The following is a 53,569-nucleotide window of genomic DNA, read 5'->3' on the forward strand; positions in this document are numbered from 1 at the left end:
CTCATAACAGCAGATGACATTCCCATCAATGGTCTAACCCCTTCTATAACACCAGATCGTTCAAGCTTGAATCTAGTTGAAAGTAATCTAGAACAGGACGAGTATTTGTTTATTTTAAATGCAATCAAAGTATGCAATGATTCTGGAAAAGCAGCTAGTAGAGAATGGATTTCTACATTTAGTAAAGAATCTAAATATTACCTATCTCCTCAACAAGTTAGAAAACGACTTGATTTCTTAGAATCTCAAGACTTAATCATTAAAGGGAGAGGGAGAGCTGGTACAAAAATAACCTCAAAAGGTGTAAATCTCCTCTCTTCTTACATTAGTCAATAGTAATAACAATTCTTCTGTAGGTATGGTAAAATTCTTGGTAACTAAACAATACAAAGTAGGTGTTTTAGCTTGTCCTCCGAAAAAGAAGTAAAGCTTTATTTTGTACGTCATGGTGAGACTCAATATAATATAGAAAAACGTATGCAAGGGTTCTGTGATTCCCCGCTTACTGAGCGTGGAATTGCTCAGGCTAAGTCTGTAGGAATGGGCCTTGAGGATATTGAATTTACTGCGGTATACACGAGTGAAAGCCAACGAGTCATTGATACAGCTAAGTATGCAGTTGGTCATCGGAATCTCCCAACGATGACAGACGCACGCCTGAAAGAAATGAATTTTGGTGTATTAGAGTCACTTGTAGAATCAGAAATCACCGAGCGATATGGAAATATACTTGAGCAATTATTTACCCTTAACGACCTAAATATGGCTGCACCAGAAGGAGAAAGCTACTCTCAGCTTTATACACGTACAACCTCGATCGTTAAAGAAATCATCGATAAGCACAAAAATGAAGGCGGAAATATACTCGTTTTCTCACACGGCGTAACGATCGGTAACTACTTAATGCAATTAACAAAAATGAGCGACTATCCGCACCATGATAATTGCAGTGTTTCCGTCATTAAGTATGCTAACGGTGAATTTAGTGTAGAAGCGATTGCTGACAAGTCCTTTAGGGACCGATATCAATAATATAAAAACACCTCTATACGAATGTATAGAGGTGTTAGCTTTCAATTAAAAAGCTTTGCGAAAATACCTTTTAAAGAATTTCCTTTTTTAAAATATATCTCATCTCTTACTTTTTCATTAATAGCTTGCCATAACATGATTTCAACATCGGATAATTGCTGCTTTTGTTCTTCTTCTTTAATAAATTCAACAAAGTAATCCAATGGGACACTATAAAACCTTGAAATATCTGCCATGATCTCAAATGATACAGATTTTCTATGACCCTTTTCAAGCATGCTTAAATATTGAATCGTAATTCCTGTTCCGCTAGCGACATCTTCAAGTCGCAATTTCTTTTCTAATCTTAATCGCCTTAATTCTTGACCTAACGGGGTTGTCATCCTTTTCTCCCTTTCTATTCTATTTCAGGGCTATTCTTTATTGTCATTATATAATACCAGCTGATGATAGCCTCTAATACAGTAGTGATTACTTCTTCTATACCTCTGGGGATTCTCATCCTTTTATTTACTCGATAATGTATCATTTCATGGACAATGGTCTGTAATTGCTCTGGGTAGTCTAGCTTACAATCTATGGCTATAATATTTTTCTCAGGATAGTAGATTCCTTTAAGATGTCTCAAATCCGTAATAATAATTTGAAGATTATACTTTTTTGTAATTTGACTAGTCAATTTACTTATATACGATTCATTAACATCTTTAAATTTTCTATGCACATAACCAACAAAAGAATAATAAGAGAGAAATAAAATTAGTACTAAATTCACTTCCACTTGATCAAAGAATGAAAGAATTGGAAAAATAATTAACACTTCGAAAATAATAGGTGCAAAGTTTTCAATAAATAATTTACTAGATATGAAACCTGTTTCCAAGAATAGATAAATATACTTTAATAAAAGGCTCATACCTAACATCAATAATAATGTTACATACTTTGCAGCGTATGATTTGTCTGAAATCTCATTATAAAATTCATTACATAGGATAATGATCATAATATGAATAGATAAAAGTGAAACCACAGACTGTAAACTACCTTTTCTTTGGACTACTATCGCTAAGATACCATCCACCAAAAGATAGAAAAATCCATACACAATTGAATATTCATCAAATATGATTAACGATAGTATGACATTAAAAAAAGAATATCCAAACCCAGCGAATGTTTTTTGATTCACCCTATCAAAGATAACCATAATACAAAGAAAGGCAAAAATTGACCAATCAAATCCATTTGGAATTTTAATAAACTTAATAGTCGTAAAAATTGCTGGGAGTAAAAAGACGATAAAAACAAAATTCCCCCTAATTTTTTGCATGTTCATTAGCCCCTAGCAAGTTATTTCTAATTACCTATTCCTTTAATTAGACTATAAATAGAAAGTCCGTATTTTACAACCTGAATTTCGACAGCTCATCTTCACAATAGTTAAACCAAAATCAGCTCTTCTCTGCTCTATTATGAAAAATACCTGTCGAAAATCACAGGAAATATGTCGAATAAAATTAGTACCTTTTAACTATAGTTTAATTTATAATAGTTCTATAGTAATGATGTTTTGGAATTAGTGGCCACTAAAGGGAAAAACATCAAAACAATATAGGACAATTACTTGTCTTATATAGGGGAAAAGCAAAGAAGTATAGTCTATATCTGGACACTTAGGACTATATGGAGCTAGTAGTGTAACCGAACCTCTACATAGGGGTGCTATGAAGCATAATCTTTATATGGACACTTGGGTTATGTGGAGCAACTAGTGTAACCGACCCTCTTATTTAAAAAAATACTTTATTTAAGAGGAGAAATGAGAAATGAAAAAACTAGGATCATCTTTATTAGCATTATCTTTACTTGCGGGTGGAGCACCTTTAGTAGGTGCTGAGGAAGTTGCAACTACAGAGGATATGACTCAAGTAATAGACAGTAAGTTTGTAAAAGATGTTCATGAACTAACCCTTGAAGCTTCAAAGCTTGAGTTAAAAGTAGGAGAGACAGTTACACTTTTTGCTTCTGCCCTAAAAACTGGTTCTAGTGTCAATCACTCTTGGACAGTAAATGGTATTCCAGTATCAGCAAAGTCATTTGCACTTAATACAGAGACTGGATATTATGAATCAACTCTCGAGTATACAGCTCAAACCGCTGGGGAATATGTATTTGAATTTAATATTGATATGCAAGCTGGAAAAAGCCATATAGCTTGGGAAGGTAGTGAATCACAAGTTGTTGAATTTATTGAACCTACTCCATCTCAAACTAATGAAAACTCAAATGGTAAAAAACTTGGACATATCGAAAATGGTGGAAAAGCTGAACCAAAAAATAAATAATAGCTATGTAAAAAGCCCTAAAGACATGTTCTTTGGTGCTTTTTTTACTTGATCTCCTTTCACACCATATCTTCCAACTAAATTAAATTAAATCTTTATACCTACTACTCCACCAATTCCCCACTCTCCCACATTTCATTATACGTATCATTCATAGCTAAAGCTAACTCCGTATCACTTACGGTTAAGAGTACTTCCTGATTATCTTCTGCAGAGTCTTTTGTGTAGTTAAAGGAGCCTGTTACGACGGTTTGGTTGTCTGAGATAGTTAGTTTTATGTGCATTTTTTCATCTGTATTTATTTTTACCGGTATATTCAGTGCCTCTAGCTCATCGAATATTTTTTTACTGTCTTTGTTTTCTGTATTTTCCCCATCCGCTATGATTTTAATGGAAACGCCTCTTTCTGCTGCAGCTGAAATTGCTTCAACAATATTTTTATTATCTAGGTTATAAATCGCAATATTAAGTTCTTCTTTGGTGTTATTAATTACCTCTATTAGTTCTTCCTCTAGGTTACCTTGATATCCGCTAATAGCATAAGACAACTCTGTTTCACTTGAATCTATCATGATCTTACCGACTAATAGTAGGTTCACTACGAGTGATATGATCAAAAGAATCCTTCCTTGTTTTCTATTCAAAGTTAAACCTCCTTGTTTTTCTCACTAAAGCTATATCCTTTTTACACTATTTATCTTAAATAAACCTTAAATGCGTCCTTTTTTAGAAACACAAAAAAGGGTGATACAGAAATTTGTATCACCCTTTTTAAACTCTTATTAAAGTATACGTACCGTTACAATACCTTCAATCAAACTGATTTTCTCTTCTAACTGAGGAATAATATCACTCGTTACATTGTTATCAATATCGATCATTGTATAAGCATATTCTCCTCTACTTCTGTTCACCATATCAGCAATGTTTAAATCATAGCTTGATAGAGCTGAGGTAATTTTACCAACCATTCCAGGGACATTTTGGTGGAAAGCTGCCACACGCTGTTTCCCTGAGTATGGTAGAGAAGCATTTGGGAAATTCACTGAGTTTTTAATATTTCCTGTCTCAAGGAAATCCTTTATTTGGCGCCCCGCCATAATCGCACAATTTTCTTCAGATTCTGCAGTTGATGCGCCAAGGTGCGGAACACAAATGGTGTTTTCCATTTTCAATACATTTTCATTCGGGAAATCTGTAATATATTGACCCACGGTTCCTTCTTCAAGCGCAACCGCCAAATCTATTTCGTTCACAAGTTCCCCACGTGAGAAGTTCAAAATATGAACACCTGGTTTCATAATGCTAAACGTAGCTTGATTGAACATTCCCTTTGTATCATCCGTTAATGGTGTATGCACCGTAATATAATCAGCATTTGCAAACAATTCTTCAATGGTTAAAGCACGTTGGACCGTACGTGATAAATTCCATGCTGTATCAACAGAGATAAATGGATCAAAACCAATTACATCCATGTCTAAAGCAATAGCATCGTTCGCTACAAGTGCTCCAATTGCACCTAATCCAATAACACCTAGCGTTTTACCCTTAATTTCTTTTCCTACAAATTGCTTCTTTCCTGCTTCAACAAGCTTTGGAACTTGTTCGCCTTCACCTTCTAGGGTCTTGGTCCATGACACACCAGCAAATAGGTTTCTTGATGAAGCCATTAATGTAGTTAAAACCATTTCTTTTACAGCATTCGCATTTGCTCCAGGGGTATTAAAAACGACAATTCCTTGCTCTGTGCATTTGTCGACAGGAATATTGTTAACACCTGCTCCAGCTCTGGCGATTGCTTTTAAATTACTGCCGAATTCCATTGAATGCATATTAAAGCTACGAGCAATGATTGCATCTGGGTTTTCACAGTCATTGTCGACTGCAAAATTGTCCTTACGAAAGACTTTTAACCCGCTTTCTGCAATATTATTTAATGTTTTAATTTGGTTTACTTTTTTCAATGTAATTGGGCTCATATTGTTTCTCCTTTTTTATTATAAATTTGAACAAAAAGAGGTAAGGGTTTATAACCCTTACCTCTGCCCAGGCGAACGGCTACGACACCATGTGCTCCCTCGCGGTTATCCGCGTTTCGCCAGTCACACAAAGTCTTTTTCATTTCTTACATTCTACCAACTTCTTTATTAGCCTTCAAGTATAAAAATGTTTTTGTTTAAATTTTCTTACAAATTGTGTTTATCTCATGAAATTAATTAAATTATTTAAAGGATAATTTGAAAAACGCTCCATCCTCAATATCTTCTAATAATAAATTTTGTTGTTTAGTACCTATTCTTCAATCGGAACCATAAAATCAAAGTCCGGAACTCCATACTTCGCAAACATCTTTTCTCTATACTCTTCAAATGACAAATAAAAATTTTCTGGCGGGTTTCCAAATAGGATCGAAAATTCCCCGTTTTCAAAAGAAACTAAGTAGCTTTTATCTTGATTTATATTGTGGTCCATGATTTTTGATTTTAATTCTTCTAATTGTACCTCTGTTAAACTACTTTTCAAAATCATGTTTTCTCTACTTCCATCTTTATTTATTAAAATACACATACCGTGCCCTTCACTCATCTCTTCCTTATATTCAATATTTTCTTTGGTATATTCCTTAATTACTTTGGTGTAATAATAACCACATCTCATACAAGTGGTGTACTGTTCATGAGTTTTGTAATAATAATCTTCAAATGCAGAACGTCCACAACATGGACATTTAATAGCATACATATTCGATGCCACGATGAATCATCTCCTATTAGTTTTTAGAATTAGCGGGTATTAATGTGAAGTAAAAAAGAGGTTAAATGTGGTTTAGATTCGAGTAGGTAAACTTTAAATAAGACATAAGAAATAAAAAAGAAGGAGAGGAGAAAGTGTTGGAGAAGAGTTTGAGGATAGAGTTATCTATATTTTAAAAGTTTTTTTTAACTTTTCAATCAATTTCTCTAAAAAGTCATAATAAATTCTTATCCTTTATGATGAAAATTATGATGTTCTAGCTTCCCATCTTTAATAAGAGGGCGGTTGGCGTAGTCTCGTCCTTACTTGTGAAACTTCAACAAGTCGTCAAATAAGGGGAGATTTTTCGGTTAATTGCAGAATGAGCTTATTTTTTTGTTGTATAAGCGCAGATTTTCCGGTTATGCAAAGTAAAGTCCCCCATTGTTGCGGTTTTCTAGTAAATAGACGGAATCACTCCGTCTATTTAACCTATTTTCCACTCAATTCATCGATTAAGCGGAATTCTTCCACCTATTAAATAAGACTGGAGATTTAACCCAATCCCTAACAGCCCAAAAGTTAAAATCATAAAACATGGATATCTCCGGGTCAAAGAATTGCCGATTCTAACAGCTAAAGCCAACTTCGTAATAAAGAGGCCGAGCAAGGCTCCTTTGACCCAAATAGTATCTCCGTGCTTTTACTTTTACTTATGATACGGTTCATTCCGATTAATCCTATAAGCCCGATACACCTGTTCAAGCAGGATCAACCTCATCAGTTGATGTGGAAATGTCATTTTTGAAAATGACAACTTTTCATCTGCACGGTTTAATACATCCTTACTTAGGCCGAGTGAACCTCCGATGACGAAGGCAATCTTACTTTTTCCGTATGTAGCTAACTTATCGATCATATCTGCTAGTTCTTCTGATGATCGTTGCTTACCTTCAATGGCTAGGGCAATGACAAATGTATCTGGAGAAATTTTTGCTAACAAGCGCTCTCCTTCTTTATTCTTCACCTGTTCCATTTCTATGTCACTTAATTGCTCTGGAGCTTTTTCATCTGGAAGCTCAATCACTTCGACCTTCGCATAGGCCGTTAGTCTTTTCAAATATTCATCGATACCTTGCTTTAAGTATTTTTCTTTAAGTTTGCCAATTGTTAATAATGAGATATTCACACTTCATCCTCACTTTACGAACAAGATATCCACAGAAGTTATCCACATGTCCACATTTTTCATCCACATGTTGTATAGGATCATTTGTTCCCTACCATATATATAGCATCATTTCGACAATATTCACAGGTTGTTGATAACTCATTTCCCTCAACTTTCAGTAAGGTTGGAAATGTCTCAAACTCATCTACAATCGTATCTATAGCAAGATCTACGTGTTCCTCACAGCAGTAAATCATGTTATTTCCCTCCTTCAAAATTCTCCAAACTTCAACAAAATCCTATGTGGATATCTGCTATGTAGTTTGTCCAAAACTTATCCACATTCCTATCCCATCCTACCAAAACTATCGAATAATTTCTATCCACAAAAAAGAAATGCAGACATTGCGTCTGCATTCCTCTCACAGCTATAAAGTATTTCCACCCAGCTTCATCGTTGTTTCTTGAAGCTTTCCGGCACGGTAGAATTTAATCTCCAGCTGATCTCCGACTTTCTTTTTATTATAAAGATGCTTTCTTAAATCAATGACATCTTTAATTGGATCGCCGTCCATTTCAACAATCACATCCAAATCTTCTAATCCTGCTTGTTCTGCAGGTGAATTTGGATCCACTGTCATTATCACTACTCCAGATGTTACCTCTTCCGGAAGTTTCAAGGTTTCTTTCTGATGATAGGCTGATACTTCATTTACTGATTGAAGTTGAATTCCCATGTATGGTCGTTTTACCTCACCAAACTCCTCTAGGTCACTAATAATTGGCTCAGCGGACTTTATTGGAATGGAGAGACCAATTCCCTCAACGGAGCTCTGGGCAATTTTCATAGAGTTAATACCAATCACTTGCCCACTGATATTAATTAATGCTCCTCCACTATTACCCGGGTTAATTGCGGCATCCGTTTGAAGAACTTCAGCCTGCCAATCTATTGCACCATCTTGGTTAATATCAACAGGAATAGCACGCTCTAAACCTGATACTATCCCTTGTGTAACAGAACCAGAAAACGTTGCTCCAAGTGGATTTCCAATGGCGATCACTGGCTCACCAATTTTTAAAGCATCTGAATCACCAAACTCGGCAATCGTTTCGATTTTGCTTCCATCCACCTCAAGAACAGCTAAATCTGTCCAAACATCACTGCCTCTTAGCTTAGCTTCAAGCTTTGTTCCATCAGACAATGTCACCTCAAGTGAGTTTGCTCCTTCAATTACATGATGGTTTGTGACAACAAATGCTTTGCCATCTACTTTTTTATAAATAACACCTGATCCTGATCCTGCTTCCTGGCTACTTGTTTCTGACCAAAAACTTGTCGTTTGGAGATTCGTAATTCCAACTACCGCATCTCCTGCTTTTTCTACTGCCTTTGTTATATCTGTCACTACGTTTAAGCTAACATTTTCTGTCCTAACAGCGTCGTTGTTTGTTGTTCCGTCTTCTACATCCGAATCGGTTTCTGTTGAATATGGAAGAACATCAAAGCCTATTCGAGGCAAAGCTACCACAATTAGAAAAACACCTAAAATAGCTCCCACTAGGCTCGCTAAAAAGTATCCTCCTCGATTTCCCTTTTGTTTTCTGTACCGTGTTTCGTAGTCTTGATCATAATAACCCACGATTCACCAATCCTTTCAAACAATCATTATCTATGTAGTTTTTATCCCTATATATAATATAATCCCTTCTTGCAAGAGAATAAACCAAAAAGGTGACCCGAAAGTCGGAATCACCTCTTTATACTGCAGTTAACACCGTCGGAACTTTGGGATCGGTATCATATAAATCAAATTGCTCCCCAATAATAATGCCCTTGCTTTGAAGTGTTTGCTCAACAGACATTTTGGCTAAATCTTTCATGTTGTTGTCTTGACTTAAATGAGCTAAGTAAATACGTTTTGTATTATCACCAGCTACTTCACTCATCGCAATGGCTGCATCTTCATTCGATACATGTCCAACATCACTCAATATTCGACGCTTAATGCTCCATGGATACTTTCCCATACGAAGCATTTGAACATCATGGTTGCTCTCAAAAACATACACATCTGCGTTCTGAATGATTCCCTTCATACGATCACTAACATATCCTGTATCTGTAATTAGAACGAGCTTCTTTCCATTATGGTGAAATACATAAAACATGGGCTCTGCTGCATCATGAGACACGCCAAATGATTCTATATCTACCCCACCAAAGCTTTTGACTGTTTCCATGTCAAACGTAAATTTCTGCTCTACAGGAATTTCCCCAACTAAATGATTCATTGCAGCCCAAGTTTTCGCGTTAGCATAAACAGGTAGCTTATACTTTCTCGCTAATATTCCGACCCCTTTAATATGGTCACTATGCTCATGAGTTACAAAAAGTCCAGACAGCTTACTAATGTCTCGATCAATTTTTTGAAAAAGAGCTTCCATTTGCTTCCCGCTATGTCCTGCGTCTACTAGAAAGGACTTACCTTCCGATTCTACATAAATCGCATTCCCTGTACTCCCACTTGCAAGGATACTAAAATGCAATGACATACTATTCACTCCAATTATTTTCTTCGTCCTTTAGTTGAATGACTTGTCCCTCAAAGGCATTCACAAATAAATTCTCCCCTCCGTTTAACACAAAGCGCCACGCAGGTGTTAATACCTGTGATGAAGTTAAACGAACAAGTGTGTAATAGCCAAACTCGACTCTTTCTATCTTTGTTCCATATGGTAAATAGCCATTTTCATAAAGTGTTTCTATCGCCTTGATGGGCTGAATAATTCTTTCATCTTCCGACAGCTCCTCGATTTTACCGAGGAATGTTTGTTTGTATGAAACTACTTCATTATCACTATTTAATTTGAACGTGATTTGGCCACTTGGATTTTTATAAAATAGCTTTTCTTGGTATTGTTGATAATAAGTAATACTATTTTCGGTATCATCTCTACCCCAATAACGATACTGGTCACCATTCATGACCGATCCTTTTAAAAAGGACTCTAACTCAGGTGGTTGCCCTTTGCTACTCACTTTTAATGGTGTATTCAGTTCTGATTCGATGGATTGGTTGTTTCTTATCGTAATGGTTTGACCACTGAGTGTTGTGTTTATAAGCATTTCAACCTCTTCCTCTGTAAACACTTTCGGTACCGTACTTAAGTACTTGTCCTTTTCAAGGTTTTTGGGAAGATCATTGTATGTGATTTCATCCGCCTTTAATCGATTTTCTAAAGAAGGATTGGTCGCATATTCATATTTGGTTGCGGTACGAATCTTTAAAAACTCATTCATAAGATAGATATTTAAAACGAAAAAGGAAAGAATAAAGATGGTTTTAATTCTACTCCAATCCATGCTTTATCCCCCCATTCTCACTGCTGGGAACCATTTTCCACTCATCGTTATATTTATAATACCAAGCAGGTTCTAAATCTATCACATTTGGTGTGTCTGTAGACATGTGATAACCAATTGAAAGATCCTGAAGAAAATCAAGGTTAAGATCTTCTACTTTTTTCAACTCCTCTAGCATACTCACACCAGATGGAAGAATAATTTCAGTTGCTTCCACTCTACTTCCTAACATAAAATTACTTCGAAAATATTTATTAATTCCACTAGCATTCCAGATCTGTAAAATTTCCGATACTCCATTATCTCCAAAAATGGGGTAACCACTTAAATCATATAATCGGAATAATATCACCTGTTCTGACTCATCCATTCCTACATAGCGATAATTATCAGTCCAACCTCCATGACTATTAATAAAATCAATACTTTTTTCCAGGAGATGATCCGATTTCGTTGTTGCCCCACTTTCAACATCTTCTGTTTTCACATAGGAAACAGTATTTGTTTCATTATTGATACTCATCAATGTAGTAGTATCCGTGTACTCTTCACCAAAAGAGCTATAATTCTTTGACACTACATTCGGATCACTAAATAAGGCGTCACGAAGTTTTTCTGATGGTAAGCTCACTGGTAGATAATTATATAAGGCGATTTTTACTGAATCCTTTCTAAGCATCGGAAAACTTTCCCGATTAATTGGTTCATAAAGAGCATACTTTTCATTCACACTGATATCCACTAAATAACGTTCTTTAAAGTCATTGATATAAGAGGTTGAAACATTTGCCCGAAGCACTTCATGTTCTTTGGAGGAAATAAAATAAACGACTCCGCCCTCTCTTGTTTCCGGTTCTAAATCAATAACAATTCGGTCAAAGTTACTTTTAGGAAGATCATTACTCGGTAATTGTAACGCGCTTCGATACTCCTTTAAAGGAACAATATCAGGAAATATTAGTTCTAAAGCATTTTTATCATAAATAAAGGAAGGAATGTTTTTTACGAGTTCGGATATATCTTCGAACTCACTAAATCTCCATAAGCTTAATTCTTTCATGGTTTGTTCAATTTCAAAGGAATCAAATGTACCATAATGTTTCTCACCTTGATGTAAAAACAAACGTTCAGGACGAACAATTTTGCTCAATTCTTTTGTTTCACCAAGCGATACTTCTTCAACGGTATTTCCACTTTCCTTCAAAGTGTCATAATTGGGTTGATATGTCCATAACATCCATGTAAGAAGAATGCTAAAAACGACAAGAATTAATAGGACGATAGACTTTATCGTTTCATACTTCATGTCCAATCATCCACCTCATTTCGATCATACGGGAGGGTGAATGAGACTGTTGTCCCCTTCCCTTCTACGCTCTCTGCCCATATGTTTCCTCCATGGGCTTCTACCATCTCTTTTGCGATGGCTAGTCCAAGACCTGTTCCACCAAGCTTTCTAGTTCTTGCTTTATCCACTCGATAGAATCGTTCAAAAATCTGCTGAAGATTTTCTTTTGGAATCCCCATTCCCTGGTCACTAACACTTACTACAATATGATCTTCCTTTTCCTCCACTTTAAACGTGATTTTCCCACCCAGTGGAGAATACTTCATAGCATTTGAAATGATATTATCCAGAACTTGTGTAAGCTTGTCTGCATCTCCCTCAACAAAGGCACCATGATCTAATAGTTTTCGTTCAAAAGCAATATTTTCGTCCTTTATGATTTCAAAACGATCAATAATTCGATTGAAGAAATCTATAAAATTAAACCATTCCTTTTTAAGGCGATAATCCTTGCTGTCCATTTTAGAAAGCTGAAGCAAATCATTCACTAGACGTATCATACGTTCTGTTTCTGTTTGCGTCACACTTAAAAAGTTTGGAGCAATCTCCTCATCCTTCCAGGCACCATCCGATAATGCTTCTAAGTAACTTCTCATGGTGGTTAAAGGTGTCCGTAACTCATGTGACACATTGGCAACAAATTCTCGTCTCTCTAAGTCAATTTTCTCTTGTTCCGTGATATCATGAAGCACCGTTATTAGTCCATTTACAAAACCAGTTTCCTTTTGAATGACTGAAAAATTTGCCCGTAGAATAAGAGGTTTTGTCGCTGTGCTATAGTCCAAAATAAGCGACTCTTTCTCTACAAGTAAGTCTTCAAACGAATAGTCTTCTTCTAAGCCTAATAAAGACACAATCGAGCTAGATAATATTGTTTCACGTGAAACACTCAAAAGCTTTGCCGCAGGTTCATTAATAAGAATTACTCGCCCTTTTCTATCGGTAGCAACCACACCATCTGTCATATAAGAGAGAACAGACGATAACTTTCGACGTTCTCCTTCAGTCGTTGCATGTGCCTCTTGCAACTTTTTGGTGAGGTTATTAAAAGTAATGGCCAACTGACCGATCTCATCATATCCGTATACTTTTACCTTTCGAGAGAAATTTCCTTTAGCCATTGCCTGTGCCTGCTTTCGCATATCAGATATCGGCCTTGTAATCGTCTGTGCTAGTAGAATTCCAAGTACTGCTGTAATCAATAATGCAATACCCGTCCCTGTCGCAAGAATATTATTAATGGTTTTCATTTGTGAATACACATTTTCTTTCTTCGCTACCAGGTAAATCGCACCTGTTACATCATCATCGGAACGAACCGGTGTTACTAAAATCCAAATCCGTCCTGTCTGTCGATCTATTTGAGTGACATCTTCCCCTTCATCTGCATTGGTAGCAATGACTCGCCTAATTAATGTATCAGTCGATCTTTGACCTACAATTCCTTGATTATAAGGATCTGATGTGCCAATTATTTTTTGAGTACTTGCCTCAATTAATCGAACCTCTGAAATATCTGCTGTTTTAAAATCAGACAGTATCTTCCTAACCGCCTCTTCAAGAGTCGGTCCGTCATCATCTGGATTACGTTCCTTGCCGAGCTCTTCCCCTAAGTAGTAGGCTAAAAGATTAACTCTCTCTTCAATAGAGGTTTCAAAATTTCTTAACAATGTGTTTTCAAGCTGCCTAACAAAATAAACACCGATGATTTGCATCGCTATTAATATTAACAATACGTAAATCATGACAAATTTAAGATGAATAGATCGAAAGAACCCAACCTTTTTCATTTACTGATTACTCCTGCTCAGGATTTCGTAAATAGTATCCAACCCCTCTTCTTGTCACAATCCATGTTGGGTGACTTGGGTTATCTTCAATTTTCTCACGAAGTCTTCTAACGGTTACATCGACTGTACGAACATCGCCAAAATAATCGTACCCCCAAACCGTTTGTAATAGATGTTCTCTCGTCATCACTTGTCCGATATGCTGAGCTAAGTAGTGAAGCAGTTCGAACTCTCTGTGAGTAAGCTCGATCATCTCACCGCGCTTCGAAACAATATAAGCATCTGGATGAATCGTCAATGAGCCTAGTTCGATCTCATTTGTCTCATCTTCTTCCTGTTGACTTAAATTTGTTTGATGTCTTCTTAAATTTGCTTTCACACGAGCAATTAATTCTCTAGTACTAAACGGTTTTGTTACATAGTCATCTGCGCCAAGCTCAAGACCAAGAACTTTATCAATTTCAGAATCCTTTGCTGTTAGCATGATAATTGGCATTTCATATTTTTTACGAACTTCCCGACATACTTCCATTCCATCACGTTGAGGGAGCATAATATCTAGTAAGATTAAGTCTGGCATAATTTCTTCTACCATCTTTAAGGCTTCGTTCCCATCATATGCACAATATACGTCGTATCCTTCCTTCTTAAGGTTAAATTGGAGGATATCTGCAATTGGCTTTTCATCGTCGACAACTAGTATACGTTTTTCCATTTCATAGCTCCTTTAGTTGGCTGTAATATTTATTTTATCTTCCGCTATTTTTACTGTTCATAATACTTACTTTATCATGATATGCCTATGAATTCACGCTTTTAGCAGGCATATCCCTTCATTAAGAAATAGAAAACCTCTAGTTTTCACTAGAGGTATTAATAATATTATCAATTTAAATAATTTAGTGGATTTACTAAACTACCATTCTTATAAACTTCAAAATGAAGATGGACACCTGTTGAATCCCCAGTTGAACCCATCACTCCAATACTTGCCCCTTTAACAACTGTTTGGCCAACACTTACACTGATTGAAGCTAAATGCGCATAAACCGTACGCATCCCGTTATTATGATCAATGACAATCTTGTTTCCATACCCGTTATCATATCCAGCAGATACGACTTTTCCATTGTCTGCAGCTTTAATGGTTCCACTGCTAGGACGTGCAATATCTATACCTTTATGCTGTTTTCCCCATCTAAAGCCCATTTGGCTGGAAACATACCCTCCATTTGTTGGCCATACAAGGGACCCATCACCACGAGATGGTACCACTTTTGTTCCTTTTCTAACAATATAATTAACAGGTTCTTGAAGGACCTTTTCACTCGTAACCTCTTGAGCGACACGGACTCCATTTTGCTCGGAGACTTTATATGTTACTTCACGCGCCCCTTCTTTCCCCTCTTGTTCTACTTTTGTATCACCTTTATACATAGTTCCATCATCTATTACTTGGTTTGCAAATGGAATTGTTTCCTTTTTTGCCTCTTCTTTTACTACTACTACTTGAAGAAGGGGTTGGAGGAAGGTTACATTCAATTCTTGCCCAATCTTTAACACACTATCTTCTGTCATACCAGGGTTAATGGATAATAATTGTGCCATTTCCATACCATGTGCAGAGGCGATTCCACCTAACACATCTCCCTCTTTTACGGAGTATTTCTTTTCTTCTAATGTACCTTTCGTTAAAAAGGTAACTGCATCGTCAACAGATAGTATTTTATCTGGTGTAACTTTTTCTATGTTTTGTGAAACTTCTTTTGTAAATGAAACGTCTAATAGACGAACTTCATTTTCCTTTAGTGTAGGTAATACCACTTCAGGAGTTGCCTTACGAGTTTCCAACTCTGTTAGTTGCTCCTGTGTAACATACTTTAGCTTCAAAGCATTTAACACTTGGTCTGCCTCAGCTTCATTTTTTAAGTAAGCTACTGCTTTCCCATCTATAACTAAGGCTGAAGCATTTGCTTGAACAGCTAGCTTACTTTGGATGATTTCTGCAACTTCTTCGTCATTTGTTTTAGCACTAGAACTAAACACTTGCTCTGAAACATATGTAAGTTGTGAATCAGCTGATAAATCTAAATTTTTATATGCTTGCTTAAACTCTTCTACTTTTTCATCTAGAATATCTTGAACCACTTCTTTGTCAGAGACAGTACCAACATATTCTTTATTCATATATACATAGTATACCGTACTTAATTTAGAGCCACTAGCAGATGCAGTACTTACACCAAATGTAAGTGCTCCTAATGCCATTGCGGATATAGCTGCCATTTTTATTTTAGGTTTTAGACTATTAGATGCGTTGATCGTTAGTTCGGAAAGTCTCTTATTGAAAAAACCCATTCTCTAATCCTCCTAGACTAGCGCAACAAAACACTTTTAGTGCTTTTAACTCTTTTTATTTTTACAGAATTGCATAATAAGACTTCTTTACTTTACCATAAATAAGCTATCAAGAGTTTACTAGCACCTGATATGTAACACAAATGTATAATTAATGACATTATATTACAAAGTCTAGTCGAATGAATCGAAGGATATCTTGTGGAAGTTTCCTAGCAAAACATTGATATAACAGCCTTTCCTAATAGAAACGCTTTCATTTTATAGAGAAATCGCTGAGACTATTTTCGACAAATTTCTTGGAAGATATTTACTTTAATATTACATCTTTGTAACAAAAAAGAGGAATTTGTCATAGGACAAACTCCTCTTTCATATATGGCTCAGGACGGAATCGAACCGCCGACACAAGGATTTTCAGTCCTTTGCTCTACCGACTGAGCTACTGAGCCAAATTAATATTATTTCCTAGATACGTATTGCTTCGTCCTTCGTCCCGATTTTTCAAATCGGTACGCTGGATGTTTTTTCTTTGAAGATTACTCATCGTGCTCTACCAACTGAGCTACTGAGCCGAATTTATAAAAATTCCAACCTCTTGCGTTTGAAGAGATTGGAATAGTGTGATGACCCCTACGGGATTCGAACCCGTGTTACCGCCGTGAAAGGGCGGTGTCTTAACCGCTTGACCAAGGGGCCATGTGTTTATTCGACATATTCTGACGACGTTTTTTATATTAGCATAATAGCCTAATAGATTGCAATATGTTTTTATAAAAAAATTATTTTAAGTAAATAAAATATTCGCCACTACGATTAGTGGCGAATATTAATGTTAAATGGATTAGCTTTGTCTCCATGGATTTAACACAACATTTGTTTGTGTACGATCAGGACCTACTGAGAAAATTGACAATGGAATACCTGTTAACTGTGCAATTCGCTCTAAATAGTGACGAGCATTTGCTGGTAACTCAGCAAGTGATTTACAGCCTGTGATGTCTTCCGTCCAGCCTGGAAGCTCTTCAAAGACTGGCTCACATTCAGCTAACGTTTTTAAGCTAGCTGGGAATTCTTCAATTACTTCCCCTTTGTAACGGTACGCTACGCAGATTTTTAACGTTTCAATACCTGTTAACACGTCAATGGAATTTAGAGATAGGTCTGTGATTCCACTTACTCTTCTAGCATGTCTTACGACTACGCTATCAAACCAACCAACACGACGCGGACGTCCCGTAGTAGTACCATATTCACGGCCAACCTCACGAATTTGATGCCCTATTTCGTTATCTAATTCTGTTGGGAAAGGTCCATCTCCAACACGAGTCGTATATGCCTTAGATACACCAACTACATGCTTAATTTTCGTAGGACCTACACCCGATCCGATTGTCACTCCACCTGCGACAGGATTTGAAGATGTAACAAACGGGTATGTACCTTGGTCAATATCAAGCATAACTCCTTGAGCACCTTCAAAAAGAACACGACGTCCTTCATCAAGCGCATCGTTTAACACAACTGAGGTGTCACACACATACTGTTTAATTTGTTGACCATACTCATAATACTCATCAAGAATATCTTCAATCTTAAAGCCTTCAGTTTCATATATACGCTCAAGTAAACGATTTTTCTCTTCTAGGTTACGTGCTAGCTTTTCCTCGAACACTTCACGGTCAAGAAGGTCAGCAATACGAATTCCGATACGTGCTGCCTTGTCCATATAAGCTGGTCCAATTCCCTTTTTTGTCGTACCAATCTTATTTGCTCCCTTGCTTTCTTCCTCTACTTCATCAAGGCGCAAATGGTATGGCAAAATTACATGCGCACGGTTGCTCACACGAAGATTATCTGTTGTAACACCCTTGTCGTGTAAGTAAGCAAGCTCTTTTACTAAAGCTTTCGGGTCCACTACCATCCCATTTCCAATTACACAAGCCTTATCGCTATAGAAGATTCCAGAAGGAATTAAATGAAGCTTATACGTTTCTCCACCGAACTTAATCGTGTGTCCAGCATTATTTCCTCCTTGGTAACGAGCGATCACTTCTGCATTTTCTGATAAGAAGTCTGTGATCTTTCCTTTTCCCTCGTCTCCCCATTGTGTTCCAACTACAACTACTGATGACATATAACAGCACCTCCATAAGGTAACTAACATTTTTTCGTGCAAAATCAAACAAGATTAGTTTACCAATTTAAACAGCTAAAAGTCAACAAAACCCGAACGTTTTTTGCAAGATTAATATTTTTTGTTCGTAAATAATTCTTTTTTCATAGAAAAAAGACTAGCTGGTTCAGCTAGTCTTTTATTATTTTAATCTATTACGCTCCAGGTGGAACTCCAGAATCATCAAAGCGCCGCTCCAAGTTAACAAACTTATTATATTCTTTCACAAAAGCTAATGATACCGTACCAGTCGGACCATTACGCTGCTTCGCAATAATGATTTCGATAATGTTCTTACTTTCTGATTCTCGATCATAATAATCATCACGGTATAAGAAAGCAATTACGTCGGCATCCTGCTCAATACTTCCGGATTCACGAATATCTGACATCATTGGACGCTTATCTTGACGCTGTTCCACTCCACGGGAAAGCTGTGATAAGGCAATAACCGGTACTTTCAGCTCACGAGCAAGAGCCTTTAAGGAACGGGAGATTTCTGATACTTCTTGCTGACGGTTCTCGCCTGCACGACCACTTCCTAGAATTAGCTGCAAGTAGTCAATTAGAATCATTCCTAGTCCATGTTCCTGCTGTAAACGGCGACATTTTGAACGGATATCTGTAATTCTTACCCCTGGGGTATCATCAATAAAGATTCCAGCATTCGATAAGCTCCCCATAGCCATCGTTAACTTACCCCAGTCCTCATCTGTTAATGAGCCTGTTCTAAGTCTTTGTGCATCAATATTTCCTTCTGCACAAAGCAAACGCATCACAAGCTGTTCAGCACCCATCTCAAGACTAAAAATAGCTATATTTTCACCGGTTTTTGCTGCGACGTTTTGCGCAATATTTAAGGCAAAGGCTGTTTTACCAACGGATGGACGTGCTCCTACAATGATTAAATCATTCCGTTGAAACCCTGCTGTCATACGGTCAAGCTCTGAGAATCCTGTTGCTAAACCTGTTACTTCACCCGCACGGTTATTCATGACTTCAATATTGTCATATGTTCGGACAAGAACGTCCTTTATATTATGAAAAGCACCCGCATTTTTTCGTCCGGCTACTTCTAAAATACTTTTCTCTGCTTCTCCTAATAATACCTCAACTTCGTCTTCACGCGTATAACCATCTGTAGCAATGGTGGTTGCGGTACGGATCAGTCGTCGAAGCAATGATTTTTCTTCAACTATCTTAGCATAGTATTCTATATTAGCAGCTGTCGGTACTGAACCAGCTAATTCACTTAAGTAACTTACACCACCAGTATCTTCAAGTAGCTTTGCCGCTGAAAGCTCTTCTGTCACTGTTATTAAATCAACGGCTTTTCCTTTGTCGCTCAGCTGTAACATCATTTGGAAAATTTTCTGATGTGACGCTCGATAAAAATCATCAGGAATTAAAATTTCTGAAGCCATTGTAAGAGAAGATGGTTCTAAAAATATCGCACCTAAAACCGCCTGCTCAGCCTCTATATTTTGAGGAGGGAGACGGTCAGCATATAAATCATTCATTTATAATAACCTCCCTTTGCTTTCCTAGAGGATATGACCAAAACTAGAAAAAATGTGACCAGTAAGACGGGTCACATTTTGTTAACTACTCTATTTTATCATGAATATGAAGAAATGGAACTTCCAAATTTAGTTTACTTCTTTTACGTGGACATTTAACGTAGCTTGAACTTCAGTATGAAGCTTTACTGGTACCTTTGTATAACCTAAAGCACGGATAGCATCTTCTAGTTCAATTTTACGTTTGTCAATTTTAATATTATGCTTTTTCTGCAGCTCTTCTGCGATTTGCTTACTAGTGATCGAACCAAAAAGTCGTCCGCCTTCACCAGCTTTTGCACTTAATTCTACGGTGATTTTTTCAATCGTTTCTTTTAATTTTTTTGCTTCTGCAAGCTCTTCTGCAGCTAGCTTCTCTTGTTTCTTTTTCTGACCCTCAAGAGTACTAACATTTGTTGAATTTGCTTCTACTGCAAGTCCTTGTTTAATCAAGAAGTTTTGTGCGTACCCATCAGCAACATTTTTCACTTCGCCTTTTTTTCCTTTTCCTTTAACATCCTTCAAAAAGATTACTTTCATTCTTTCTTTCTCCCTTCCATATAATCGTGAATGGCCGTTTGCAGTCTTTCTTCTGCTTCCTCAATCGTTACATCAGTTAGCTGTGTTGCTGCATTTGTTAAATGGCCACCACCATTAAGATTCTCCATAATAATTTGGACGTTCACATCACCCAACGACCTGGCACTAATTCCAACCGTTTGATCCGATCGTTTCGAAATAACAAACGAAGCTTGAATTCCATCCATCGTCAGCAGGGTATCTGCCGTTTGTGCAATTAAAATTTGATCAATAATCTGTGTATTGTTTCCTTTTGCAATGGCGACCCCTTTTTTGAAAAAATAAACCGTTTCAATCAATTTAGCACGTTTTAAGAATGAATCCACATCTTCTTTTAAAAACTTTTGTACAAGAACCGTGTCAGCTCCTTGCCCTCTTAAATACGATGCAGCATCAAAGGTTCTAGCTCCTGTACGAAGAGTAAAGCTTTTTGTATCAACAATAATACCAGCTAAAAGAGCTGTTGCTTCAAGCATATCAATCTTTCCACGTTTTGGCTGATATTCTAATAACTCCGTAACAAGCTCTGCTGTTGAGGACGCATATGGCTCCATATAAACGAGTAGTGGACTTTGAATGAACTCTTCTCCTCGTCTATGATGGTCAATAACCACAACATGGTCGATTTTTGATAATAAACGCTCTTCAATAACTAATGAAGGCTTATGTGTATCAACAACCACTAACAGAGTGTCCTCCGTTGCAAGTTCTAGTGCCTGTTCAGGTGTAACAAATTTTTCAAACAGAGATTCATGTTTTTTGATTTCTTCTAATAACCTTTGAACACCAGTATCAATATCGTTTGGATTTAAGACGATATAGGCATCACGTTCATTCATTTGGGCAACCTTTTGAATACCTATTGAAGCTCCAATAGCGTCCATATCCGGACTTTTATGCCCCATAATGATGACCTTGTCACTTTCTGTGACAAGCTCCTTAAGAGCATGTGAGATGACCCTAGCACGTACCCTTGTCCGTTTTTCAACTGGATTTGTCTTTCCACCAAAAAACTTCACCTTACCATTTGTTAACTTAATCGCCACCTGGTCACCACCACGACCTAGCGCTAAATCAAGACTAGATTGTGCTAATGATCCTAACTCCGGTAGTGACGATACACCAGAACCTACTCCAATACTCAAGGTTAATGGGACATTTTGCTTTGAAGTCGTTTCTCTTACGTCATCCAGTACAGAAAACTTCCCTTTCTCGAGCAACTGTAAGATATTTTCATTGAATACAGCAATGAAGCGTTCAGAAGTAATTCTCTTTAGGAAAACTCCATTTTCTTGTGCCCACTTATTTAATATAGATGTAACAAGGTTATTCAAGCTACTTCTTGTCTGATCTTCCATCCCTTGCGTTAATTCATCATAATTATCTAAGAAAATGATTGCAATCACGGTTCGTTCATCTTCATATAATTTTTCGATTTCTGTTTGTTCAGTTACATCAAAGAAGTACAGAAGTCTTTCTTCAGGTCGGTGTATGACTCTAAATTTACGATCATGAATCGTAATGATTTCTGTTTCAACATCTTGTTTAATTAAAGGAATAAGTGATTCGCCTACATCATAGAGTGACCTACCAACAAGTGTATCTTCTTCAAAGGATGAAGCTAAGAATGGGTTCGTCCACTCAATATAGTAGTCATCATTAATTAACATAATACCAATTGGCATTTCCATGAGCGCTTCCTCGCCCACTTTTTTCACTCGATAGGATAATGTAGTTATGTATTCTTCCATTTCTTTTCTCTGTTTTCTCTCAAGCTGAAAGATATAGAAAAAGGGAAGAAATGCTACTATTAATCCGATTAAGCCAAGTAGCCAATTGTACACAGCAATTAATCCGAGAAGCACCACTGTTATGGCAATTAATGCGTAGATGGGGTAGCGAATCGATCGCTTTTCTAGATAAGAAGGCATAACTTCAGCTCCCACACAGTAGTGTATTTTATTGATTCTTGATCCTTTTTCTTAAATCAAAACCTAAATCAATTATACCTAATATCCGTACAATATAAAGTAATTGTGGAAATAACAAGACTCCAATTGTGAACATTATTGGTACCGCTCTTGGAAACTTCTTTGCATTACTAAAGTAATAAATGAAAGCTAACCCTTGTAAAACCATTAACCATTGAAGCAAAAAGGCGATATTTACAATGGCCATAAAAGCAAAACTGCCCTCTTCAGGATTAAATATCATTGAAGCGATAATGGAAAATAAATAGATCCATAAAATACTTTTTGGCAACTGAAGATGACGAAAAGGTTTCCAATTCGTAATTTCAACTTGAAAACGTTTTGCTATTGGAAAACTTACTAGTTGAATAAAGAACACGGCAAGAAAAGCCGCCATTACAAACAAGGTTGGTTTTAAAAATCTCCCTGCCTCTATTCCAGCAAGTAATTCTTCCATCTGCTTCTCATTAGGAGTTTGTCCTAATGATTCCATGATTGAAAGGGAAGATTCTATGGAAGCCTTGGTTGCTGCTATGGTTTCATCAATAAAGTCGATTTGAAAAAAAGCGACTGATATCGCATAGGTCAATACGACGGTTAATAAAAACGCGATGGAGCCACCAAAGTAAATCGCTTCCCTACTTTTCTTCTCTCTTATAAAGTCCCCCATCACTAAACCTGTTAGACCAAAGGTAATAGCTACTGGGATGGCAAAAACTGTTCCCACTATTAGTGATAGTAAAATGGAAGCAACAAAAAACACTAACATACTTTTGCGATCATTTTTATACGCAAAAAGAATAAAAGGTAATCCCAAGAACAAGTTGGTTACCATCCCTAATAGGGGCATATACGTTGTTAACAAAAGAAGAGCTGCATAAATAGCTAGTAACAAAGCTCCTGTTGTTAACTGTCGAACATTATTCAATCCCTCACCTCATTTAATTGCATCACTTCTATTTTATCTAGTTCTAGAGACGGATTCAACTCATACAGATTAGGTGTCAAAGCTAAGAATAAAAAAAGACACCACTAAGGGTGTCTTTCTCCGTTCATTATTCACCAGTAACGTATGGTAGTAATGCCATAGTACGTGCACGCTTAATAGCAACTGTTAATTTACGTTGGTATTTAGCGTTTGTACCTGTTACACGACGAGGTAAAATTTTACCACGCTCAGAGATGAATTTTTTAAGAAGATCTACATCTTTGTAATCGATATGAGTGATTCCGTTTGCTGTGAAGAAGCAAACTTTACGACGCTTCGCGCGTCCTCCTCTACGTCCGCCCATTGCCATGAGTATTTCCCTCCTTTAGTAAAAGTTATCGTATGTTCAAGGAATTAGAATGGTAAATCATCATCAGAAATGTCGATTTGACCACCGTCATTTGCAAATGGATCCTCATCCATTCTTGTAAAACCTTGGTTATTATTATTGTTGTTTCTATATGGTTGATTCTGATTGTTATTCCCGTATGGTGAAGCTTCTCTTTGCCCTCCGAAACCTCCTGCGTTTCCACCAGGGGCAGAACCACCAGAAGCACCTCTTGGCTCCAAAAACTGGACACTTTCAGCTAATATTTCAGTGACATATACGCGCTTACCATCTTGTCCATCATAGCTACGTGTTTGAACACGACCATCTACGCCAGCAAGACTGCCTTTTTTCAAGAAGTTTGCTACGTTTTCTGCAGGTTTACGCCAAATCACACAGTTGATGAAATCTGCTTCTCTTTCTCCTTGCTGATTCGTAAAAGTACGATTGACCGCAAGTGTAAAAGTAGCAACAGGAACCCCATTTGGTGTATAGCGTAATTCAGGATCTTTCGTCAACCGACCGACTAGAACAACACGATTCATCATCAGAATCAACCCCCTTTCTTCTACGTCTAGTGTTTCACGTGAAACATCAAGATTAGAAGTGCTTATCTATTCTTATTTTTCGTCTTTAGTAACCATGTGGCGGATAATATCTTCGCTAATTTTTGCTAAGCGAGAGAATTCTTCCACTGCAGCTGCATCAGAGTTAACTTTTACAAGTTGGTAGTAGCCATCACGGAAATCATTGATTTCGTATGCAAGACGACGCTTACCCCACTCTTTTGCTTCAGTAAGTTCCGCACCATTATCAGTTAAGATAGTGTTGAAACGCTCAACTAAGGCTTTTTTAGCCTCATCTTCAATGTTTGGGCGGATGATGTACATAATTTCGTACGCTCTCATCACGTTCACCTCCTTTTGGTCTAAACGGCCCAACTGGGCAAGGAGCAATATTCATTACTCACAAGAAGAAATTATATCACAGCAAGTAGCGAAACACAAGATTAGATTGAAAACACTCATTTATTTCGGTTATGCATTCTTTTTTAAAGTTACTACTTTCTGCTTAATCGTTTGTTTACACTCACTGATTAAATGGTCGAAGATTCCTTCCCATGTTTGCTTTAGTGCATATTCTCTTGCATTTTTCCCCATAATGAGCCTGCTTACTTTATTAGTGAGTAATTGTTCCGTTTGCTTTATAAAATCTTGATAATCACCAGCCTTACATATCTTTCCTGTTTTATTATGCTCTACAATTCCACTCACTCCCCCACGATTAGAGACAATGGCAGGAGTTCCACTAGCAAGTGCCTCTAGTACAACGTTCCCAAATGTTTCTGTTTGAGATGGAAATACGAATAAGTCACTAGCAGCATAACAAGAAGCCAGCTCATTCCCACTTAAATACCCCGTCATTGTTATATTTGTGCTTCTGTTCAAAAGACTAGATATCTCCTCAAAACTTGGACCATCCCCTACAATTAAGCAGTGAACGCTTTCTTTCCAATTTTCCGAGAAATGTTCCATGATCTTTTGTAATGTATATAGATCTTTTTCTGGTGCAAGTCTTCCTACATAAAGAAGAATATAGGGAGCTTTAATATTATATTGTTCTCGAATATTGACCGTTTGGTTAGAAGGTCGAAAAAGTGAGCAGTCTACCCCTCTTGACCATATAGATAAGTTAGTGAAGCCTTTTGTTTGGAGATGCGTTAACGTCTCCTTGGAGGGAACAAAAATACGTTCTGAGGAAGAATAAAACCATTTTAAGTATCTCCACAGAATAGGAGAGATCCAACTCAGTTTGTAATATTCCAGATACTGGTCAAAATGTGTGTGATAAGAGGAAATAATAGGAATACCCAATTTTTTAGCTGCATGGGATCCTAGTACTCCCATCGTTAATGGCGTAGCCACGTGGATAAAGTCTGGAGAAAATGCTTGTACCCGTTCAAGGATAGTGTTCGGCAGAGCCAATGCTGTTCGACATTCTGGGTAGATAAAAAAAGGAATACTCATAAATTGGTGAACATAGGGGTACGTGTTACTCCCCTCCAGCTCAGGTGCAAATATTTCTACGATATGCCCTTTTTGTAGTAGGTAATCAGCGTATCTTTTCAGTGATTTTGCTACACCGTTTACTTGCGGAAAAAATGTGTCAGTAAAAATAGCTATTCTCAAACTGATCCCCCCTAGAAAAATAAATGACAAAATCCCATTGCGGTGATCGCACCTAGTAACGAACCTGCTAACACATCGGTTGGAAAGTGGACGCCAAGTATTACACGAGAAAGTGCAACCATAATGGCAATAGGAAACAAAAAAGGAGCTAAAAATGGATCAAATAAGATAAAAGGTGTAACAACTGAGAATATTGCTGTAGAATGCCCAGACGGAAACGAAGGATCCTTTAGTGTTGGACCATGAATGGTCGCTTGTAAGGTAGATAAGTGAGGCCTAAGTCGTCGAAATTGTCTCTTTGCTAAAAAGACAAACAAATGGCTTAAGGTCAAAGAAAAGTAAACGACGATAACCACTTCTCTAAGCTCTAATGGACCAAATATCCACACGAATAAAGGAATTCCTATCGAGCAAAGAGCACCACCTAAATGAGTAACCCATCTAAAGATTTGAATGAGGAATAAAGGCTGCTTGTTTAATAGGTAGAAAATAATTTCATCAGATTTTACAATCCAATCCATTGTCCGCTTCAATTTTACACCCACCTTTCTAATGCTTTCAGTTTAAGTCGAAAACATTGAAACCAGGTTGATTTACTGTTAAGAAAACGTAAAAAACCACCTTGATTTCTCAAGGTGGTTCTCATTTTAAACATTAAAGCGGAAATGGATAATGTCTCCGTCTTTTACTTCATATTCTTTTCCTTCTAAACGAACTTTACCAGCTTCTTTAGCAGCAGCCATGGTACCACCAGCTAGTAAATCTTCATAAGCAACTGTTTCTGCACGAATGAACCCACGCTCAAAGTCAGAGTGGATCACTCCTGCACATTGAGGAGCCTTCATCCCTTTACGGAATGTCCATGCACGAACTTCTTGAACACCAGCAGTAAAGTATGTTGCTAATCCTAGTAGATGATAAGCTGCACGAATCAACTGATCAAGACCTGATTCCTCAATACCAAGCTCAGAAAGGAACATTTCTTTTTCTTCCCCTTCAAGCTCAGCAATCTCTTCTTCAATCTTCGCACAAACGACAATTACTTCTGCATTGTCCTTTTCAGCAAACTCTCTTACTTTTTGTACATATTCATTTGAAGACGGATCAGCGACATCTTCTTCCCCTACGTTAGCCACATAAAGGACTGGCTTGATCGTTAACAAGTGAAGTTGCTTTACTACCTTCATTTGCTCTTCAGTAAACTCAACTGTACGAGCAGGCTTGTCCGCTTCAAAGGCTTCCTTAAGCTTTTCAAGAATTTCTGCTTCAAATACAGCATCCTTATCTTTTTGTTTTGCCATTTTTCCAACGCGTGCAAGTCTTTTTTCTACTGATTCAAGATCCGCTAAAATTAATTCAAGATTAATCGTTTCAATATCGTCAATTGGATCTACCTTACCAGAGACGTGAGTAATATTATCATCAGCAAAGCAACGAACAACCTGACAAATGGCGTCCACTTCACGGATATGAGAAAGAAACTTATTTCCTAAACCTTCCCCTTTACTCGCACCCTTTACAATCCCAGCTATGTCAGTAAACTCAAACGTTGTAGGTACCGTTTTTTTCGGTTGAACAAGCTCTGTTAATTTTTGTAGTCTATCATCTGGAACTTCTACAATTCCTACGTTAGGATCAATCGTACAGAAAGGATAGTTCGCTGATTCTGCTCCTGCTTGTGTAATCGCATTAAATAATGTAGATTTCCCTACGTTCGGCAAACCTACGATTCCTGCTGTTAGTGCCATCCAAGTCACTCCTCATTTATATATTCGCACCAAAATTCGTCGATACAACTATATCTATTTGTTTCATTTTTTCTAGTTTATAAAAGCCTTTAGCCTTTAACAATTATAGAGATATGATGGCAAAAAAACAAGAACAAGAGAAATCTGCCTATACGGCCGTTTCATCTTGTTCTACTTTTCTAATATTTACTAAACAATCATATAACGTGCTTCCCAACCCATTATCCGATTCCTCGCTTGGGGTAAGAAGGTTGACTGATCCTCCATACTTCTTCCAAATGCCCTCATCTATATTAATGGTATTTGGATGTGCATGAGGAAGAATTTGAACATAGCCTTTTACCGCTCCCCGATCATTCCATACCTCTACAAAATCATTATCTGCTAAATGAAGGTCCTCTGCGATATTTGCTGATAGTTCAACTCGAAGCTTCGGTTGTTGAGCAAATAAATGATAGTGTTGAGAATGGTTTGACCGCATGGGATGAATAGTTAAAAGCTGATAAGGATATTTCTGAGCTAACTCAGGAGTTGTGAGGATTGATTCGTTCGGTAGTGATAAAGACAAACGTCCATCTTCTCCCTGTTGAATCGCTCGGTTAGAAAGAAATTCATATTTACCACTTGGTGTTTTAAAATGAAAATCACTCCATGGAACTTCGTCTACTGGAAGTTCCACATGATAATTCTCTTTAAATGTTTGAAGCGTAATTCCCTGATCCTCTAAATGTTGAATGGCCATTGTCATAAATTCACCTCTTGAGTAGTTAAAGTCCTCACCAAACCCAAGTCGATGTGCTAATTCTGTCCATATCCATAAATCTGATTTTGCTTCCCCTGGTGCTTCAACAAGCTTTGGACCATAGTTAGCATAATGATGATACATGGAAGAATAATAAATGTCTTCCTCTTCAAATGCCGTTGTCGTCGGAAGAATATAATCCGCCATTTCTGCTGTATCTGTCATGAATGAATCAATCACAACTACCGTTTCTACAGAAGAAAATGCTTTGATCATCTCATTTGTATTAGGAACTTGTGCAATTGGATTTCCACAAGTAACAATAATCATTTCTATTGTCGGATTCATTGCTTCTAGTATCCCTTTTGCCTGCTTCATCATGGTGAAATTTCGCGTTTCTTTCCGTCGCTCCGGTAATGTTAATTCACCAAACTGAAAGCTCTGTCCTACCTGCTTATTCGCATAATTTGCTCCACCGCCGCGGATTCCAATGTTTCCGCTTATAGCAACTAGAGCATCAATGAATCGAATGGTATTCCCCCCATTCCCATAACGCTGCATTCCTAACCCAAAATACGTGGATGTTGGACGATCTCCGTATAAATAAGCAAGCTCAGTTATAACATCTATCTCTACCTCGGTTATTCTACTAATCTCTTCAAGAGAAACGGTTTGAATTAACTCCTTAACATGAGTAAATCCAACTGTATATTTCTCAATAAAGTCTAAGTCAGCTAGTTCTAAACGTAAGAGTTCTTTTATGATCCCTACTGCTAGAATTCCATCTGTACCTGGCTTAACGGTAATATGTTTATGTGCCATTTTCGCAGTCGCATTATATAGTGGGTCAATCACATAAAGTTTGGATCCGTTACGTTTTGCTTCTTGTAGAGCAGAGTAAAAATGCATATTCGTTCGAGCTACATTTCTCCCCCATATCACGATATTCTTACTATTCAATACATCCCCTGGTGCATGACTGTATGCATCACCAAAATCCCAGTTTTGCGCTTCAATTCCAGAACCCCAGCATAGTGAGCCTGTTAGCTCTGTTACACCACCATAACCATTAAAGAAACGCTGATCGAGATTTTTTAACAAACCCCCATTGGCATAATCATGGCTATGCAAAATAGAAGTAGTTCCCTTATTTTCCTTTAACCAAGACATCTTTTCAGCGATTTCATCTAGTGCCTGGGTCCATGAAATTCTATGAAACTGTCCATTAATCTTTTTTAAAGGATAGAGAATTCGGTCAGTAGAGTTGGTTCGTGCTTCAAGCATTCGACCTCTTCCACAAATTTTCCCTTTTGTAATCGGGTGGCTTTCATCTCCATCCACCCGTGTTACTCTTCCATTCTCGACGGTTACTTTAAATCCACAGCTATCCCAACAATTTAACGGGCATGCAGAAGTATACGTACTTGCCATACTCATCCCCCTACTTCTCTAGCTCTCCGCTCTTTCTAATACCTTTTTCATTTTACGTGAAAATTCCTTTCGAGGAATTAACACGCTATGGTCACAGCCGACACACTTAATACGGATATCCATCCCTAGACGAATGATCTTCCAACGATTGGCTCCACATGGGTGGGGCTTTTTCATTTCAACAACGTCATTCAAATTAAATTCCTTTTGCTCCAATGCTCTCACTCCTATTCATTTCCCAATGCCTTCTTAGAAGTTACCTTATCTTGACGTGAATACATGATCATACGAGGGTAAGGGATTTCTATACCATTGCGATCCAAACATTCTTTTAATTCTTTACGTAATAAGCGTGCTACAAGAAAATGTTTCATCGGTAATGTTTCCGCAGCAATACGCAAGACCACATCGGAGGCAGCTAAATTTTGCACACCTAAAATCTCAGGTGTTTTAACAATATCCTCATATTTTGCAGGCATTTCATGTAAGAGTTCAGAAATTACGGCTTCAGCCTTTTTAATATCACTCTCATACGAAATGCTTAAATCAACAACTGCCATACTATTATACAGGGAGAAATTTGTTACTTCCGTAATATTACCATTTGGTAATATATGAAGTTCCCCTGTCCATGTCTTAATTTTTGTTGTTCTTAATCCGATCTCTTCAACTGTTCCCTCAAACTGTCCAATTCGAACAAAGTCACCCACAGAAAATTGATCTTCAAAAATAATAAAGAATCCTGTGATAATATCACGAACAAGATTTTGAGCACCAAACCCAACAGCAAGTCCCACAATTCCAGCCCCTGCTAGCATCGCACTTACATCTATGGTTAATGTTGATAATATCATCATAAAGGCTATAAAGTACACTACATATGTTAGGATGTTTTGAAGCAATTTTAATAATGTTGCTTCTCTTCGCTCCGATACACGTAAGGGCGAACGTGTTCGGACTTTAAAGACATTTTCAATCATCACTTTTCCAACTTTTATAAAAATGCCTGAAAGGATAAAGATCGCTATGATTTTCAGTGCTCCTTCTCCTAAAGAAAGCCACAAATCTTCGTTCATTGCTTTTTCTTTTAAATCATTTATTATTTTCTCCCAGTATTTCATTGAATCACCTCATCATATATTGTTGGAGATTTTACTTATTTTATCAATTTCTATACTCCCTTTGTAGTATAAAGGGTTCCCTCCTCCAATTTACCTATTTTCCTACTACTAAAGGGTTCCCAAGACCTGTCTATTAAAATGGAAATCCTCCATCCAACTACCCTTTTTCCAAATTACATAAACAGTACGTATACAATTCGTTTTTCTTCCGTATACTGTTACTACAATTTACGAAGGAGTGGGCCCAGTGAACTTGAAATCTAGCTTTTTTGATAAGAAAGAAGACAATGGTGCAAGGATTTCGTACGATGATCAACGTGCTTCTCACAAACTAGCAATTGAACTAGTATCCATCCTACCAGTAGCTACCATTGAACGTCCGATTGTATTTGTTTGTATTGGAACTGATCGGTCTACAGGTGATTCATTGGGACCACTCGTCGGCACACTTCTTGAAGAAAAAAGAATGAACTCCTTTTACGTTTATGGAACACTCGAGGATCCTATTCATGCAGTGAATTTAGTTGAAAAGCTTGAGGAAATAAAAGCGAAACATTTTAACCCTATCATCATTGCGATTGATGCTTGCTTAGGTCGCCTCAAAAGTGTCGGTTTCATACAACTGGCAAATGGCCCTGTTAAGCCAGGAGCTGGAGTAAATAAAGAACTTCCATCTGTAGGTAATTTCCATATAACAGGAATTGTTAATGTGAGTGGATTTATGGAGTACTTCGTGCTACAAAACACCAGATTAAACTTAGTTTTGAAAATGGCTAAAGTCATAGCAAATGGAATTTATCAAGCAAGTGTTACTTATCAACCTATCACAAAATGGAAAAACATTGGAAATCATACAGCAAAAGATGCAATTAGTGGGAGAGAATGAGAAAAAGAGGCCTTACCTAGCAGGCCTCTTTTGTTATTCTAATATAGTTTTTACCATTGACATGATGGTCAAAATTAAAGCAACTACCAAAATACCTGGAAGCATATTGGCTACCCGTATTTTCGTAATTCCGGTAATATTTAATCCGATAGCAAGAATCATAATTCCGCCTGTAGCGGTCATTTCAGCAATAAAGCTAGTCATAAGCACCTCTGGTACCAAGCGATCGATTTGGGTAGCAAAAGCTGCAATAGCTCCCTGATAGAGCACGACAGGAACAGCTGAAAAAATAACACCGATTCCAAGAGTGGTCGTCAAAAATAGTGCAGTAAATCCGTCAATAATGGATTTTGTATATAACACATCATGGTCACCCCTAATACCGCTATCAAGCGCACCAATAATAGCCATAGCACCTATTACAAAAATAAGCGTTGCCGTCACAAATCCTTCTGCAATGCTTCCTTGCTGGGATCCCCCTACTTTCTTCTCCAACCATGCACCTAGAGCATTTAATTTCCCGTCTAAGTCTAGCAATTCTCCAAGCACAGAGCCCAATACAAGACTTATGATTACAATGAGGAAATTTTCACTTTTGAGTCCCATTTGAAGTCCTAATACTACAACAGCAAGACCAATACTAAACATGACGGTTGATTTCATCGCTTCCGGAATTCTATGAAGAAGCTTCCCCAGCAGCGCTCCTACTACAATCAACAAACCATTTACAAGAGTACCTAATAAAAACATACTATTCACCTATTGTAATTATTTCGTTTCTCAAAAAAAACATGCTACCACTATAGCATGAAACTCACAAAAAAAACCATCCCACTTGATGGTTTTTAAACTTTCTATTCTTGGTTATTATTTAATAACTCTAGAATTCTTTCTAAATCATCTTTTGAGAAAAATTCTATTTCAATTTTCCCTTTATTTTTAGACTCTTTAATATTTACAGTGGTGCCAAATCGCTCACGCAAAAAGCTTTCGCGTTCTTTAATAAAAACATTTTTCTCTAGCTTTGGCTTCTTTGTTTCACGTGGAACATTTTCATTCAACTGTTGAATAAGTTGTTCTAACTGGCGAACATTTAAGCCTTCTTTCATCGTTTTCTCAGCGATAAGAGGTAACTTTTCTTTCTTTCTTAGGCCAAGCAAGGCACGACCATGTCCCATTGAAATCTTTCCATCAGAAATCAGTTGTTGAATTTTTGGCGGGAGTGTTAACAAACGGACGAGATTTGCAATATGTGGACGACTCTTCCCTAGTCTTTTAGCCAACTGCTCTTGTGTTAATGAGAGCTTTTCCATTAGAAGCTGATAGGCAGCCGCTTCTTCGATTGGTGTTAAGTCTTCCCTTTGTAAGTTCTCAAGTACAGCAAGTTCCATCATTTGTTGTTCAGTTAATTCACGAATGACAACAGGAACTTTTTCGAGCCCTGCTTCTTTTGCTGCTCGAAAGCGCCTTTCACCAACAACAATATCATAGCCCTTTATGCTTTTTCTAACGATTATAGGCTGTAAAATTCCATGCTCAATAATTGATTGCTTTAGCTCTTCAATTGCCTCTTGGGTAAAAATCTTTCTCGGCTGATAAGGATTAGGTCGTATTTCTTTCAAACTAACATCCGTAATTGATTCCTGTTTACTAGGCTCATCTATGTTTGCAAAGAAGGCATTTAATCCTTTTCCGAGTCCTTTAGCCATGCGAAATCACTTCCTTTGCCAAATCTAAGTAGACTTCTGCACCTCTAGATTTTGGATCGTAAATGATAATCGGCTCCCCATGACTCGGTGCTTCACTTAAACGAATATTTCGGGGAATAATGGTTTTGTATACTTTATCTTGAAAATACTTCTTTACTTCTTCAATCACCTGAAGTCCAAGATTTGTTCTGGCATCTAGCATCGTGAGAAGAACACCTTCAATTTTTAAATCTTGGTTTAAATGCTTCTGAACAAGTCTGACCGTATTTAGAAGTTGACTTAATCCCTCAAGTGCATAAAATTCACACTGAACCGGAATAAGAACAGCATCTGAGGCAGTTAATGCATTTAAGGTTAATAAGCCTAATGATGGTGGACAGTCGATAATCACATAATCGTAGGATCCTTTTACTTCCTCAAGTGCTCTTTTTAATCTCACTTCTCTTGATATGGTTGGAACAAGTTCAATTTCTGCACCTGCTAACTGAATCGTAGCGGGGATAGCATATAGGTTTTCAACGGATGTAGGCATAATAACTTCCTTCGCCTCAACATCATCAACTAATACATCATATATACATTGCTCCACGTCAGCTTTTTCAATCCCAACACCACTTGTGGCATTTCCTTGTGGATCAACATCGACTAGCAATACTTTTTTCCCTATATATGCTAAGCAGGCACCTAGGTTTACAGAAGTTGTTGTTTTACCAACTCCTCCTTTTTGATTCGCAATGGCAATAACTTTCCCCAATGGTGTCACCTACCTTTATCTTCAATAATAACATTTGAATTCAAAAACTTTTAAAAATACAATCACGTATTCTATTCTATCATGAAAAAGATACGAGAATCATTTTTTTTATTTCCCTAGGGTGTTAATTGAAAAAAATAACAAAAAAATAGAGAAGCTTAACAAAGCTTCTCTTAATCTATTATTTCTTTTTAGGAATTTTAATTGTTATTTGGTAGAAATCATCAAATTCTTCCTCTTCCGAGTTTAAGTTGATGCCACTATCTGAAACCATGGACAGAGATTGACGAATGGTATTAACAGCAATTCTTACGTCTTTGCTAAAAGCCTTCCGTTTCGGTTTTGGCTTGTCAGACGTTTCTGCTAGAAGTTTGGCCACTCGATCTTCTGTTTGTTTTACATTTAGGTTTTTCTCGATAATTTCTTCTACTAATTTTATTTGCTTCTCTGCATCTTTTAAAGGAATGAGAGATCTCGCATGTCTTTCAGTTATTGATTTATTTAATAATGCTTCTTGCACCTCTTGCGGCAGTTTTAATAGGCGGAGCTTATTGGCTACGGTCGATTGCCCCTTCCCTAGCCTTTGCGCAAGAGCTTCTTGAGTTAAATTGTGTAATTCCAATAGTTTCCCATAAGCTATTGCTTCTTCAATTGGTGACAGTTCTTCTCTTTGAAGGTTTTCTATTAATGCGACAGAAGCCGTTTCTGTATCATTCATATTTTTCACTATGGCAGGGACTTCATCCCAGCCAAGCTTTTTCATCGCTCTCCATCTTCGCTCACCAGCGATGATTTCAAACGTACCTTCTTCAAATTCTCTTACAACAATTGGTTGGATGATCCCGTGAATGTGAATCGTCCGTGAGAGTTCTTCAATTTTGTCCTCATCAAATACCGTCCTTGGTTGGAAGCGATTCGGTACGATTGAATCAATTGGTATTTTTTTTATCTCTTCATGATCTGCTTCGTTTAATACGTCAACTTGTTCTTCCGTCTCAGCTTGTCCCTCTTTTTCGCCTAGGCCAAAAAAGCGTGTGAAAGTCTGCTTCATCACCCTGCACCACCTTTACGAAACTCCCTATTAATGTATTCTATAAAAAAAATCAAGTTCCTGCCCAAACATGCAATGATTGATTATTTTATCCTACATACTTACTAAAATTATGCCATAAAATGAGCTAAAATGTAACTCTATTCAATTGGGGCTTTATTTGGAGTCCCAGGTTTTCTAGGATATTTTTTTGGTGTCGATTTAACCTTTTCTACAATAATAATATTTCTTTCACTTTCCTCGACAGGAAGTAAGAATGAATAAGTTTCTTTCAATGATCCTCCGAGTGTAGCAATTGCTTTCTTCCCAATTTCTAACTCATCTTTTGCATGAGCCGCCTTCATGGCTACGAAGGTTCCACCTACCTTGACAAGCGGTAAGCAAAGCTCACTTAATACAGATAATCGTGCGACCGCTCGAGCTGTAACTAGATCATATTGTTCTCTGTACTCCTTATTTTGACCAAATGTCTCAGCTCGGTCATGAATAAAGGTTACTCCATCAAGTTGTAATTCCTTTGCTAGATTCTCTAAAAATGTAATTCGTTTATTTAAAGAATCAACAATAGTTACCTGTAGATAAGGAAATGCAATTTTAATTGGAATACTTGGGAATCCTGCTCCCGCTCCCACATCACAAAGGCTTAACGGTTTTGAGAAATCATAATAAAACGCAGCGGACACACTATCATAAAAATGTTTTAAATAGACGTCCTCTTTCTCAGTAATAGCTGTCAAATTCATCTTTTCATTCCACTCAACTAATAAGTGAAAATATTGTTCATATTGGTTAATTTGTTGAGGAGAAAGTTCAATCTCTTTCTCCTGTAACATTTTAATAAATAACTCTGTATTCATGCGGTACCTTCTTCCTCACAACGGAAATAATTAGCGTTATGCATCATTTGAAACACGTGCTATTTTTCCTTGTTCCAAATAAACAAGTAAGATGGAGATATCTGCAGGGTTTACTCCTGATATTCTTGATGCTTGAGCGATGGATAACGGGCGCACCTGCTTCATTTTTTGTTTTGCTTCTGTTGCAATTCCAGAAATGGCATCATAGTCGATGTTATCAGGAATCTTTTTATTCTCCATTTTCTTCAGACGATCCACTTGTTGTAAAGATTTTTCAATATACCCTTCGTATTTCACTTGGATTTCTACTTGTTCTTTAATTTCAAAATCTAAGTCCTTCTCAGATGGGACAATAGATTCAATATGTTGATACGTCATTTCTGGTCGTTTTAGTAGATCCGAAGCCCGGATACCATCCTTTAACTCACTTCCACCCTGAGCTTTAATAAGTTCTTGGACTTCAGGCTTAGGTTTAATGATAATTCCTTCTAGACGTTCCTTCTCTGCTTCTATGGCTGCTTTTTTTGTTAAAAAACGCTCATAGCGCTCTTCAGAGATCAGTCCCACTTTACGACCAATTCCTGTTAAACGTAAATCGGCATTATCATGACGTAACAACAAGCGATATTCGGCACGGGAAGTTAGTAATCGGTATGGCTCATTCGTTCCTTTAGTCACAAGGTCATCGATCAATACCCCTATATAAGCTTCCGAACGGCTAAGAATGACTTCTTCTTCACCTAATGCTTTTCGACCCGCGTTCATACCAGCCATTAACCCTTGCCCTGCGGCTTCCTCATAACCGGAAGTCCCATTAATTTGACCTGCTGTGTAAAGGTTCTGAATCACTTTTGTTTCAAGTGTTGGCCATAGCTGTGTCGGAACGATGGCATCATATTCGATGGCATATCCCGGTCTCATCATTTGAACATTTTCAAGACCTGGAATGGTCTTTAAAATTTGATGTTGAACTTCCTCAGGCAAGCTCGTTGATAATCCTTGAACGTATACCTCTTGTGTATTTCGTCCCTCTGGCTCTAAGAAAATTTGGTGTCTTGGTTTATCGTTGAAACGAACCACCTTATCTTCTATAGAAGGGCAGTATCTTGGGCCAGTTCCTTTGATCATGCCTGAATACATAGGAGAACGGTGCAAATTATTATCAATTAATTGATGAGTCTGTTCGCTCGTGTAGGTTAACCAACACGGCAGTTGGTCCGTAATAAATTGGGTTGTTTCATACGAAAATGCTCTTGGCTCATCATCACCAGGTTGAATCTCCGTTTTGCTGTAATCAATGGTATGACTGTTCACACGTGGAGGAGTTCCCGTTTTAAACCGAACAAGATCAAAACCTAGCTCTTCGAGGTGTTCGGAAAGCTTAATCGATGGCTGCTGATTATTAGGTCCACTTGAGTACTTTAGTTCACCAAGGATGATTTCTCCACGAAGGAAGGTACCAGTAGTAATAACAACCGTTTTTGCTTCATATGTTGCGCCAGTCTTTGTAATTACTCCTTTACATATTCCATCCTCAACAATTAAACGTTCTACCATCCCTTGAACAAGTGTTAGATTTTTTTCATCTTCTAATGTTTTCTTCATTTCATGCTGATAACTAAATTTATCCGCTTGCGCACGTAATGCACGTACGGCTGGGCCCTTACCTGTATTCAGCATTCTCATTTGAATATGCGTTTTGTCGATGTTTTTCCCCATTTCTCCACCGAGAGCATCTATTTCACGCACAACAATTCCTTTTGCTGGTCCACCAACAGAAGGATTACATGGCATAAAAGCCACCATATCTAAATTAATGGTAATCATTAATGTTTTTGCACCTTGACGCGCAGCAGCCAAACCCGCTTCACAGCCGGCATGTCCCGCTCCAATGACAATCACGTCATAATTTCCAGCACTATATTGCATCATGCTGCCTCCTTGTATCTATAAAAAAATTATTTACCTAAACAGAACTGCGAGAATAACTGGTCAATTAAGCTTTCATGAATGGATTCTCCAATAATCTCCCCTAAGAGCTCCCAAGTTCTTGTAAAATCAATCTGTACAATATCAATTGGCACGCCACTTTCCACACCTGCAATTGCTTCTTCTATAGTGTGTAATGCCTGGTGAAGTAGGGCGATATGTCGACTATTGGATACATACGTGATATCACCTGTCTCAATCGATCCAGAGAAGAAAAGAGCAGCAATTGCCTCTTCTAAATCATCGACGCCTCGGTCTTCAAGCAATGAAGTCGTGACAAGAGGACTTTTCCCTGTTAGTTCTTTAACTTTCTCCATATCAATCTTTTGAGGAAGATCTGTTTTATTAATAATGACGATAACATCCATTCCTTCAACAGCTCTAAAGAGGTTTTCATCTTCCTTTGTTAAATCATCCGAATAGTTCAGAACTAGTAAAATGAGATCTGCTTCTTTTAAGACTTGACGTGATTTTTCCACGCCAATTCTTTCAACGATATCCTCTGTCTCACGAATACCGGCTGTATCTAGTAAGCGAAGCGGCACGCCTCGAACATTAACATACTCTTCAATGACGTCACGAGTCGTTCCAGGAATATCCGTCACAATTGCTTTATTTTCCTGTACCAAACTATTTAGTAAGGAGGATTTCCCAACGTTAGGCCTTCCGACAATCACCGTTGATAAGCCCTCACGTAGGATCTTTCCTTGTTGAGACGTTCCGAGTAATTTCTTCATTTCTACCCGAACGAGATTTGCTTTTTCTAAAAGCATGTGATGTGTCATTTCTTCCACATCATCATACTCTGGATAGTCGATATTCACTTCAACATGAGCCAAGGTTTCTAGAATTTCCTGTCTCAATCTTTGAATCAGCTTGGATAAACGACCTTCCATTTGTCCTAGTGCTACGTTCATAGCACGATCCGTTTTGGCACGAATTAAATCCATCACTGCTTCTGCTTGTGATAAATCAATTCTGCCATTTAAAAAGGCACGTTTTGTGAATTCACCTGGTTCTGCCAACCTTGCTCCAGATCGTAATACCAGTTGAAGGACACGATTCACCGACACAATTCCACCGTGGCAATTGATTTCTACTACATCTTCTTTCGTAAATGTATGTGGTCCTTTCATAACAGACACCATTACCTCTTCAGCAACCTCACCTGTTTTTGGATCCAGTAAGTGGCCGTAATGAATAGTATGTGTTTGTACCTCTATCAAACGTTTATTTCTTTTTCCTCTAAATAACTTATCGGCAATTTGGATTGCTTCATCTCCACTCAGACGAACAATCGCAATCGCTCCTTCACCAAGCGGAGTCGATATCGCCGCAATTGTATCAAATTCCATGGCCTTCACCTCTTCCCGTTAAGGGACATGTATATTCCTTATCTTCATCTATGTCACGTAACTTTACTCATTAAAAGCATCTTTTCCCAAATTATTAGAATAGCACAGTCATTTCTAATAAAAAAGAATTATCCACAAATAAAAAAAGCGCATTATGCTCTATCATAACTTATCCACATGTGAATAACAAGAAAAGCGGAAGCGCCTGATTAGCTTCGACAGGCATAAGGCGAAGACTGAAAGAGGTCCTGACCTCTGTAAGACTTTGACTTATGACCCGAGGAGCTAGGCGCTGGAGCTGGACAAAGAAAAGCGGAGGAAGCTTGGTCAGGGGCGAGGCATAAGACGAATCGCGCAGGAAGGCCTGCCTTCTGGAGAGATTTGGCTTATGTCCCGAGCCCCTAGCTTCCGGAGCTGGACAAAGAAAAGCAGAAGCGCCTTGGATTTCCCCCTACACACAAAAAAACGACCCCAGCAAAGCGGGATCGCTTATCTAACATTTATCTATTCGGTGTGATCACGATGTAACGATTTGGCTCGATGCCATCAGAGTATGTTTTCACTCGTTTATTTTCCATTAAAGCGGTATGAATCACTTTTCTTTCATACGAAGGCATGGGTTCAAGTGATACTCTTTGGCCTGTTCGAACGGCTTTAAAGGCAAGTCTTTCAGCCAGTTGCATTAGTGTATCATTTCTTCTTTTACGATAATCTTCTGCATCAAGCAATACATTTACGTACTGGTCCGCATACCGATTAATAACTAGCTGCGTTAAATATTGAAGTGAGTTTAAAGTTTGTCCTCTTTTTCCGATGAGGAGAGCAATCTTTTCCCCTGAAAGAATAAATTGAACTTGTTTGCCTTCTTTTATCACTTCGATATCCACTGGTGAACCCATTTTGGTTGCTACATCAGTTAAAAAGTTTTTTGCTTCTTCAATCGCATCAATTTTTTTAGATACTTTAACAATAGCCGGGCGGGTTCCAAAAATACCAAATAGCCCCTTCTTCCCTTCGTCAACTATCGCTATTTCTGCACGATCTCTTGTTGTTTCTAGTTGAGCTAAAGCTGACGCTACTGCTTCCTCAACGGAATTACCCGTAGCAGTTACCTCTCTCACTTTTTCGCTCCTCCTGATTTACCAGTTTCAGCAACCTTTTTTAAATCTGGACCTTTAATAAAATAAGTTTGAACAATCATAAAGATATTCCCTACTACCCAATAAAGTGATAAAGCAGCTGGGAAGTTAAATGCAAACACAATAATCATAACCGGCATAATGTAAAGCATCATTTGCATTTGAGGATTATTCTCTACACCCGCCATCATGATTTTCTGTTGGATGAATGTAGTGATCCCCGCTACAACCGGTAAAATATAAAACGGATCCGGAGACCCAAGGTCAAACCATAAAAAGTTATGTTCTGCAATTTCTCTTGTACGAGAAATCGCATGATAAAATCCAATGAGAATTGGCATTTGAATAAGTAATGGAAAACAACCTGCAAGTGGATTTACTCCATGCTGCTGAAATAGCGCCATTGTTTCCTGTTGAAGCTTTTGTTGCGTTTTTTGATCTTTTGAACTATATTTTTCTCTTAACTTTTGCATCTCAGGCTGAATAGCTTGCATGGCCTTTGAGCTCTTTGTTTGCTTGATCATTAAAGGTAAAATCACCAAACGAATCAAAAGTGTAACTAAAATAATACCTAAACCAAAGTTTCCACCAGCAAACTCCGCTGTTTTGACAATTAATAACGATAATGGGTATACAATATACTCGTTCCAAAAACCTTCGCTTTCTGCTGTAATCGGCTTATTATACTCTGTACAGCCCGTAAGTAGTGCCATCAGAAATATGAGGCCGATTAAAAGAAGAAGTTTCTTTTTCAACCGTTTTTTCCTCCTTAATATCTAATATCCTCCAAGTATGTCCACTTCAATCTTAAGATGAAAAAAGAAACACACTACTTGTTCGTCTATTAATAATCCAAGTGTATTGTATCATTTTTTATAAGTACATTTCCTTAAAAAAATGCAAACACTAAGATTTTATTTCCTTCTTTCTACTCTACCATTTAAAACCTTCGCAAGTTTTAAAACATGAGTTAAACTTCCCTTTACTTCATGAAACGTCATATCAGATGCTGGTTTTCTCGCAATAATGATCAAATCATAGTCATTTTTCATATGATCTTGAAGCTCTAGTAGGGATTGTCTAATATACCTTTTCACTTGATTACGAGTTACAGCGTTTCCAATCTTCTTGCTAACAGACAAACCAACACGAAAATGAGTTTGTTCTGGAACACTTCGCAAATAAACCACAAATTGACGATTCGCTACAGAATTCCCCTTTTTATATATCTCTTGGTATTCTTTATTCTTTTTAACTCGAAATTCCTTTTTCATTCTTTACACCTACGATCTAGATTAAAGCAAGTGCTCTAGCTTCTGGAGGCGCACACTGCCCTTCCCATTATTTTCTTCTGTGTGAACATCTATACATAAATCGAACTCTTCTTCTTCCACCTGAATGAGAAAAAAGACCACTGACGTTTCAGTGGCCTAAGCAGATAATACTTTTCTTCCTTTACGACGACGACGTGCTAATACTTTACGTCCGTTTGCAGAGCTCATACGACTACGGAAACCGTGAACTTTGCTGTGTTTACGCTTATTTGGTTGGTACGTTCTTTTCATTATATGACACCTCCCTGAGGAATAACTTTAAAGACAGTCCTTCTAATTATAGAGGCGACCTATAAAAAAAGTCAATAGCCTATCTTCGACTCCTTTTGACAGACAGAATAGCAGAAACGATCTTCTTTGATTTTAAATGTTGGGCAAAGCACCTCCAAAATATATTTTTCAGCGACTGTTAATAACTTTCGACACGTTTCTCCATTATCCACAGCGCTTATTGACAGCTTTTTCACAGATTCTCTCGTTGTGGACAAATAATACTCACAGCTTGTACTTGTTGTGGATAAACTTAAAAAACCATTGCGTCTACTTAATTTATTTGATATTATTATTGTGTTTTCACTCTGGATAAAAACATGTGGATAAATAGACTATCCACAGATTGTGGATATCTTGTGGATAGGTTATTCAGAGCCTATGTAGAACGTTGTCCACAAGTCGTGGATATTGTCGAAATTCCTCATTACTTCTTATATATATACTTACCCACATTAAAAGATTTGTATATTTATAAATTTATAGGTTGTACAGCTTGTATAACCTATGTTTTTTTGTGATCCTTACGGGAAACATAGAAAAAATAGTAGACTGTTTAGCCGCTTCAAAGATGGCATTTATATTCCTAAAAGGAGGGATCAGTTTGGAAAATATTTCGGATCTTTGGAATAACGCGTTAGCCAATATAGAGAAAAAAATAAGCAAACCCAGCTTTGAAACGTGGCTAAAATCTACTAAAGCCCATTCTTTGCAAGGTGATACGTTAACCGTAACGGCTCCAAATGAATTTGCTCGTGACTGGCTAGAAGAACGTTATTCGCAATTAATCGCTGGAATTCTCTACGATATAACCGGAGAAGAACTAGGGGTAAAATTCATCATTCCTCAAAATCAAAATGAATTGGAAGATGAAATTCCTATCCCACAAAAACGCAATATTAAAGATGATGACCATCAAGAGCTACCGTTAAATATGCTCAATCCGAAATATACTTTTGATACATTTGTTATTGGTTCTGGGAACCGATTCGCCCATGCTGCTTCACTAGCAGTCGCTGAAGCACCTGCAAAAGCATATAATCCTCTTTTTATATACGGGGGCGTAGGTTTAGGAAAAACCCACCTTATGCATGCGATTGGGCACTATGTACAGGATCATAACCCATCTGCAAAGGTTGTTTATTTATCTTCTGAAAAATTTACGAATGAGTTCATTAACTCTATTCGAGACAATAAAGCCGTTGATTTTAGAAATAAATATCGCAATGTAGATGTTCTTCTTATTGATGATATTCAGTTTCTTGCTGGAAAAGAACAAACCCAAGAGGAATTTTTCCATACGTTTAATACACTTCATGAAGAAAGTAAGCAAATTGTGATATCCAGTGACCGTCCGCCGAAGGAAATCCCGACGCTTGAAGATCGACTCCGTTCACGCTTTGAATGGGGATTAATCACAGACATCACACCGCCAGATTTAGAAACAAGGATTGCGATTCTTCGTAAAAAGGCAAAGGCTGAGGGATTAGATATTCCTAACGAAGTTATGCTATATATAGCTAATCAAATTGATTCCAATATTAGAGAGCTAGAAGGTGCACTAATTCGAGTGGTTGCCTATTCTTCCCTAATAAATAAAGATATTAATGCTGATTTAGCTGCAGAAGCTTTGAAAGATATTATTCCTAGTTCAAAGCCACGAGTCATTACGATTCATGAGATTCAACGAGTGGTTGGAGAGCACTTTAATGTAAAGCTTGAGGATTTCAAAGCAAAAAAGCGGACGAAATCTGTCGCTTTCCCTAGACAAATTGCTATGTATTTATCAAGAGAATTAACCGACTTTTCCCTTCCGAAGATTGGTGAAGAGTTCGGAGGTCGAGATCACACGACCGTTATTCATGCTCATGAAAAAATTTCAAAGCTGATTCAAACAGATTCTCAATTCCAAAAACAATTGAATGAAATTAATGAGCTTTTGAAAATTTAATACTGTGTATAACTTTCACTTGTTTACTCACAGTCTGTCCACATGTGGATAGGCTGTATTTCCTTTCATCCAAGGGAGTTATCCACATAATCACAGGCCCTACTATTACTTCTACTATTTTTTAATAAAAAAAATATATAAATATACCTGATATTCCATTCATACGGGGGGACTTTTTTTATGCGTTTTATTATTCAAAGGGACCGTTTAGTTCAAAGCGTTCAGGATGTAATGAAAGCAGTAACTAGCAGAACAACTATCCCAATCTTAACCGGTATAAAAATGGTTGTAACTGAAGATGGTGTTACATTAACTGGTAGTGACTCAGACATTTCCATAGAATCATTTATACCTAAAGAAGAAGCTGGTGATGAACTTGTTGAAATCAAACAAACAGGTTCTATCGTTCTTCAAGCAAAGTTTTTCAGTGAAATCGTAAAGAAGTTACCTACTGATACAGTTGAAATAGATGTTCAAAATCATTTCCAAACCGTTATTCGTTCAGGTAAATCTGAATTTAATTTGAATGGTCTTGATGCAGAAGAGTATCCGCACTTACCACAAATTGAAGAGCAAAATGCTTTTAAGATCCGTACAGACCTTCTAAAAGTCCTTATTCGTCAAACCGTTTTTGCAGTGTCCACCTCAGAAACACGTCCGGTGTTGACAGGTGTAAACTGGAAGGTCGAAAACGGAGAATTAATCTGTATTGCAACAGATAGTCATAGATTAGCTTTGAGAAAAGCAAAGGTCGATATTGAGAACGACGTGAATTACAATGTAGTGATTCCAGGGAAAAGCTTAAATGAATTGAGTAAAATTCTAGATGATACAAATGACCTAGTTGATATTGTCATAACAGAAAATCAAGTGTTATTTAAAGCTAAGCATTTATTGTTTTTCTCTAGATTGCTCGAAGGTAACTACCCTGATACCACTCGATTGATTCCGTCAGAAAGTAAGACAGAAATAACTGTTAATACAAAAGAGTTTTTACAATCCATTGATCGTGCTTCCTTGTTAGCAAGAGAAGGAAGAAATAACGTAGTTAAATTTTCAACGATTGAAGAAAAAGTGATAGAGGTATCTTCTAATACACCAGAAATCGGAAAAGTAGTGGAAGAGCTTCAAGCGCAAGCCATTACTGGTGAAGAGTTAAAAATATCTTTTAGTGCAAAATATGTAATGGACGCATTAAAAGCTCTAGAAGGGCAAGAAATAAAAATTAGTTTTACAGGGGCAATGAGACCGTTTATTATCCAACCTTTAAATGACGATTCAATTCTGCAATTGATTCTCCCTGTAAGAACATATTAAGAATAAGCTGCCAGTTCTCTGGTGGCTTTTCGTTTAACCCTTTGTATACAAACCAAATTTTTAGTAAAATAAAGAGTAGACACGAAAAACACTCGTCATGAAAAATTACGAGAAAAGAGTGAGGCTATTTGAGAGAAGAAGTGAAAATTGACACAGAGTATATTACGTTAGGTCAATTTTTAAAGCTAGCAGGTGTTATAGATACCGGAGGAATGGCAAAGTGGTTCCTGAGTGAACATGAAATATTTGTCAATAATGAGCAAGATCAAAGGAGAGGTCGAAAGCTTAGAGCTGGAGATGTTGTTGAAATTCCTACCATCGGTTCATACATTGTCATGTAAAAGGAAGCAGGCTTCGACATATGTGTTGAAGTCTCGCTTACTGTATAGGGATAAAGGATGTTTTGAATATGTATATTGAGCATTTAGGGTTAAAAAATTATCGGAATTACGAAGATTTGACTATTAATTTTGAAAACAAGGTTAATGTCATCTTAGGTGAAAATGCTCAAGGGAAAACAAATGTCATGGAATCCATCTACGTATTAGCCATGGCTAAATCTCATCGAACCTCTAATGATAAAGAACTTATTCGCTGGGATGAAGAATATGCTACAATAGAGGGACGGGTAAAAAAGAGTCACGGTCCTCTCCCAATGCAGCTGATTATTTCTAAAAAAGGAAAAAAGGCAAAATGCAATCATCTTGAGCAGCAAAAATTAAGTCAGTATGTAGGGAATATGAATGTGGTTATGTTTGCGCCTGAGGATCTTACACTTGTGAAAGGGAGTCCGCAGGTTAGAAGGCGATTTATAGATATGGAGATAGGACAAGTATCCCCAATTTATCTTCATGAAATAGGGCAATATCAGAAAATCCTTCAGCAAAGAAACCATTATTTAAAAATGTTACAGATTAAAAAGCAATCAGACGAAACGATGCTCGATATTTTAACGGAGCAATTTATTGACAAGGCTGTTCGTATCGTTTCCAAACGTTATGAATTTCTCCATTTACTTCAAAAATGGGCTATTCCTATCCATAGTGGAATCTCCAGAGGACTAGAAACGTTAAAGATTGAGTATAAACCTTCTGTTGATGTATCAGAAGAGCAAGATTTGTCGAAAATGGTAGAAGTATTTACTCATAAATTTGATAAAATAAAAACAAGAGAGATCGAACGTGGCACGACACTGTTTGGACCTCATCGAGATGATATGCTCTTTTTTGTGAATGGTCGGGATGTACAAACTTTTGGATCTCAAGGCCAGCAACGGACGACTGCATTATCCGTCAAGCTTGCAGAAATTGAACTTATTCATTCAGAAATTGGAGAATACCCGATTTTGCTTTTAGATGATGTTCTTTCAGAGCTGGATGATTATCGCCAATCTCACTTGTTAAACACCATTCAGGGTAAGGTACAAACATTTGTGACAACAACAAATGTAGATGGAATTGACCATCAAACATTAAAAGAAGCGTCAACCTTTACCGTTGATAGTGGGACGATTAAACAAATCTTATGAGGTGGTCATATGTATGTTCATATTGGAGAAGAGACTTTGGTTCGAGCAATAGATATCGTTGCCATCATAAGCAAAGAAAGTGTTGTCTCATCATCACAGATGAATGAATTTTTAATACATGATCGATCAGAGGTAGTGGACCTTTCGAAAGGTGGATATAAATCTATCGTGATCACAAAAGATAAAATCTATTATTCACCGTTATCATCTGGAACATTAAAAAAACGCTCTTATAAATTAACAGCTCAGTATTAGAATAATCTTAGCTCTTTGGCTAAGTGAAAATATATATGGTACGCGAAAATCAGTTGATTTTTGCTTAATTGTGAAAGAAAGAGTAGGTGAACGGTTTATGGCAATGGAACAAAAAGAAGTCCAAGAACAATCATATGATGAAAATCAGATACAGGTTCTGGAAGGTCTTGAAGCCGTAAGAAAAAGACCGGGGATGTATATTGGTTCCACAAGTGTCAAAGGACTCCACCATTTAGTTTGGGAAATCGTTGACAATAGTATTGACGAAGCTTTAGCTGGCTTCTGTACAGAGATAAATGTTGTAATTGAAAAGGATAATAGCATTACAGTTATTGATAATGGACGTGGAATTCCTGTCGGGATCCATGAAAAGATGGGAAGACCAGCCGTTGAAGTTATTATGACTGTCCTTCATGCTGGCGGAAAGTTTGGTGGCGGAGGTTATAAAGTTTCAGGAGGACTTCACGGAGTTGGTGCGTCTGTAGTTAATGCGCTATCCACGTTATTAGAAGTGTATGTTCATCGTGAAGGGAAAATTCACTACCAGAAATTTGAGCGTGGAGTGCCTGTTGCTGACCTAGAAGTGATCGGAGAAACAGACCATACAGGTACGACCATTCACTTTGTCCCAGATAGTGAAATTTTCACTGAGACTCTTGAGTATGATTATGAGACCCTTGCTAATCGTATCCGTGAACTTGCCTTTTTAAACAAAGGGTTAAAAATAACGATTGAAGATAAGCGTGAAGAAAATAAGGGCAATCAGTATTACTATGAAGGCGGTATAAAGTCTTATGTAGAGCACTTAAACCGATCAAAGGAAGTTCTACATGAAGAGCCCATCTTTATTGAAGGCGAAAAAGAGGGAATTACCATCGAGGTCGCCATTCAATACAATGATAGTTATACAAGTAATATTTACTCGTTTGCGAACAATATTCATACCCATGAAGGTGGGACACATGAATCTGGTTTTAAAACAGCTCTAACAAGAATCATAAATGACTATGCGAGAAAATATGGTCAGATCAAAGAAAACGATTCGAATCTGTCTGGTGATGATGTACGAGAAGGGTTAACAGCTATTGTATCAATTAAACATCCAGATCCACAGTTTGAAGGCCAAACAAAAACGAAACTTGGTAACTCAGAGGTAAGAGCAGCAACAGATACGATTTTTGCCGAAGCACTGGATAAGTTTCTTCTTGAAAACCCTACAGTTGCTAGAAAAATAGTTGAAAAAGGCTTAATGGCGGCAAGAGCCCGTTTAGCTGCCAAAAAAGCGAGAGAGTTAACACGTCGAAAGAGTGCCCTTGAGGTATCGAGCTTACCAGGTAAGCTTGCGGACTGCTCTTCCAAAGATCCTGAAATCAGTGAGATATATATCGTTGAGGGAGACTCAGCGGGTGGGTCAGCAAAACAAGGACGTGACCGTCATTTCCAAGCGATTCTTCCACTTAGAGGGAAAATCCTTAACGTAGAAAAAGCAAGATTGGATAAAATTCTTTCAAATAATGAAGTTCGTGCTATGATTACAGCCATCGGAACGGGGATTGGCGAAGACTTTGATCTTTCGAAAGCTCGCTATCATAAAGTTGTAATTATGACGGATGCCGATGTGGACGGTGCGCATATTCGAACACTGATTCTAACATTCTTCTATCGATATATGAGACAAATCTTAGAGGCCGGTTATATTTATATCGCTCAGCCACCGTTATACAAAGTTCAACAAGGGAAACGCATTGAATATGCCTATAACGATAAAGAATTAGACCGTATTTTCGCAGAGCTTCCGAGTCAACCGAAACCTAATATTCAACGTTACAAAGGATTAGGTGAAATGAACCCTGATCAGCTTTGGGAAACAACCATGAACCCTGAGACTAGAACCATGTTGCAGGTTAGTCTTCAAGATGCCATTGAAGCTGATGAAACATTCGAAATGCTAATGGGAGATAAAGTAGAGCCACGTCGTAACTTTATCGAAGCAAACGCACAATACGTGAAAAACTTAGATATTTAAAAAAGGGTAGAGGGTAACCACTATCCTCCTTTTCTTTTCATAGAAGGCTTACAAAGGATCATCATTAGCTTTAAAGGAGGTACACACGTTGGCTGAAACACCAAATTCACAAATTAAAGAAATTAATATAAGCCAAGAAATGAAGACTTCATTCCTAGACTATGCGATGAGCGTAATCGTCTCCCGTGCTTTGCCAGATGTTAGAGATGGATTAAAGCCTGTTCACCGTCGTATTTTATATGCCATGCATGACCTTGGAATGCATTCTGACAAGCCATATAAAAAGTCTGCTCGTATCGTTGGGGATGTAATAGGTAAATACCACCCGCACGGAGACTCAGCGGTGTATGAAACAATGGTACGTATGGCTCAGGACTTTAACTACCGTTACATGCTTGTAGATGGCCATGGAAACTTTGGATCTGTTGATGGAGATTCAGCGGCAGCGATGCGTTATACAGAATCAAGAATGTCAAAAATCTCAATGGAACTGTTGCGAGATATAAATAAAGACACGATTGATTATCAAGATAACTATGATGGAGAAGAAAAAGAGCCAGTTGTTCTACCTGCTCGTTTCCCGAATCTTCTTGTCAATGGAACAACAGGGATTGCAGTTGGAATGGCAACGAATATCCCCCCGCACCAACTAGGTGAAGTTATTGATGGTGTCTTAGCTGTAAGTAAAGACCCTGAAATCACGACTGCGGAGCTTATGGAGATCATCCCAGGTCCCGATTTTCCAACGGGCGGATTAATACTAGGTCGAAGTGGGATCCGAAAGGCTTACGAAACAGGCAGAGGTTCCATTACATTACGAGCAAAGGTTGTCATAGAACAAAAAGCAAATGGCAAGGAAGTTATCATTGTCAACGAAATTCCATACCAGGTAAATAAGGCAAAGCTTATTGAGAAAATTGCTGAGCTAGCCCGTGAGAAAAAAATTGATGGTATTACAGATCTTCGTGATGAATCAGATCGAAATGGTATGCGTATTGTTATTGAGGTTCGTAAGGATGCAAATGCCAATGTATTATTAAATAATCTTTACAAGCAGACGGCTTTACAAACGAGTTTTGGAATTAACACATTAGCTTTAGTAAATGGACAACCTAAGGTTTTAAATTTAAAGCAGTGTTTAGTTTACTACCTAGATCATCAAAAAGTAGTCATTCGAAGAAGAACAGAATTTGAATTACGAAAAGCAGAAGCACGTGCTCACATTTTAGATGGATTACGAATTGCGCTTGATCATTTAGACGCAGTTATTAGCTTAATTCGTTCTTCACAAACAACGGATATCGCTCGTGAGGGGTTAATGACTACCTTTGAGCTTTCTGAAAAGCAAGCTCAGGCAATTTTAGATATGCGATTACAGCGTTTAACCGGTTTAGAACGCGAAAAAATCGAGGAAGAGTATCAAAGCCTTGTGAAGTTAATTGCAGAGCTAAAGGAAATTTTAGCAAACGAAGAGAAGGTTCTTGAAATTATTAGAGAAGAACTATCTGAAATTAAAGAACGTTTCAACGATAAGCGTCGTACTGAAATCGTAACGGGTGGAGTCGAAAACATTGAAGATGAGGATTTAATTCCGGTTGAGAATATCGTTATTTCGTTAACTCATAATGGATACATCAAACGCCTTCCAGTTTCAACCTACCGTGCGCAAAAACGTGGTGGTCGAGGAATACAAGGAATGGGAACGAATGAGGATGATTTCGTTGAACATCTTGTTACAACGTCCACTCATGATACAATTCTATTCTTTACAAACAAAGGGAAAGTGTATCGTTCAAAAGGGTATGAAATTCCTGAATTCTCCAGAACAGCAAAAGGAATTCCTATCATCAATCTACTTGAAGTGGATAAAGGAGAATGGGTAAATGCCATTATCCCTGTTTCAGAGTTTGTAGATGACTGGTTCCTGTTCTTTACAACCAAGGAAGGAATATCGAAACGATCTCCACTCACTTCCTTTGCAAATATTCGAAACAATGGTTTAATTGCCTTGAACTTACGTGAGGAAGATGAATTGATTTCCGTTCGTCTTACAGATGGAAGCAAAGAAATTATTATTGGAACGAAGAACGGGTTACTTATTCGTTTCCCTGAAACGGATGTTCGCTCTATGGGGCGTACTGCAACAGGAGTTAAAGGAATCAACATTGATGAAACTGATGAAGTTGTTGGAATGGAAGTACTTGAAGAGAATACAGAAATATTAATTGTTACTAAGAATGGATATGGTAAACGTACACCTGCCGAAGAATATAGAATTCAAGGGCGTGGTGGTAAAGGGATCAAAACATGTAACATTACAGATAAAAACGGAAGCTTAGTTGCGATGAAGGCTGTAACAGGTGAAGAAGACGTCATGCTAATTACTACCGGCGGAGTTTTAATCCGTATGGCGGTTAGTGATATCTCAACAATGGGAAGAAATACACAAGGTGTGAGATTGATCAGATTGAATGAGTCAGAAGAAGAATTTGTAGCAACTGTAGCAATGGTTGAAAAAGAAGAAGAAAAAGAAGATGTCATCACTGGTGAAGATGAAGAGTCACAAGATATTGAACCGGCGGATGAAGAATAATTTTCAAGAGAGGGACATTATTATGTTCCTCTTTTTTTATGAATTGGGTAAAATAGACTAAGAATATTATTGCTAGAGGGTGTAATTAGTGCGAGTTCTGATAAAAGAAGTTCAAGAAGGGTGCATTCTTTCTGAAGATGTTATTGGGTCTTCAGGTAGGGCAATTGTCCCGAAGAAAACAGTGTTAACTTCCGAATTGCTTGAAGTGTTAAAAGCCTTCTTAGTACCTGAAATAGAGGTTGAAAAGACTCTGTCTAGCGGTCATCCTTTTATTCCTAATGAGATTCTTTTGGATGACGAAGAAGTGAGACGTGAGGAAAATGAAGAGCAAAGGGAACTTACATTCACCGAACTCTTTCTTCAAGCATCAAGAAGCTTTAAAAAAGAATTTCGAAGCTGGCAGGCAGGTTTGCCAGTAGATGTCACAAAGGTAAGAAGTATTATCTTTCCGTTAATCGAAAAAATAGATCAAAATCAAGCAGATCTGTTTCAACTTCACCACTTCTCTACTGAGGAAGACTATTTATACCAGCATGCGGTTGCAGTTGGATTAATTAGCAGTTTTATCTCTAAGAAACTAGGTTTTAATAAAGGGGAGATTGTTCAGGTTGCTTTGGCTGGAACATTAAGCGATTGTGGAATGGCAAAGCTTTCTGAAGGAATATTAAATAAGAGAACCCCCCTTACACAAGAGGAGTATCAAGAAGTAAAAAACCACCCGACAAATAGCTATAGACTTATTCAGAGTACCCCTTTTATTAGAGAGGCTGGTAAAATTGCCATTTTCCAGCATCATGAGCGTTTGGATGGAAGTGGGTACCCATTAGGAGAAAAGGGACAGAAAATCCACCAGTATGCAAAAATTATTGGGGTAGCTGACACCTTCCATGCAATGACTTCGCAACGTTTGTATCGAAAAAAACAATCTCCTTTTAAAGTTTTGGAGATGATGCTCCAAGATTTATTTGGACAGTTTGATATTGCCTCCATCCGTGCACTTCAAGCGGGAATTATGAATATTTCTATTGGGAGTTTAGTAAAACTTTCAAATGGACAAGAAGCTGAAATTCTTTTTATTGATGAGAATGCACCTACAAGACCACTTGTAAAAGTATTCCCTACTAATGAGATTATTCATTTGCAGAGAAACCGAATGATCTTTATCGATGAAGTAAAGATTCCTTAGAATGGTTGAGCCAGATACTAAATTATCTGGCTCTTGTGTTTTCCAATTATTAGTTGTTGAATAATAATTAGTGGCTTGCTATACTAATAAAAGTCAACTCACCAAGTACTTTATATTTTATTAAAAACTTTTTTAAAAAAGTAGTTGAAATGAGTTGGTGAACATGATATATTATTAAAGTCGCCTCGTTGCGATAGAAATTGTTCTTTGAAAACTAAACAAATCATACGTCAACAAAAAAAATGATTGGTGTTGAAATATACACTAGCCAACGTTTTAACTTTAAGAGCTAATCTTACTCTTTATTGGAGAGTTTGATCCTGGCTCAGGACGAACGCTGGCGGCGTGCCTAATACATGCAAGTCGAGCGGACTTGGAGGAAGCTTGC

Annotated in this window: 51 protein-coding genes, 2 tRNA genes, 1 rRNA gene and 2 riboswitches (1 of these 56 running past the window's edge); of the genes, 13 read left to right on the forward strand and 41 right to left on the reverse strand. The window is 37.5% G+C overall.

What is annotated here, in order from left to right:
* A protein-coding gene (locus M3175_RS20175; protein WP_251522957.1) for a sigma-54 interaction domain-containing protein crosses the window boundary here: on the forward strand, positions 1 to 336 show its final stretch. The gene continues 1,695 nt to the left of window position 1, outside the view; 336 of the gene's 2,031 nt are visible here — the last part of the coding sequence; its start codon lies beyond the left edge, outside the window; the stop codon is at positions 334 to 336.
* Between the two features lie 69 nt (positions 337 to 405).
* On the forward strand, positions 406 to 1,032 hold the full coding sequence (locus M3175_RS20180) for a histidine phosphatase family protein (RefSeq protein WP_251522959.1): 627 nt from the start codon (positions 406 to 408) through the stop codon (positions 1,030 to 1,032).
* Between the two features lie 41 nt (positions 1,033 to 1,073).
* Here M3175_RS20180 and M3175_RS20185 read toward each other — a convergent pair whose 3' ends face one another.
* On the reverse strand, positions 1,074 to 1,415 hold the full coding sequence (locus M3175_RS20185) for a helix-turn-helix domain-containing protein (RefSeq protein ID WP_251522961.1): 342 nt from the start codon (positions 1,413 to 1,415) through the stop codon (positions 1,074 to 1,076).
* 14 nt (positions 1,416 to 1,429) lie between these two features.
* Positions 1,430 to 2,365 (reverse strand): hypothetical protein, encoded by a 936-nt coding sequence (locus M3175_RS20190; RefSeq protein WP_251522963.1) that lies wholly within the window; start codon positions 2,363 to 2,365, stop codon positions 1,430 to 1,432.
* Between the two features lie 378 nt (positions 2,366 to 2,743).
* Positions 2,744 to 2,827, forward strand: a riboswitch (cyclic di-GMP riboswitch).
* A 34-nt stretch (positions 2,828 to 2,861) separates the two neighbouring features.
* Here M3175_RS20190 and M3175_RS20195 point away from each other — a divergent pair.
* A complete protein-coding gene (locus tag M3175_RS20195) occupies positions 2,862 to 3,380 on the forward strand; it encodes a hypothetical protein (RefSeq protein ID WP_251522965.1) in 519 nt (172 codons plus the stop codon).
* Between the two features lie 104 nt (positions 3,381 to 3,484).
* Here the strand turns inward: M3175_RS20195 and M3175_RS20200 are convergent, their stop codons facing one another.
* The 28 genes from M3175_RS20200 to M3175_RS20335 all read right to left on the reverse strand — a co-directional run bounded on the left by M3175_RS20200 (position 3,485) and on the right by M3175_RS20335 (position 30,981).
* Positions 3,485 to 4,024 (reverse strand): phospholipase D-like domain-containing protein, encoded by a 540-nt coding sequence (locus tag M3175_RS20200; RefSeq protein ID WP_251522967.1) that lies wholly within the window; start codon positions 4,022 to 4,024, stop codon positions 3,485 to 3,487.
* Positions 4,025 to 4,162: 138 nt separating this feature from the next.
* A complete protein-coding gene (locus tag M3175_RS20205) occupies positions 4,163 to 5,362 on the reverse strand; it encodes a phosphoglycerate dehydrogenase (RefSeq protein ID WP_251522969.1) in 1,200 nt (399 codons plus the stop codon).
* 58 nt (positions 5,363 to 5,420) lie between these two features.
* Positions 5,421 to 5,499, reverse strand: a riboswitch (ZMP/ZTP riboswitch).
* Positions 5,500 to 5,675: 176 nt separating this feature from the next.
* The gene (locus tag M3175_RS20210) at positions 5,676 to 6,137 is read right to left on the reverse strand and encodes a hypothetical protein (protein ID WP_251522971.1); all 462 of its coding nucleotides are present in this window, start codon (positions 6,135 to 6,137) and stop codon (positions 5,676 to 5,678) included.
* Positions 6,138 to 6,825: 688 nt separating this feature from the next.
* Positions 6,826 to 7,305 (reverse strand): 23S rRNA (pseudouridine(1915)-N(3))-methyltransferase RlmH, encoded by a 480-nt coding sequence (gene rlmH / locus M3175_RS20215; RefSeq protein WP_251522973.1) that lies wholly within the window; start codon positions 7,303 to 7,305, stop codon positions 6,826 to 6,828.
* A gap of 80 nt (positions 7,306 to 7,385) precedes the next feature.
* On the reverse strand, positions 7,386 to 7,544 hold the full coding sequence (locus M3175_RS20220) for a CxxH/CxxC protein (RefSeq protein ID WP_251522975.1): 159 nt from the start codon (positions 7,542 to 7,544) through the stop codon (positions 7,386 to 7,388).
* Between the two features lie 171 nt (positions 7,545 to 7,715).
* Positions 7,716 to 8,930 (reverse strand): S1C family serine protease, encoded by a 1,215-nt coding sequence (locus M3175_RS20225; RefSeq protein ID WP_251522977.1) that lies wholly within the window; start codon positions 8,928 to 8,930, stop codon positions 7,716 to 7,718.
* A gap of 118 nt (positions 8,931 to 9,048) precedes the next feature.
* On the reverse strand, positions 9,049 to 9,843 hold the full coding sequence (locus M3175_RS20230; RefSeq protein WP_251522979.1) for an MBL fold metallo-hydrolase: 795 nt from the start codon (positions 9,841 to 9,843) through the stop codon (positions 9,049 to 9,051).
* Between the two features lies 1 nt (position 9,844).
* Complete coding sequence (locus M3175_RS20235) at positions 9,845 to 10,654, reverse strand: two-component system regulatory protein YycI (protein WP_251522981.1); 810 nt, start codon at positions 10,652 to 10,654, stop codon at positions 9,845 to 9,847.
* Positions 10,641 to 11,960 carry a YycH family regulatory protein gene (locus tag M3175_RS20240; RefSeq protein ID WP_251522983.1) on the reverse strand — a complete coding sequence of 440 codons (1,320 nt, stop codon included), beginning with the start codon at positions 11,958 to 11,960 and terminating at the stop codon, positions 10,641 to 10,643. The genes M3175_RS20235 and M3175_RS20240 overlap by 14 nt, the downstream gene beginning before the upstream one ends.
* Positions 11,957 to 13,792 carry a cell wall metabolism sensor histidine kinase WalK gene (gene walK, locus M3175_RS20245; protein ID WP_251522985.1) on the reverse strand — a complete coding sequence of 612 codons (1,836 nt, stop codon included), beginning with the start codon at positions 13,790 to 13,792 and terminating at the stop codon, positions 11,957 to 11,959. Before walK ends, M3175_RS20240 begins: the two co-directional genes overlap by 4 nt.
* A 7-nt stretch (positions 13,793 to 13,799) precedes the next feature.
* Positions 13,800 to 14,507 carry a response regulator YycF gene (gene yycF / locus M3175_RS20250; RefSeq protein ID WP_119710410.1) on the reverse strand — a complete coding sequence of 236 codons (708 nt, stop codon included), beginning with the start codon at positions 14,505 to 14,507 and terminating at the stop codon, positions 13,800 to 13,802.
* A gap of 170 nt (positions 14,508 to 14,677) precedes the next feature.
* Positions 14,678 to 16,150, reverse strand: coding sequence for a peptidoglycan DD-metalloendopeptidase family protein (locus M3175_RS20255; RefSeq protein WP_251522987.1), 1,473 nt, complete (start codon positions 16,148 to 16,150; stop codon positions 14,678 to 14,680).
* A 379-nt stretch (positions 16,151 to 16,529) separates the two neighbouring features.
* Positions 16,530 to 16,602, reverse strand: a tRNA-Phe gene (locus tag M3175_RS20260).
* A 175-nt stretch (positions 16,603 to 16,777) separates the two neighbouring features.
* A tRNA-Glu gene (locus tag M3175_RS20265) sits at positions 16,778 to 16,849 on the reverse strand.
* A gap of 145 nt (positions 16,850 to 16,994) precedes the next feature.
* Positions 16,995 to 18,287 carry an adenylosuccinate synthase gene (locus M3175_RS20270; RefSeq protein WP_251522989.1) on the reverse strand — a complete coding sequence of 431 codons (1,293 nt, stop codon included), beginning with the start codon at positions 18,285 to 18,287 and terminating at the stop codon, positions 16,995 to 16,997.
* Positions 18,288 to 18,481: 194 nt separating this feature from the next.
* Complete coding sequence (gene dnaB / locus M3175_RS20275; RefSeq protein WP_251522991.1) at positions 18,482 to 19,846, reverse strand: replicative DNA helicase; 1,365 nt, start codon at positions 19,844 to 19,846, stop codon at positions 18,482 to 18,484.
* A 129-nt stretch (positions 19,847 to 19,975) separates the two neighbouring features.
* Complete coding sequence (rplI, locus tag M3175_RS20280; RefSeq protein WP_119710413.1) at positions 19,976 to 20,425, reverse strand: 50S ribosomal protein L9; 450 nt, start codon at positions 20,423 to 20,425, stop codon at positions 19,976 to 19,978.
* Positions 20,422 to 22,395 (reverse strand): DHH family phosphoesterase, encoded by a 1,974-nt coding sequence (locus tag M3175_RS20285; RefSeq protein WP_251522993.1) that lies wholly within the window; start codon positions 22,393 to 22,395, stop codon positions 20,422 to 20,424. The genes rplI and M3175_RS20285 overlap by 4 nt, the downstream gene beginning before the upstream one ends.
* 28 nt (positions 22,396 to 22,423) lie before the next feature.
* Positions 22,424 to 23,362: a YybS family protein gene (locus tag M3175_RS20290; RefSeq protein WP_251522995.1), complete on the reverse strand. Its 939-nt coding sequence runs from the start codon at positions 23,360 to 23,362 to the stop codon at positions 22,424 to 22,426.
* A gap of 127 nt (positions 23,363 to 23,489) precedes the next feature.
* A complete protein-coding gene (gene rpsR, locus M3175_RS20295; RefSeq protein ID WP_251523028.1) occupies positions 23,490 to 23,726 on the reverse strand; it encodes a 30S ribosomal protein S18 in 237 nt (78 codons plus the stop codon).
* Between the two features lie 50 nt (positions 23,727 to 23,776).
* Complete coding sequence (gene ssb, locus M3175_RS20300; protein WP_251522997.1) at positions 23,777 to 24,298, reverse strand: single-stranded DNA-binding protein; 522 nt, start codon at positions 24,296 to 24,298, stop codon at positions 23,777 to 23,779.
* A gap of 72 nt (positions 24,299 to 24,370) precedes the next feature.
* Positions 24,371 to 24,658: a 30S ribosomal protein S6 gene (gene rpsF, locus M3175_RS20305; protein ID WP_251522998.1), complete on the reverse strand. Its 288-nt coding sequence runs from the start codon at positions 24,656 to 24,658 to the stop codon at positions 24,371 to 24,373.
* 129 nt (positions 24,659 to 24,787) lie between these two features.
* Positions 24,788 to 25,939 (reverse strand): glycosyltransferase family 4 protein, encoded by a 1,152-nt coding sequence (locus M3175_RS20310; protein ID WP_251523000.1) that lies wholly within the window; start codon positions 25,937 to 25,939, stop codon positions 24,788 to 24,790.
* 11 nt (positions 25,940 to 25,950) lie between these two features.
* Positions 25,951 to 26,472 carry a phosphatase PAP2 family protein gene (locus M3175_RS20315; protein ID WP_251523001.1) on the reverse strand — a complete coding sequence of 174 codons (522 nt, stop codon included), beginning with the start codon at positions 26,470 to 26,472 and terminating at the stop codon, positions 25,951 to 25,953.
* Between the two features lie 114 nt (positions 26,473 to 26,586).
* Entirely contained in the window at positions 26,587 to 27,687 is a 1,101-nt protein-coding gene (ychF, locus tag M3175_RS20320; protein ID WP_251523002.1) for a redox-regulated ATPase YchF, read from the reverse strand.
* 148 nt (positions 27,688 to 27,835) lie between these two features.
* Complete coding sequence (locus M3175_RS20325) at positions 27,836 to 29,860, reverse strand: molybdopterin-dependent oxidoreductase (RefSeq protein WP_251523003.1); 2,025 nt, start codon at positions 29,858 to 29,860, stop codon at positions 27,836 to 27,838.
* A gap of 18 nt (positions 29,861 to 29,878) precedes the next feature.
* Positions 29,879 to 30,076 (reverse strand): DUF951 domain-containing protein, encoded by a 198-nt coding sequence (locus M3175_RS20330; RefSeq protein WP_066059783.1) that lies wholly within the window; start codon positions 30,074 to 30,076, stop codon positions 29,879 to 29,881.
* An 11-nt stretch (positions 30,077 to 30,087) separates the two neighbouring features.
* The gene (locus M3175_RS20335) at positions 30,088 to 30,981 is read right to left on the reverse strand and encodes a mechanosensitive ion channel family protein (protein ID WP_251523004.1); all 894 of its coding nucleotides are present in this window, start codon (positions 30,979 to 30,981) and stop codon (positions 30,088 to 30,090) included.
* Between the two features lie 247 nt (positions 30,982 to 31,228).
* Between M3175_RS20335 and yyaC the strand changes: the two genes are divergently transcribed.
* Positions 31,229 to 31,867 carry a spore protease YyaC gene (gene yyaC, locus M3175_RS20340; RefSeq protein WP_251523005.1) on the forward strand — a complete coding sequence of 213 codons (639 nt, stop codon included), beginning with the start codon at positions 31,229 to 31,231 and terminating at the stop codon, positions 31,865 to 31,867.
* A 33-nt stretch (positions 31,868 to 31,900) separates the two neighbouring features.
* Here the strand turns inward: yyaC and M3175_RS20345 are convergent, their stop codons facing one another.
* From M3175_RS20345 to rpmH, 11 genes are all read right to left on the reverse strand, one after another.
* Positions 31,901 to 32,617 (reverse strand): DUF554 domain-containing protein, encoded by a 717-nt coding sequence (locus tag M3175_RS20345; RefSeq protein ID WP_251523006.1) that lies wholly within the window; start codon positions 32,615 to 32,617, stop codon positions 31,901 to 31,903.
* A gap of 104 nt (positions 32,618 to 32,721) precedes the next feature.
* Positions 32,722 to 33,576, reverse strand: coding sequence for a ParB/RepB/Spo0J family partition protein (locus M3175_RS20350; protein ID WP_251523007.1), 855 nt, complete (start codon positions 33,574 to 33,576; stop codon positions 32,722 to 32,724).
* Entirely contained in the window at positions 33,569 to 34,330 is a 762-nt protein-coding gene (locus tag M3175_RS20355) for a ParA family protein (RefSeq protein WP_251523008.1), read from the reverse strand. Before M3175_RS20355 ends, M3175_RS20350 begins: the two co-directional genes overlap by 8 nt.
* Positions 34,331 to 34,511: 181 nt before the next feature.
* Positions 34,512 to 35,381, reverse strand: a complete 870-nt coding sequence (gene noc, locus M3175_RS20360; RefSeq protein ID WP_251523009.1) for a nucleoid occlusion protein — start codon at positions 35,379 to 35,381, stop codon at positions 34,512 to 34,514.
* A gap of 140 nt (positions 35,382 to 35,521) precedes the next feature.
* A complete protein-coding gene (rsmG, locus tag M3175_RS20365; RefSeq protein WP_251523010.1) occupies positions 35,522 to 36,238 on the reverse strand; it encodes a 16S rRNA (guanine(527)-N(7))-methyltransferase RsmG in 717 nt (238 codons plus the stop codon).
* Positions 36,239 to 36,274: 36 nt separating this feature from the next.
* Positions 36,275 to 38,167, reverse strand: coding sequence for a tRNA uridine-5-carboxymethylaminomethyl(34) synthesis enzyme MnmG (gene mnmG / locus M3175_RS20370; RefSeq protein WP_251523011.1), 1,893 nt, complete (start codon positions 38,165 to 38,167; stop codon positions 36,275 to 36,277).
* Positions 38,168 to 38,196: 29 nt separating this feature from the next.
* The gene (mnmE, locus tag M3175_RS20375) at positions 38,197 to 39,582 is read right to left on the reverse strand and encodes a tRNA uridine-5-carboxymethylaminomethyl(34) synthesis GTPase MnmE (protein ID WP_251523012.1); all 1,386 of its coding nucleotides are present in this window, start codon (positions 39,580 to 39,582) and stop codon (positions 38,197 to 38,199) included.
* Between the two features lie 500 nt (positions 39,583 to 40,082).
* Positions 40,083 to 40,703, reverse strand: coding sequence for an RNA-binding cell elongation regulator Jag/EloR (gene jag / locus M3175_RS20380; RefSeq protein ID WP_251523013.1), 621 nt, complete (start codon positions 40,701 to 40,703; stop codon positions 40,083 to 40,085).
* Positions 40,700 to 41,476: a YidC family membrane integrase SpoIIIJ gene (gene spoIIIJ / locus M3175_RS20385; RefSeq protein ID WP_251523014.1), complete on the reverse strand. Its 777-nt coding sequence runs from the start codon at positions 41,474 to 41,476 to the stop codon at positions 40,700 to 40,702. The genes jag and spoIIIJ overlap by 4 nt, the downstream gene beginning before the upstream one ends.
* Positions 41,477 to 41,635: 159 nt before the next feature.
* Complete coding sequence (gene rnpA, locus M3175_RS20390) at positions 41,636 to 41,995, reverse strand: ribonuclease P protein component (protein WP_251523015.1); 360 nt, start codon at positions 41,993 to 41,995, stop codon at positions 41,636 to 41,638.
* Between the two features lie 156 nt (positions 41,996 to 42,151).
* Complete coding sequence (gene rpmH / locus M3175_RS20395) at positions 42,152 to 42,286, reverse strand: 50S ribosomal protein L34 (protein ID WP_066059809.1); 135 nt, start codon at positions 42,284 to 42,286, stop codon at positions 42,152 to 42,154.
* A gap of 643 nt (positions 42,287 to 42,929) precedes the next feature.
* Between rpmH and dnaA the strand changes: the two genes are divergently transcribed.
* The 9 genes from dnaA to M3175_RS20440 form a co-directional block, all read left to right on the forward strand.
* Positions 42,930 to 44,276: a chromosomal replication initiator protein DnaA gene (gene dnaA, locus M3175_RS20400; RefSeq protein ID WP_251523016.1), complete on the forward strand. Its 1,347-nt coding sequence runs from the start codon at positions 42,930 to 42,932 to the stop codon at positions 44,274 to 44,276.
* A 180-nt stretch (positions 44,277 to 44,456) separates the two neighbouring features.
* Positions 44,457 to 45,593 carry a DNA polymerase III subunit beta gene (dnaN, locus tag M3175_RS20405; protein WP_251523018.1) on the forward strand — a complete coding sequence of 379 codons (1,137 nt, stop codon included), beginning with the start codon at positions 44,457 to 44,459 and terminating at the stop codon, positions 45,591 to 45,593.
* A gap of 128 nt (positions 45,594 to 45,721) precedes the next feature.
* Entirely contained in the window at positions 45,722 to 45,934 is a 213-nt protein-coding gene (gene yaaA, locus M3175_RS20410; RefSeq protein ID WP_160547692.1) for a S4 domain-containing protein YaaA, read from the forward strand.
* 68 nt (positions 45,935 to 46,002) lie between these two features.
* Positions 46,003 to 47,121 (forward strand): DNA replication/repair protein RecF, encoded by a 1,119-nt coding sequence (gene recF, locus M3175_RS20415; protein ID WP_251523020.1) that lies wholly within the window; start codon positions 46,003 to 46,005, stop codon positions 47,119 to 47,121.
* Positions 47,122 to 47,130: 9 nt separating this feature from the next.
* Entirely contained in the window at positions 47,131 to 47,376 is a 246-nt protein-coding gene (remB, locus tag M3175_RS20420; protein ID WP_251523022.1) for an extracellular matrix regulator RemB, read from the forward strand.
* A 103-nt stretch (positions 47,377 to 47,479) separates the two neighbouring features.
* Positions 47,480 to 49,402 carry a DNA topoisomerase (ATP-hydrolyzing) subunit B gene (gene gyrB, locus M3175_RS20425; protein ID WP_251523030.1) on the forward strand — a complete coding sequence of 641 codons (1,923 nt, stop codon included), beginning with the start codon at positions 47,480 to 47,482 and terminating at the stop codon, positions 49,400 to 49,402.
* A gap of 88 nt (positions 49,403 to 49,490) precedes the next feature.
* Positions 49,491 to 51,995: a DNA gyrase subunit A gene (gene gyrA, locus M3175_RS20430; protein ID WP_285852370.1), complete on the forward strand. Its 2,505-nt coding sequence runs from the start codon at positions 49,491 to 49,493 to the stop codon at positions 51,993 to 51,995.
* Between the two features lie 88 nt (positions 51,996 to 52,083).
* Positions 52,084 to 53,181 (forward strand): HD-GYP domain-containing protein, encoded by a 1,098-nt coding sequence (locus M3175_RS20435; protein ID WP_251523024.1) that lies wholly within the window; start codon positions 52,084 to 52,086, stop codon positions 53,179 to 53,181.
* 302 nt (positions 53,182 to 53,483) lie between these two features.
* Positions 53,484 to 53,569 (forward strand): 16S ribosomal RNA (locus tag M3175_RS20440); the annotation flags it as partial.

The sequence above is a fragment of the Robertmurraya korlensis genome (genome assembly GCF_023715225.1).
Taxonomy (GTDB): Bacteria; Bacillota; Bacilli; order Bacillales; family Cytobacillaceae; genus Robertmurraya_A.

Excerpts from the sequence above, each read along its gene's own strand:
- M3175_RS20185 (WP_251522961.1), bottom strand. The coding sequence starts at position 1,415 with ATGACAACCCCGTTAGGTCAAGAATTAAGGCGATTAAGATTAGAAAAG.
- dnaB (WP_251522991.1), bottom strand. The coding sequence starts at position 19,846 with ATGAATGATTTATATGCTGACCGTCTCCCTCCTCAAAATATAGAGGCT.
- M3175_RS20345 (WP_251523006.1), bottom strand. The coding sequence starts at position 32,617 with ATGTTTTTATTAGGTACTCTTGTAAATGGTTTGTTGATTGTAGTAGGA.
- M3175_RS20325 (WP_251523003.1), bottom strand. The coding sequence starts at position 29,860 with ATGGCAAGTACGTATACTTCTGCATGCCCGTTAAATTGTTGGGATAGC.
- rpsR (WP_251523028.1), bottom strand. The coding sequence starts at position 23,726 with ATGGGCGGACGTAGAGGAGGACGCGCGAAGCGTCGTAAAGTTTGCTTC.
- remB (WP_251523022.1), top strand. The coding sequence starts at position 47,131 with ATGTATGTTCATATTGGAGAAGAGACTTTGGTTCGAGCAATAGATATC.
- rsmG (WP_251523010.1), bottom strand. The coding sequence starts at position 36,238 with ATGAATACAGAGTTATTTATTAAAATGTTACAGGAGAAAGAGATTGAA.
- rnpA (WP_251523015.1), bottom strand. The coding sequence starts at position 41,995 with ATGAAAAAGGAATTTCGAGTTAAAAAGAATAAAGAATACCAAGAGATA.
- rplI (WP_119710413.1), bottom strand. The coding sequence starts at position 20,425 with ATGAAAGTAATCTTTTTGAAGGATGTTAAAGGAAAAGGAAAAAAAGGC.
- M3175_RS20270 (WP_251522989.1), bottom strand. The coding sequence starts at position 18,287 with ATGTCATCAGTAGTTGTAGTTGGAACACAATGGGGAGACGAGGGAAAA.
- M3175_RS20220 (WP_251522975.1), bottom strand. The coding sequence starts at position 7,544 with ATGATTTACTGCTGTGAGGAACACGTAGATCTTGCTATAGATACGATT.
- M3175_RS20350 (WP_251523007.1), bottom strand. The coding sequence starts at position 33,576 with ATGGCTAAAGGACTCGGAAAAGGATTAAATGCCTTCTTTGCAAACATA.
- gyrB (WP_251523030.1), top strand. The coding sequence starts at position 47,480 with ATGGAACAAAAAGAAGTCCAAGAACAATCATATGATGAAAATCAGATA.
- M3175_RS20285 (WP_251522993.1), bottom strand. The coding sequence starts at position 22,395 with ATGCCTTCTTATCTAGAAAAGCGATCGATTCGCTACCCCATCTACGCA.
- M3175_RS20190 (WP_251522963.1), bottom strand. The coding sequence starts at position 2,365 with ATGCAAAAAATTAGGGGGAATTTTGTTTTTATCGTCTTTTTACTCCCA.
- ssb (WP_251522997.1), bottom strand. The coding sequence starts at position 24,298 with ATGATGAATCGTGTTGTTCTAGTCGGTCGGTTGACGAAAGATCCTGAA.
- recF (WP_251523020.1), top strand. The coding sequence starts at position 46,003 with ATGTATATTGAGCATTTAGGGTTAAAAAATTATCGGAATTACGAAGAT.
- rpmH (WP_066059809.1), bottom strand. The coding sequence starts at position 42,286 with ATGAAAAGAACGTACCAACCAAATAAGCGTAAACACAGCAAAGTTCAC.
- M3175_RS20205 (WP_251522969.1), bottom strand. The coding sequence starts at position 5,362 with ATGAGCCCAATTACATTGAAAAAAGTAAACCAAATTAAAACATTAAAT.
- walK (WP_251522985.1), bottom strand. The coding sequence starts at position 13,792 with ATGAAAAAGGTTGGGTTCTTTCGATCTATTCATCTTAAATTTGTCATG.
- M3175_RS20255 (WP_251522987.1), bottom strand. The coding sequence starts at position 16,150 with ATGGGTTTTTTCAATAAGAGACTTTCCGAACTAACGATCAACGCATCT.
- M3175_RS20335 (WP_251523004.1), bottom strand. The coding sequence starts at position 30,981 with ATGAAATACTGGGAGAAAATAATAAATGATTTAAAAGAAAAAGCAATG.
- M3175_RS20230 (WP_251522979.1), bottom strand. The coding sequence starts at position 9,843 with ATGTCATTGCATTTTAGTATCCTTGCAAGTGGGAGTACAGGGAATGCG.
- mnmG (WP_251523011.1), bottom strand. The coding sequence starts at position 38,167 with ATGCAATATAGTGCTGGAAATTATGACGTGATTGTCATTGGAGCGGGA.
- ychF (WP_251523002.1), bottom strand. The coding sequence starts at position 27,687 with ATGGCACTAACAGCAGGAATCGTAGGTTTGCCGAACGTAGGGAAATCT.
- dnaN (WP_251523018.1), top strand. The coding sequence starts at position 44,457 with ATGCGTTTTATTATTCAAAGGGACCGTTTAGTTCAAAGCGTTCAGGAT.
- noc (WP_251523009.1), bottom strand. The coding sequence starts at position 35,381 with ATGAAGCAGACTTTCACACGCTTTTTTGGCCTAGGCGAAAAAGAGGGA.
- M3175_RS20195 (WP_251522965.1), top strand. The coding sequence starts at position 2,862 with ATGAAAAAACTAGGATCATCTTTATTAGCATTATCTTTACTTGCGGGT.
- M3175_RS20235 (WP_251522981.1), bottom strand. The coding sequence starts at position 10,654 with ATGGATTGGAGTAGAATTAAAACCATCTTTATTCTTTCCTTTTTCGTT.
- yycF (WP_119710410.1), bottom strand. The coding sequence starts at position 14,507 with ATGGAAAAACGTATACTAGTTGTCGACGATGAAAAGCCAATTGCAGAT.
- mnmE (WP_251523012.1), bottom strand. The coding sequence starts at position 39,582 with ATGGAATTTGATACAATTGCGGCGATATCGACTCCGCTTGGTGAAGGA.
- rpsF (WP_251522998.1), bottom strand. The coding sequence starts at position 24,658 with ATGAGAGCGTACGAAATTATGTACATCATCCGCCCAAACATTGAAGAT.
- M3175_RS20240 (WP_251522983.1), bottom strand. The coding sequence starts at position 11,960 with ATGAAGTATGAAACGATAAAGTCTATCGTCCTATTAATTCTTGTCGTT.